This window comes from Anaerostipes faecis (assembly GCF_910574135.1).
Taxonomy (GTDB): domain Bacteria; phylum Bacillota; class Clostridia; order Lachnospirales; family Lachnospiraceae; genus Anaerostipes; species Anaerostipes hominis.
The window spans coordinates 56,447-112,468 of record NZ_CAJSYK010000010.1 but is presented as its reverse complement, the minus strand read 5'-3'; the positions used below and the strand labels follow the sequence as shown (position 1 = coordinate 112,468).

The window sequence follows — 56,022 nt, the reverse complement described above, 5'->3', positions numbered from 1 at the left end:
ATATCGGGTTTCTGTCCGTAGGGCTACGATTTCGCTATCCCTTCTTCTCGCCCACACCTCACGATGCAAACCTTGGGAGTCGCTTACAAGTTCGTCGGTAGCTACGCCTATGTGGACTTGCACCACAGAACACGGACATGCCCGTCATACTTAACAAAAGCGCATGCTCTTGTCATGCGCTTTTATTAATCACTGAAAAAGCTCTCAATCGGCCCCTGTTTTTTCTATACTGCTTTAACAACAATCCTTCATGGTCTTTCCTTCGCCGCACAGTCCTTCAAAGTCTTTTGTGAATGCGCCTACTGCGGCGGTTACAGCGTCATTTTTGATCAGTCCCTCTATGACATCCGGCGCGATGGTTGCAGCACCGATCCCATAGGCACAGAGTTCCAATACCTGCTGCGAATTCTTGAAGCTGGCAGCCAGCACTTCTGTTTTAAGCCCATTGTTCTGAAAAATATCGTGAATCTTCTTCACCGTCTCAATTCCATCGGCCCCCAGATTATCGATACGGTTTACATATGGCGCTGCATAAGCGGCGCCTGCCTTTGCCGCTAAAAATGCCTGCATCGGAGTATAAATGGCCGTGGCCGTTATCTTTACCCCTTTGGCAGACAGAAGTTTCATTGCCTTTAATCCTTCCCTTGTAGTGGGGACTTTAATATATGTATTCTCTCCAAGTCGTTTTTGCATTTCTTTTGCTTCTGTGACCATATCTTCGGCACTCTTTGAGACAACCTGCACGTGAAGGTCCGCATCTTTTCCGATAAATTCACGAATTTCACCAAGCACCTCATATGGAGGCCGTTTGCTCTTGGCTAAGATGGACGGGTTGGTAGTTACCCCTTCCACAGGAAAATACTCATATAAGTTTTTAATAGCTTCCACATCTGCATCATCAATAATAAATTTCATCTTGTTCTCCTTTATTTAAATTTCCATGATCGTATTGCTTACACCGCCCTGTCTTGCCCAGCTCTCAAATTCTCTCATCTGTGATTTGGAATACATCTCTGGATTTTCGGCAAAACAGAACTCTTTGCCAATTAAATGATACTTGGCTTCCGCCAGGGGGTTATAGTTTAGAATTTCATATGAAACATCGGGATATATCCTGCTGATATATCCGGCAATTTTCGTAAGATTATCTCTGTACGCGGTAAGGCCCGGGATCATCGGTGTCCGTATGATGACCTGGTCTTTCTTTTCCGATTCCAGCAGATACCTTATATTTTCTTTGATCTTCGGATTTGGTACTCCCACGTACTTTATGTGTCTTTCCCCATCCATTATTTTAAAATCTGCAAAGATCAGATCCAGATACGGCAAAAGTTTTCCAAGTACCTCCTGTTCTGCATACAGGGAAGTCTCTATCGCAGTATGAATTCCTTCTTTTTTGCACTGCTCCAGTATTTCCAGTGCAAACTCCCATTGAAGCAGCGGCTCTCCTCCTGACAAAGTGACTCCGCCGCCATGCCTGTAAAATACCATGTCTTTTCTGATCTCTTCCATCACTTCTTTCACGCTGTACTCCCTGGAATCCATGGCGATAGCACCTGACGGGCACAATTCTGCAAGATATTCCCAGTCTTCCGACGCGTCAATATTCATGAGCATCGTATCTCCCCTGCATTTCATTCCGCCGTTCACGCTTTTTGCCGCACACATTTTACAGTGTATGCACCGGTTCTCAAAATATAGCGGACGCCGCCTTAATGAAATCCCCTCCGGGTTCTGACACCACACACAGGACAGGGGACAGCCTTTGAAAAAGACCGTCGTCCGGATACCGTCCCCGTCATGGGTTGAAAATCTGCGGATGTCAAAGATTGTTCCTTTCATATCATATGTCTCCGTAGCTGGTGCGGGCGATGATCTCATTCTGAAGTTCATCTGCAAGTTCTGTGAAATATGCGGTATATCCGGCCACCCGGACCGTAAGGCCCCTGTACTGCTCCGGATTTTTCTTTGCTGCTATGAGATCCTCTCTCCGCACAACATTAAACTGTATATGAGGGATTTCCAGGTCTACAAAGCTTCGCAGAAACCCGGCAAATTTTCGGATACCGGATTCGTTTTTAAAAAATTCAGGCAGAAATTTCATATTCAGCAGCCCTCCGTTTGTGGTAAGATTTTTATCCAGTTTTGATACGGATTTCAGGACCGCCGTCGGACCTTTCATATCTCTTCCATAAACCGGAGACATACCGCCGTCGGCAAGAGGCTCTCCTGCGTAGCGTCCGTCCGGTGACGCCCCGACATTTTCCCCCATGGGTACATGGGCTGAGACTGTATACATTCCCGTGTGGTATGGACCTCCGCGGTAGTTTTTAAATGTGCGCAGACGGTTTTTAAAATATTCGGCCCATTTTGTACCCATGGCGTCCACCCAGTCCACGTCGTTTCCGTACTTAGGCACTTTATTTAAGAGCATGGTCCTCATGACCTCATCTCCTTCAAAGTTTGTCTTTAATGCATGGAGCAGTCTTTCCGGCTCAATTTTCTTATCATCATAGACCATCTGTTTTACTGCCGCCAGGCTGTCTGCAAGATTTGCCACCTGGATCATCTGGATACCGGATAAGTTGTATTTTGCTCCTCCTGCTGTCACGTCTATTCCTCTTTCCATACAGTCGTCGATTGATGCTGAGAGAAACGGAGACGGCAGCAGGTCGATGTGTGCCTTCTCTACCTCCTCACAGGCCAGGATCATTTTGTCCATGAAATAATCGATCTGTTTTTGGAATGCATCTTCCAGTTCCTCAAACGTTTCATAAGTCTCAAGGCTTCCGTAATCAGGAGCGATCTTCTCTCCTGTGAGCAGACAGATTCCGCCGGTCATTGCGGCTTCCAGCGCCTTATTCAGATTAAACATGGCAGAATCGCTCCATCCGAGGTTATTTCCCTGTGTCGTCAGCTCCACGCATCCAACGATGGCATAATCCATGGCATCTTTTTCTTCGATCCCAAGCTCCATGACGGATGGGATCACTGCTTTGTCATTAAAAAACTGAGGCATTCCGCTGCCCTTTGACACGACACGGACCGCTTCAAATAGAAGATCATCCCCTGTGCCCTCGTGGAGCCTCACGGAAAGGTTCGGCTGAGGAAGTCCAAGGTGTTTCTGGGCCTCCAGGAATAAAAACGAAAGATCATTGGAATAATCATTTCCATGCTCATCCTGGCCTCCGACAGCTATATTAAACCCGATCGGAAATCCTGCGAAATATTTTGCACCGTGAGAATTTCTCATATAAACGATCTCATTGAATTTGAGCCACATACATTCGATGATTTCGAGTGCATCCTGTTTTGTGATTCTTTCTTCTTTTATGTCATTCTCATAGTAAGAGATCAGGTGGCGGTCCAGACGCCCCGGTGAAAATGAAGAAGCATTGGATTCCATCTGCAGAACCACAAACAAAAACCATATAGACTGCACCGCTTCATGAAAGGTCTCTGCCGGATGCTGACTCAGCTTTTTGCAGTTTTTTGCCACACAGATCATAGATTCTTTCTTGGCTTCATCGTCCTGATCTTCTGAAAGCTCCATCATCAGGTCATGATAGCGCAGCATAAAGTTTCTGACGCCTTCCATCACCAGAACGACACTTTCGTAGAAATTTCTCTGCTCCTCACTGCAGGATGTAAGTTTCTCTCTTGCCTGTTCCTGAAGTCCTGCCGGACCAAGCTTCAGCCATGTCACGCAGTTAGGGCAGATATGCCCCTGGGCATGGTCCTTTTGGTTAATCTTCACTACTTTTGATATCTCGTTTATTTCTTTTCCATATCTCTCATTTAGGACATCTTCCAGAGACTTTCCTTCCCAGTAAGGTTTAATCTCTTTTCTGAATGTTTCAATGTCTTCCGGATGGACATGGAACTTATCCTGCGGCCTTGTGGGAAGAGTCTCAAACTCCTTATCCACCCATGTGCTTCCGCTTTCCGGAAAGACCACCCCATAGCGGACTCCTGCCGTGCGGTTGCCCACAATCAGTTCCTCCGGTTCTGCACTGATCTTAATCTTCTCCAATGATGCTTTTAATGCCAGCGCTCTCTGAATGATCCTCGGCTGATCCTCATGTCGTTTGTAGCTGTCCGTTATAATGAGTGCCTGCTCAATGGAAGCATACCTTGGTTCCGATAACATTTTATCTTTTAAGTATTTTACTCTGTCTGTCTGAAAAACACCCTCCATATACTGCTCCTTCCCTGTTTTGTTCTATATATTTAAATTTATTGTTTTATATTATTATATATTATTTATTATTGTTTTGCAAGACATAATGCAAATTTAGTGTATTAAAAAATTTTTCTTCGTACTATCTTTGTCCACTGCTGATTCGTTATATATAATAAGTGGATAAGTATTTTAAAGTTCCAGCAATGAGAAAGGAGGAAAATTATGAATTTGGAAGAAAGGATGAAAAGGTATAAAGAAACCGTACAGGCAGAACTGCATGAGGAAAGAATACAAGAAACAATCCGCAAATCAAAAACTGCCTTTTTAACGGCAGAACGGAAAAGAGTGCTGTCTTACCGTGAATTTTTATGGATACAGACAAAAATCATACAAAAAAAGTGGTGGGTTCTCCAGTTCTTACTTCTAGTGACATTGTGGATTCTTTTAACCTCTGTAACCGATGAAATATACGCAAAAAAAAGTATGGGGGTAATGGCGTCACTGTTTGTAATACTTATGATTCCTGAACTATGGAAAAACAGGTCATATGAGTGTATGGAAATAGAAGCTGCTTCTTACTATTCTCTGAAACAAGTATATGCGGCACGTATGCTGTTATTTGGCATTATAGATACCTTTCTGATTACTGTATTTTGCGGGACTGCTGCAGCGGGACTGCATTTTGGGGTGTCAGAGCTGGTCATTCAATTTCTTTTTCCATTGAGCATCACTGCCTGTATTTGTTTTGGTATATTATGCAGCAAATATTGTTTCAGTGAAACGGCAGCAATCATTTTATGTATTATATGGAGCGCCGTATGGCTGTTTATCATTTTAAATGAAAGTCTATATAAAATCGTTGCTGTTCCGATCTGGTTTACTTTATTGGGATTTGCAATTCTCTTCCTTGTCTTTGCTGTCTGCCGTATTTTAAAAAGTTGTAATAAATATTTGGAGGTGCCGCTTGATGAAATTAGAACTTGATCATTTAACAAAAAAATTTGGAGATTTTACTGCTGTAAACCATATAAATCTCACTATGAAAAACGGAGTATATGGTCTGTTGGGAGTAAACGGAGCAGGAAAAACTACGTTAATGAGAATGCTGTGTACCTTGCTGAAACCTACAAGCGGAACGATCCGCTGTGACGGCAGAGATATTTTCAAAATGGACAGCGAATACCGCAGATTATTAGGATACTTGCCGCAGGAATTTGGGTTTTACCCACAATTTTCGGTGCAGGATTATTTGCTTTATATTGCAGCATTAAAAGGAATCCCTCCGGCTGCCGCAAAAGAGCGGGTAAAGGAATTACTTTTTAAAGTAGGGCTTTCAAAGGCAGCGCATAAAAAAATGAAAAAATTATCCGGCGGCATGAAACGCAGGGCAGGGATTGCACAGGCAATGCTGAATAATCCAAAAATCCTCATACTTGATGAGCCCACGGCAGGGCTTGACCCAAATGAAAGGATTCGTTTCCGAAACTTAATCAGTGAACTCTCAGAGCAAAGACTGGTTCTTCTGTCTACTCACATTGTTTCTGATATTGAATATATAGCCAATGAAATCTGGCTGATGAAAGACGGAGAGCTCATGCACAAAGGATCTGCAGATGAAATCATAAACTCTATGCCGGAAACAGTATGGGAATGTTTTGTAGAAAAGAATATGGTCTCTGATTTTATAAAAAAGTACAGGATTTCCAATATGAAAACAGAACCGGACGGAATTATTTTGCGCATTATTTCTCAGGAAAGGCCGTTTACAAATGCCAAATGTGTAAAAGCATCATTAGAGGATGTATTTTTATATTACTTTGGAGAAAAGGCAGGTGATGAAAATGCTGCGATTTGAACTGAAAAAAATATTTTCTAAGTTTAAAAACAGGATAGCCGTTCTGGTTTTATTGGTGACCCTCATTCTAACCAGTATTCTGACAATTAACAAAGTTGAGTATATTGATGATAACGGAAACAGCTCGACTGGAATCTCAGCGGCAAAAAACCTTAGAACAGCCCAGAACAAATGGGCAGGTGATCTTACCGAGGATGTCCTTCAAAAGGTGCTGGAGAAAAATAAGAAAATTAAAAATTCCAAAGAAGCATTGTCAGATGACCTGCTGGAACAGGATAAAGCATTTGCAAAAATGCAGGATATTACCGGCATTCTTGATGTTATTAATTGTGCATTCAGTGAATATAGAGATTACGACGGTTTTGCGGCTGACCATGTTTCCGGCAGGGATATGAAAAATATTTACAAAAAAAGAATTTCTGCTTTAAAAGAATATCTTGATTCGGGAAAAGAAACTTTTACGGATGAACAAAAAAAATTTTTGATACGGCAATATAAAAACCTGGAAACACCTTTTCACTATGAATATATAGACGGATGGAGCGCATTGCTGCAGAACATATCCACATTTATTCTGATTTTAGCGTTAATCATTGGTTTTTTGGTATCCGGTATTTTTTCAGATGAGTTTCAGACAAAGGCAGATTCTATTTTCTTTTCAGCCAAATTAGGAAGAAGTAAAGGGATTTTATCAAAGATGTGGGCGGGATTTTTAATTACCACGGTTTTTTATGTTGTTTTTGTGTTTTTATATACTCTGACTGTACTTTTCGTATTGGGCACAGACGGTGCAAATTGCCCTATTCAGCTGGACATGTGGAGAAGTGTTTATAATATTTCTTTTCTGCAGGCATATCTATTTATTGCAGCAGGCGGTTATATTGGTACGCTGTTTGCTTCCATACTTGCTATGCTTGTATCGGCAATCACACGTTCGACTCCAACAGCCGTCATTGTGCCGTTCATTGTACTGTGTGCGCTTCCTTTTTTAAGCAGGATCATTACATTGCCGGGAGTGTGTTCTTTCTTTCCGGATCAGTTATTAGAAATATATATAGATATTAAAGAATCCGGACTTGTGGAATTAGGAGGAAAAGTCATGACCACAGCAGCCGTTATCATTCCTGTATATGCGGTCATATGCTTAATTCTTCAGCCTGTATTATACAGGATCTATCAAAAAGCAGAGACAAGATAGATAAAACGGTATAAAAGGGGGCGGCTTTACGAAAGCCGCCCTTGTTTTTGTTTAAAGTTCCTTCACCATTTTTTCCAGCTTCGTAATGATTGCCTCTGCCTTCTTCACAGCATCACTGACTCCTACTTTGACCTTTGGAATATTTTCAAATCTGTCCTCATCCTTGATCGGCATATCCTTCGTAAGGATCACCGCATCCGTTCCGATCAGATCTTCCGGTGTAATCTGGTTCTCTATCCCGATAGACCCCTGTGTCTCCACTTTAATCTCGATCCCATGTTTCCTGGCCGCTTTCTCCAGCGCCTCCGCTGACATATAGGTATGTGCCACCCCTGACGGGCATGCCGTAACCGCTAAAAATTTCATGATAGAATACCTCCTCTAGATTTTCTGATGTTCTTTATTCAAATGAAAGATCAATGTCTAAATCCCCTTCGTCTGTGCCTGCTGCCTCTTCTGTAATATCCTTCTTCAGCAGAATCATCAGCCCCGCAGTCACTCCGACGGCAATGGCAAGGGATACAAGAAATCCAATTGGATTTCCAAGGACAGGAATCATAATCAGGCCGGACCAGGCAACAGGATTTGTAATATTGAACAGATAACCCACGGCTCCGCCTACAGCCGAACCGATCATGGTCGATGGAATGACACGCAGCGGGTCGTTGGCCGCAAACGGAATAGCTCCCTCAGTAATCCCTACACAGCCCATGGCAACTGCACTCTTTGCTGCTTCTCTCTCTTCCTGGGTAAACTTTTTCTTTGCTAAAAATGCTGCCAGAGCACATCCAAGCGGCGGTGCTGTCATTGTCACAGCCATAGGCCCTGCATATGTATACACGCCGGCACTTACCGTAGCCACGCCAAAGGTATATGCTACCTTATTAAATGGTCCGCCAAAGTCAAAGCCTGCTAGCAGTCCGCATACTGCACCTAAAATTACTTTATTCCCATTTCCCAAATGCTCCATAACCTTTGTCATTCCGTCCATAATTCCTGCGATCGGTGCTCCAAGGACATACTGCATAAATCCCATGGTTACTAAAGAACCGACGATCGGAATGATCATGATGGGCATGATGGAGCTCAATGCTTTCGGCACTTTGATCTTTTTTAAATAGTAGCATACAATTCCGCCAAGAAGTCCTGTTACGATTCCTCCCAGGAATCCGGCTCCGACACTGATGGAGATCATTCCTCCAACAAATCCGGGACAAATACCCGCACGGTCTGCGATGGATGCCGCAATATATGCTGACAAAACCGGTACCATCAAATTCAGCGCGGTAGAACCAAAGTTCCATAAAGTTGCCATCCAGGTCCCTTCCGGCGGAACACCTCCCTGCCCGTATGCCATGACGGCAACTGCCATTAAAATACCTCCGGTCACTACAAACGGAATCATATGGGACACTCCGTTCATCAGATGTTTTCTTGTATCTTTAAAAATACCTGCAAGTTCGTTCATCTTCTCTCTCCTCCTTATAGTATCAGTTCCAACACTTCTTTTTCATTGGTTACATTCATGAGCTGCTCTCTGAAGTCATCATGGATGATCTTTCTTGACAATTTCGCCAGAATCTCCAGATGCTTATCTCCCTGTCCCGGGTCCGGAACTGCGATCTGAAAGACCATCTGGACTTTTTCATTCGCCCACTGCACCGGGTCTTTCAGCCTTGCAAATGCCAGAGACGGTTCCTTTACATGGACCGATTTCGCATGGGGTGTGGCGATCAGAAATCCTATACTTGTCGGCGCTCCCTCCTCTCTCTTTATAACATCCGCCACATATGCCGCCCTGTCATTCAAACGTCCCTGTTCTTCCATTACTCCGGCAATCTTAGAGACTGTTTCTTCCGGTGACGCCGCTTCCAGGTCAAATACGATCAGTCCTTCATTTATTAATTCCATAGTTCTTTACTCCTTTTGCTTCTTCTGCCGCTTTTAGCATGTCTTCACAGCATTGCTTTACTGTCTTTCCTTTAAGAAACAATCCCGATGTTCCTCCGGTTAAGATGTCTGCCCCGGCTTTTACCGCTCTCGGAATCGTATCCTGATTGATGTTGCCGTCTGCCTGAATCTTCGTCTTCAGTCCTGCATCGTTCAGCATCGTCCTCATCTGCCTGATGTGACCGAGGGCCCCCTCCTGCATCTTTTGTCCTGAAAACCCGGGGTCGACTGTGAGTTTTAAGATCCAGGCCGCTTCACCTGCCAGTGTGATGAAATTCTCCCCCGGGGGTGTCGTGGATTTATATGCCAATACCGGCTGGACACCCGCTTTCCTGATCTGTTCAAGCACCCTGAGAGGTTCTTTCATCGCCTCATAGTGTACCGCTATGTAATCTGCTCCCGCATCGGCATACATGCCGATATAGCGCTCTGGCTCATAAGCGGCCAGATGAGCTTCTATGGGGAGGCTGGTTATGCCTCTCATCTGTTTTAAGAGTGTTTCCGATAATATGAAACAATCATTAAACCTTCCATCCACCATATCATAGTGAAAAAACGAGATTCCCGCTTCCTCGGCTTCCTCTACGGCATCTGCCAGATGACACAGATCCATGCAGGAAACAGATGCAGAAACCATAAGTTCCTTTTCCGCTGCTCTTTTCATAGCTTTCCTTTCTTTTTATTATTTATCCTTGTTTATTATTATTTTATATTTATTTATATTATTATTCAATATCTCTTTTGTTCTCTTTTTGCAGTTGTATATCTGCAAAAACGCTGCACTGCACCGAGGCAAAACCAAAAATTGCGGGTAAACAACTGCAGTTTATGACATAGCGTTCAGTCTCTCTTCATTATATAAAAAAAGAAAGTGCCCAAAAGACACCTTCTTAATCCGAATTCATCATGATAATATTCTTGATCTCTTCTTTATTACCCGCTTTCCTTATGAGTTTTGCCGCATTCTTTTCCATCGTCATTTCGTAAAATGTTTCAAAAAATGCTCTGGTGGACTGAATGTCTTCAAAATTCAGCGCCAGTAAAAATATCACATCCACGCTTCCCTCATCCCACTCAACTTTATGGTCCGTCTTTATGATCGCCACAGCCGGCTTTTCAACGAGATTTGCCATGCCATGTGGAACCGCAACGCCTCCTCCCAGCACGGATACGCTGATCTCTTCCCTTCTCAGTACATCCTCATAAAAGCCGTCCTTTACATAGCCCCCGTCCTGCAGCTTTCTGCACACCTTATGTAACAGGGCTTTTTTCGTCAATGTCCCCGACTCCAGAAAAATCAGTTCGTCCTCCATCAAATTCTTAATGGTCCATCGTTTTTCCAGATTCTTTTTCTCTTCTTTCATCTCATGACAAATTTTCTTGATCCTGAAGACATCCTGCTCTCCCACAAGCGGAGTCGTGTAAACCACATAAGGGTGTTTGATCTTCAATGAGGGAACCGTGGTGATCACAAGGTCATACTGACTCTCATCGATCATGACTCCTGCATTTGCCGGGAGTACAGATGTAACATTGATATCCATAATCTTATGTTCGATCTTCCTGGTAATGATCTGAGCGATCCCCACTCCGCCGCTGCCGATAACGACTGTATTGATGTCCCTCTTATTCTGAACCATGGCCCCGCCAAAGAGAATTGCCATATATGAGATCTCATCTTCCGTCGGAAATGCGCCCACAAGGCTTTCATATTCTTTGCTTGCCGTAAAACAGGCTGAAAATATGGCTGAGGACGTCCTCTTTATCTCTTCCAGAAAAGGATTTTTAATCTCAAACCCAAACTTTACTCTTATGAAGGAACTGTTCAGAAATAAGGCTGTACTTGTCTTTAGCAGAGGATCTTCCCTGAAATCTCTCCCCACGATGGAAGAAATGTACTGAATCATGTTCTGGGCGGCGTCTTCGATATCTATCTCTTTTTCGATCAGAAATTTTTTATTAACAATGCGGCTGCTGTTCTGTACTTCCGCTCCGAGAAGCAGAAGATATAGATACAATCCCTCCCTCGGGTCAATGTTCATCCGGAATTGTCTGTTCAGAAGTCCTGTGAGTATGTCGGTCCAGTCGGCGATCTCCTCTACCAGTGTAAGTCTGCTGATCATAGACTCTTCCAGACAATGTCCTCCTCTCAGCCGATTCATCTGACTGCTCGTATATTCGGCCAGCATACAAAATGTATAATCATTAAACTGCATGCCGATCTGTCTCTCCAGCTGCTGAATACAGGAAATTACCTTATCGGCTGTGCTCTTTCTGTACTGAGATAAAAATCTTGCATATGTCACCGGATCGATTCTGTAATCCGGCACTGTGGCTGACTTCGGAGCCTCCTCCAGATAAACTTTCTGATTTTGGCATACCAGAACTTTTCTCAGGTCAAATTCCCGGCCCTGTATGACAATTCCTTTTCCCACGATCTGCCTGATACATACTCTGTCCGGCTCTAAAATCTTATTTGCCTTCTCGATATCTGTGCGGATCGTGGATTTGGAGACAAACAGCTCCTCCGCAAACAAAGACGCCGTGTAAGGCTCCCCATTTTCAATCAGAGTCCTGACAATATAGCGCATCCGGTATTTTCTTGTTTCGCAGGGGATCAGGTCTTTCGGAAATAAGTGTTCCAATTCTTTTCTGTGCAGCCCTGCCTGAAGACAGACCCCTCTTCCCCTCCGGCGGACAAGCTGATATCCATTCTCTTCACAAAATTCAGCTGCCTCTTTCATATAATTATGTACACTCCGCTCAGAAATCTCCAGCATCCCTGCAATTCTCTCATAGGTGATAAAATCATCATCCTGATGGATCAGCACTTTCATTATTTTTTGTGCAGTCTTGGAAAGCATAGGAACTCCTTTTTATTACTTTTTATTACTATTTATTGATATATATTATTTATTATTTTAGACTTTCCTATGATTTCTGTCAACGCTCACTTAAAGACATCCCTTCCACTATCAGTAAAAACCACTGAAAAAGGCCAGAAAATATCCTGTATTTTCTGGCCTTCCCATATCACTCTTTTATTATTCTGTTGGTTTCAGGTTTTTCAGTGAAATATCCAGGATCGGAGCCGAATGGGTCAATGCCCCGGAAGATACGAAATCCACTCCAATCTCTTTGATCTTCTTTAACCGTTCCTTAGTCACATTGCCGGAACACTCTGTGAGAGCACGACTTCCGATGATTTTAACTGCTTCCTTCATCATTTCATCCGACATGTTGTCCAGCATAATAATATCTGCACCTGCCTCCAGGGCGTCATTCACCATGGCAAGATTTTCGGTCTCTACTTCAATCTTCCGCACAAATGGAGCATAGGCTCTTGCCGCATAGACTGCCTCCCGGACCCCTCCGGCAGCGCCGATGTGGTTGTCTTTCAGCATCACCCCGTCAGAGAGATTATAACGGTGATTCTTGCCGCCTCCGACCGTTACCGCATATTTCTCAAACGGACGCATATTCGGTGTTGTCTTTCTCGTATCCAGAAGCTGTGTGGAGGAACCTTCTAATTCTTTTACGAGGGAATTGGTAAACGTTGCGATCCCGCTCATTCTCTGAAGATAATTCAGCGCCGTCCTCTCTCCTGACAGCAGGACCCGGATGTCTCCTCTGAGCACTCCCATAAGCTGACCGGCTTTGATCTCGTCTCCATCACTCAGCTTTGTCTCGAAAATTACGTGTTCATCCAGAAGTGTGAATACGCGGTGAAACACTTCCAGGCCTGCGACAATTCCGTCTTCTTTACAAATCAGTTCAACCTGTCCCTGTCTCGGCTTCGGCATGACAGCGTTGGTGCTGACATCCTCTCCGGTGATGTCCTCTTTTAATGCGTTCAGCAGATACTCATCAATGTTTACCGCCATTGTTACACCATTTATCATAGAAATCCCCATCCTTTCTTTTGATCTCTTCCAGCACAAGACGTTTGTTCTCCTCCTGAATACCGAAAATATCATGATACTTTGCTAAATCAACCTGGCATTCTGAAGGCTTTTTTGGTGCCTTTGCAATATCCTCGGCGGATTCCAGGGCAAAAACAAGAGATTCCAGCAGAGAATTGCTTGCCAGCCGATTCTTTCCATGGACTCCATTGCAGCTGGTTTCTCCCACTGCATATAAATCCTCCATGGATGTACGGCTTCTTAAATCTACCTTGATTCCTCCCATAAAATAATGCTGTGCGGGAGTCACCGGAATCCATTCCTTCGTCATGTCATATCCTTCTTCCAGGCACTGCTTATAAATGTTAGGAAATCTTTGTCTGATCCGCTCTCCGTCCAGATGAGTCACAGACAGCCGCACATAATCGGTCCTATCTTTCTCCATCTGCTCACGGATGGCCGCGGTCACAATATCTCTGGGCAGCAGCTCATCTATAAACCGTTCCCCGTCTTTATTGTATAAATAGGCTCCTTCCCCTCTGACAGACTCCGAGATCAAAAAGCTCCTGCCCGGCTTGTCAGAATAAAAAGTAGTCGGATGAATCTGTATGTAATTGATATTCTGGATCTCCACGTTATGGCGCAGGCAGATTGCCAACCCATCTGCGGTGAGATGTCTGTAATTGGTGGAATGTCTGAACAGTCCTCCCATTCCTCCCGTTGCGAGTACGGTCTTTCCTGCATAGATGCAGTCCACATCTCCTTTGGATGTCACATAGACAACTCCCCGGCAGGCCCCTTTTTCCTCAATCAGGTCGATCATCGTAGAGTGAGTAAGGATCTCAATGTTATCCCGCCGTTTCACTTCCTCATAGAGCTTGCCCGTAATTTCTTTTCCTGTCACATCATCATGATGAAGAATCCGGAAAATGGAATGTCCCCCCTCCCGGGTATACTCAGTCTCCCCATCTCTCTGATCAAACTGAACACCGAATCCGATAAGCTCATGGATGATTTCCCTGGAACGGGTGATCATCTTATCCACGGCTGCTCTGTCATTTTCATAGTGTCCGGCCTTCATGGTGTCTTCAAAGTACAAGTCGTAATCTTCTTCATTGCGCAGTGCGGAAATTCCTCCCTGCGCCAGAAAGGAATCACTTTCCTCTACTTCTGTCTTGGTAATCATAATGACTCTGTAATCTTTTGGAAGGAACAGAGCGTGAAACAATCCCGCAGCGCCGGTTCCAACCACAATTACATCTGCTGATCTCATAATTAAAAATAATCCTTTCCCCCGGATAAACGGCTGCTTTTTATCTACTGAGCAATACGCAGCATCTTATCCAACGCTTTCTTTGCGTCAAGACGCAGTGTCTCATCCAATTCCACCTGATTTTTCATATCTCTGAGTGTGTCTCTGACATTTTCAAGGGTGATCCTCTTCATGTTCGGACAGAACTGTCTGTGTCCCACAGAATAAAATGTCTTATTCGGATTCTTCTGCTTAAGTTCGTATAATACCCCCATCTCTGTACAGATGATAAACTTGTCCGCATCAGATGCAGTGGCATAATCGATGATCCCGGATGTGCTCCCTACATAGTCGGCCAGTTCCACTACATCCATCGTACACTCAGGATGTACAAGGATCTCTGCATCCGGATGTGCTTCCTTGGCTTTCTTAACATTGTCTGCGGTAATGCTTGTATGTACATGACAGAATCCGTCATTGTAAATAAAGTTCTTCTCCGGTATTTTTGATCCGATATATCTTCCCAGGTTTTCATCTGGAATAAAGAAAATATTCTTCTGAGGCAGAGCCTTTACAATCTTCATGGCATTGGAAGATGTCACACAGACATCCGAATAAGACTTGATCTCTGCCGTGGAATTTATATAACAGACCACTGCCAGATCATCATACTCTTCTCTTACTTTCCGGATCTTGTCCAAGTCTACCATATGGGCCATCGGACAGTCAGCCAGCTGGTCCGGCATGATCACAGTCCTGTCAGGATTCAGGATCTTTGCACTTTCTCCCATAAAGCTTACACCGGCAAAACAAATCACATCTTTCGACTCATTCAGCGCTACCTTTGCGAGGTAATACGAATCCCCAACATAATCCGCAATTGCCTGTACAGCATCATCTACATAATAATGGGCCAATAAGACCGCATTTCTTTCTCTTTTTAAATCTTCAATCTCTTTTGCGAGGTTGTCCATCCTTTTCCTCCTTAGCAAGGGAATTATCCCAACTGATATGATTCCATATTAAGATTAAATATACCACTTTGATCAATTGTTATCAAGTATTTAGAGGGAGTTTCCGGCATAAATGCTTAACTTATAACAACAAAATACTTAAAACAGCATCCTTATCAACGCCGCCGATTCCGTTGATAAAGATGCTGTCTTCTTAGAGATTATGAATACAAAATTCTTTCAATTCCTCTTCTGCCTTTTTCTCATCCGCACCATCTATGATAAAGGTTACTACTTCATGCTGATGAGCCCTGAGTGTCAGAAGAGATATCATATTTTTGGCATTCGCTCTCTGAGATCCCTTTTCCAGAGTTATTTTGCTCTGGTACGTCCGCGCCTTCTCCACCAGCAGTACAGCCGGACGCGCATGGATCCCAACGGGTGACTGCACCTCAAAATCAAACTGCTTCATCTTTTTCCTCCCTGATCATACCTGGACAGATTCACCTCTCAGCCTTTCGATTTCTTCCGCGATCCGTTTTGCAAATGAGAAGGACTGTTTCATTGCAAAGCTTTTGATCCTGACGGGATTTGAGAACAAAGAAATCTGTTTCTCCCGGCCATCCCGGAGTTTGATCAAAACCTTCAGGTATTGAATCGTACCCGCCTCTTTTGCCTTGATCTTATGTTCCAGTTCTTCAAGAGACATAAAAGGTCTGTAATCGATCCGACACCTGCTGATCCAATCCAGCGAATAAAACTCCGGCTCTGAAACCTGCTTTTGGTTAATGCGGTTATTGAGAAGGCAGACCTTTCTGTTTTTCTCATCCATCAAAATATAATTCCCGATCCGCCCTGTAATTTCAAAGTCCTCTGAAAGTTCACTCTTCCTTTCGCACAACTCCCTGATTTCACCATAACTTTTCTTTGCGATCGTCTCTGTAAAATAGTTGCTGGCCTTTTCATAACATTCTTTGCAGATATACCCTTCCGCATATCGAAATTTCTTAAACATTCCCAAAGGTGCATCACAGATATCACATGTCCCCATTTCCAAATCACCCTTTCTGCTCACGGAGCACTTCTGACAGCGCCCCATATATCTTTTTATACTTCTGGTATTTGATTTCATAAAGCCCCGCATTATATTTTCTTGGGTTAAAACATTTTTTAATCCGAACGGTCCTGCCAACCATCTGCTCAAGTGTTACGTCCTGCCCTGCAGCTGCGGCTGCCATGAGCGCTATGCCATATCCCGCTCCGGTCCCGCTTTCCAGCTGTTCTACTCTCGTATTCAGGACATCCGCAAGAATCTGCATCCATACTTCATTTTTGGAGCCTCCGCCGGTCACTTTCAGATTCTGAAGCGCAGTCCGTCCAACGTGCATGACTTCTGTAAGCTGTCTCACACCAAAACAAATCCCTTCCATGACTGCAGCCGTTATCTCCTGTCTTGCAGTTTCAGTTCCGATGCCGATCAAAGCTCCCCTCAGAGCCGGGTCTCCATAGATCGTCTTGTCACCTGCAAGGTGCGGATAAAAGATCAGATTGTTTTCTCCGAGTTTTGAAAGATCCACTCCGTCAGTCTCAGCGGAAAAATCATCTGTTTTAAGAATCTGTCTGACCCACCAGCCAAAACTGCTTCCCGATGACTGTACCACACCCTGGACCAGAATCACGGTGTTTTCACCATCCACAGAAAACATAATATTTTTTCCTTTTGCCCCAAACTCTATCTTTTCCTTCGGGAACATCAGGACACCGGATGTTCCAAGCGAAAGGACCGGATACATATTGGAAAAGCATCCTGTGGATATGGCTGCTGCCGGATTATCTCCGGTGCCGACAATCACTTTTACCTGCTTTTTGAAGCCGAATTTTCGCCTCCAGACTTCGGCCACATATCCTGCCGTCTCTCCGCTTCCTTTTACCTTTGGATAAATGTCCTCCGGAAACCCTAAGATTTTCCGGATCTCCGAAGACCATGTTCCTGTCTTTAAATCAAATAGAGAAGAAGTGGATGCCTCACAATAATCAGTCTGACACTGCCCCGTAAGCCGAAAAACGATATAATCCGGTCCGATCAAAAATGTCTTCATCTTCTGAAAATGTTCCGGTTCATTTTTCTTCAGCCACAGCAGGTTAATTGCCGGGCTTCCGGTGGAAATGATATTGGAGATATAGGAAACTTCCGGGACCTTATAGATCTTTTCTTTTGTTTCCTTTACAAGATCCATGGTCCTTGTGTCATTCCACATCAATGCCGGGCGTATAGGCGCTCCGTCCCATCCAAGAAATACTGCGGTATGCATCTGTCCCGTGACACCAATGGCTCCGATGTGCTCCGGATCTTCTCCTGAAAGAAGTTCCGCCATGGCTTCTTCCACCGCATTCATCCAGATTTCGGGATCAATCTCCTTCCATCCCGGTTTTGGCTGTGAAATTTCATACTCTCTGCTGCTTTCTCTCCTGATCTCTCCCGCTCCGTCGATCAGCGTCAGCTTTGCAGAAGAAGTCCCTATATCAATTCCAATATACTGTTCCATTTGCTATTCTCCAAATCTGAGGATCACTTTATATGTATCCGGTTTCATTGCCGCCTCAATGGCTTTGCCAAAGTCCCGGTAATCAAAAATCTGTTCCGTCAGAACGGTTGGGTCGATCAGCCCTTTTCCAATCAGCTGTACCGCCTGGTGGAAAGATGTAATGGTCGGACTAACGGCGCCTGTGACTGTCTTCTGGTAAGAATGCACGGCTCCCATATCTACCGGCACCGGATTGTTTGGATGCATGGAGCTGAACATGACGCTCATGCCTCCGGGGGAAGTCATTTCCACAGCCTGAGCCGCAATGGCCGGGATCGCTGTCGTATTGAATACCACCTGGGCACCTCTGCCGCCGGTGAGTTTTTTTACCTTTTCAGCGGCATCCTCCGCCATCGGATCGATTACATCGTCACATCCAAGCTTCTGCGCCCTGTCTCTTCGCTCCTTAAGCGGCTCACTTAAAATCACTCTGGCTCCCTTTAATTTGGCAAGCATTACGTGAAGCATGCCCATGGTACCGCCTCCGATGACAGCCACATCATCTCCAAACTGAATATTTGTACGGGTGATACTGTTGACTACACATGCCAAAGGCTCGGTAAATGCCATTTTTTCAAACGATGTACTGTCCGGATATACAAACAGGTCTTCTGCTTTTGCCACAACAAATTCTGCAAATCCGCCGTATCCTGACAATCCGTCCGGGTTTGTGAAAATTTTGCTCTTCGGATGTTCTTCACAGATGTTTTCTTCCCCATGCTTGCAGAAGAAACATTCCCTGCAGTCGTCAATGATATATTGGACCACTTTCTGTCCCTTAGAGAAACGTTTCTTATTGACTCCGCTTCCAAGTTCCTCGATCACTCCACAGTACTCATGTCCGCCGATCCTTGGGTAGCTGTAACTGCAGTCTCCATTAAAGTCCCGTACATCGTTGGTACAGATGCCGGAATCCTTGATCCGGATCAGCACCTCGCCTTCTTTTAACTCCGGTAATTCAATCTCTTTGACGGCAAAATCTTTTGGTTGATTTAATATGATTGCTTTCATCTTTCTCACTCTTTCTGAACTTAATATGCCAGGATTCCGGTGGCTCCGCCTACCACACCGATTACAACGATCAGCCCGATGATTTTCAGTGAAGACCATCTTCTCTTGTTCATCAGATAGTAAACGAGCATGGTCACTGCAAGCGGAAGGATGCTTGGACAGATTGCGTCCAGAAAGCTCGTCTGAATGTCATAAGTAGATGTGGAACTTACCACTTTAAGTCCGCAGCTTGCCTTTACATAGTTGACCACCAGGCCGCCCATTACCATGCATCCCATGATGGAAGCACCTTTGATCAATTTATTGAGGATTCCCTTTTCAAGGAAGTCCATGATTGCCTCACTTCCGGCTTTATAGCCGAACATAAAGTTCCAGTAACTCAGGCCATATGCGGCTGCAATAATCACAACTGCGTATATGATGGCTCCCCATATATTTCCGCTTCCGGAACGGGTTAAGTCGATACATACCGCTAAAAGAATCGGGATTACCACGCCCTGCCAGATGGTATCACCCATACCGGCTAAAGGCCCCATCAGAGAAGTTTTTAAGTTCGTGATAAATTCATCGGGTATCTCTTCACCCATGGCCTTTTGTTCTTCCAGGGCAACCGCCATACCAAGGATACATGCACCGAACTCAATATGTACATTGAAGAATTCAATTTCCCGTTTCATGACCTCTTTGCGCTTTGCCGGGTTATCTTTATACAGGAAATTAATGATTGCCGAAAACATGTGGGCAACAACCTGCCCCATCATTCTTTCATAGTTATAGCATGTCTGGGGAAATGTCTCCCAAATGAACCAGGCTTTAATCAAGGCGGCCTTTGGGATCAAACTTTTCTTTTTATTTTCCATCTTAGTCGTCCTCCTCATCATCTTCATCATCAATAACTGCTGCTTCTGCCGGTTCCATAGCAGAGGTGACCTGAACGTATACAACTGCCACGAGCAATGCGATGATACCCAATGTCAGTAATGGAAGCTTTGAGTATACAGCCAATAAGAACCCTGCAAACAGAAATACTTTTGATTCCCCTTTGAAGATGTACTGCAGTGTAATCGCGATTCCGAGTGCAGGCATTAAACCACCAATGATCTGGAAGACAGTCAGTACTTTTCCGCTTAACATATTCAGGATTCCCTGGATATAGTTAGACCCAAAGTATGCGGCGAGAGCACACGGGATTGCCGTCATGAGAAAACACATGATCTGAGGAAATAAGACATTTGCCCGCCAGATTTTGTTATACTGTTCTTTTTCTATATACTTATCTGCAATATGTACAAAGAAGCAGTCAAAGGTCATACGTCCTGCCCAGACAATCGTTCCAAGAATACCGATCGGTACTGCCAGCGCCAAAGCGGTATCGGTGTCCAAACCGCCGACGATCGCATAGGCTGTTCCCAAGACTCCTGCCAGTCCCATATCTGCAGGCATACTTCCTCCCGCCGACATGAATCCCAAATAAACTAAGTTAATGGTTGCACCGATCACGGCTCCCTGTACCGGATGGCCCAGAATTAAGCCGGTGATCATACCGCAGACCAGCGGTCTCTGTAAGGACCAAAGGCCTACAAACGGCAGGTTTCCAACTGCCAGCCAGTAAACAACCCCGCATAAGGCTGCCTGTATGATGGTCATCTTTTCCATATATACTTCCTCCTTCTATTTATCCAAGTATCCGGTAACTTCAATCACCTGCTGTTCAGGGACGAGCTGATAATAAACATGCACGTTCTTTGCCATCAGGTTTTTAATCGCGGTGATCTCATCCGGATCACAGGCTACATTTTTGATAAACGGTGTTCTTTCTCCTCTAAGTCCCATTCCGCCGAGGTTAACGTCCTTAATCTCAAGACCCAGATCCGTCATGCGGTCATATGTAATGGGTGTTTTTGTGAGGATCATAACCCTCTCTCCTGCTTCCTTCGGATCTTTTTTAAGAACCTCCGCTCCTTTTTCGGTCCCGTATACATTTACCTTAACACCATTTGGAGCAAGGGCTTTGATGACCCGTTTGTTGAATTTGTCTGCCGCAACTTCGTCATCCACTACGATGATCCTGTTGACATTTAAGCTCGGAGTCCATACAGAGACAACTTCTCCATGAATCAGCCTGTCATCGACTCTGGCTAACACGACATTTTTCATTCCTCATCTACCTCCTCAAATAACTTTCTTACGTCTTTTACTGTTCCCGGCGCCGCTTCTATGAGCCCTGCGCAAATCTCTGCCGCATTTTTTCCCGCATAGCGCCCCATCATTACCTCTACCATTAATGGCAGGTTAATTCCCGTCACGTGATATATGTCATGATGCTCCATTAAAGAAACAATCGCATTGAACGGACTTCCGTGGAACAGATCAGATACGAACAGGATCTCTTCTCCATCTTCGGTTTGATCAATCTCCGCTTTCAGTTTTTCCGTTAAAGTTGCTACTGTCTGTTCGGGGAACAGCCCATATGCTACCAAATCCTCCTGTTCGCCCACGAGCATCTGGGTACTTTCCACCAGCCCTTTTGAATAGCTGCCGTGGGATACTGCAATGACCTTCATCTTTTTCCCTCCTTTTCATCTGGTCTTTGATGTAATTGAAGTATACCACGCCGCTTTCCGGGTTTTTCACAGACATTTGCACAATCATTGCCGCAGTTTCCGCCAGCATTTTGCATGATTAACTGCGCAATTTATTACGCAGAAGCTTCTTTCTTCCGGAATGGATTTTGCGGCATGATTCGTGCAATAACCGAAACAGTTACAGACTTTTTCCCTGTTATAATCGAATCAAGCTTAGTACGTACTGGTGAACGGTAAAAATGAAAAATTTCAGATTAGATAGGAGGAAGCGGCTTTTTTAACCCCGCCGCTATATGGAAATGAAAATTGTAAATGGATTTGACCTGATGAAATATGCAAAAGACCATCATTATATCCTGCCTGCATTTAACACGACAAACCTGGAAATGACTTATGCCATCGCCAAAGGATTGAACAAGGCAGGACTTCCCGGATATATTCAGATATCTTCTAATAACTTAAGACTCTCAAGCCCGGACACAATCACATATCTTGCGAAAGATGCCTTAAAGGACAGTGATGTGCCGGTGGGTCTTCACCTTGATCACGGAAAATCTTACGAACATGTGAAAGCATGTGTGGATGCAGGATTTACTTCTATTATGATCGATGCCTCTCATCTTCCGTTTGAAGAAAACATTCAGGAGGTGAAACGCGCAGTACAGTACTGCCACTTCTACGGAGTTCCTGTTGAGGCAGAATTGGGGACCCTCCAGGGGAAAGAGGAGGATATCGTAAACGAAGCAGACAGCAAAACGGATCCTTCCATGGTGGCAGATTTTGCCGAGAGAACCGGCTGTGATCTTTTGGCTGTATCCGTTGGAAATGTACACGGCCTGGATCTGACTCCAAAAGTCGATCTTCCGTTATTAGAAGAAATTTCAAAGGTTTCTCCCGTGCCGCTTGTTATGCATGGTGGTTCCGGGATTCCGTTTGAGACGATCCAGAAGGCAAGGAAATTTAACTTGTTGAAGGTAAATTACGGTTCTGATTTAAGAAAAGCTTTTATTTCTACCTTTGGAGAAGCGTATGAACAGAATCATAACGAAGTGAACGTCATCGGACTTAGCATTCAGTCCATAGAAAATGTCAGCAAAAAGGCGGCAGAGCTGGTGACCATTATCAATGAATAAATAGCATATAACGAACAGGGACACGATTGCTATAAAACTGGATCGTGTCCCTGTTTGCTAAAAACAGACCGGTCATTTTTTAAATTCCTGTGTCGTTTTAATTTATATGGACTTTCCAAATTCCGTTTCGCCGTGACCCTTCCCGGATTATAAACCCTTTGTCTATTAAATTTTTGATTGTTCTCTGCACCTTGCTTCTGGATAGTCCAAATTTTTCCTTTACCTCCATCTGAGTAACTCTCGGGTTTTTTTGAAGATATTTGCATAATTTCCGCTCTAAATCGGTCAATTCTGAAATTTTAGCTTCACTTTTAGCTTCACTTTTAGCTTCACTTTTAGCTTCACTTTTATAATTCAGATTTTTCAGCGTAACAGTAAACTCCACTCTGTCAGAAAAAAATTTGGGTTCCAGTCCTTCTTGAAAGTTTATCGCACTTTTATAAGCACTCGTTATTTTATTCAGTCCGCTTCCCTGTCGTTCCATATATCCTAATCGGTGAAACACATCTGCCAACACCGGATTTCTTCGTGTAGATGGTATTGTATCAATATTCCGATCCTGTACCCTCGTTCCATCAGGCATTCCTCCTGGAGAATAAATCATAAGACGGTCATCAAATATATCAATGTGAACCTCGCTTCCATTAATCAAATAATCTCTATGAATCAATGCATTAACCAATGCCTCAAAAACACTGCGTTCGCAATAATCCGGCATCTCGATTCTTGAGTTAAGAGTCTTTCTCCATAATATTTTCATATTTCTTTTGACAAAGCTGACTCCCTCATTAAGAAGGATAAGCAGACTGCCGCTGTATTCTGCACTATCCAAAGCATCAATCTGACCCCCACTTTTATCTAAACCATTCCATCTTGTACAAAAAATCCTGGAATGGCGGATCGGGCAATGATCCGAAAGCAGCACTCCCGCATTTGTCAGCTTTCCATTTGTTTCAACAAGTCCAAAAGAAGCAAAGCTTTTTTCTGATATACTGCTTCCATTCCATTCTTTATATCTCTCTCTGAATTTTGAAAAAGCATAATCCTGAAAATCATAATCTGAAATCAGTGAATCGTAAGAAGAGTTCCTGCCTAGAAGGACCAGCCTTTTTAGTTCGGTTGCATTTGCGGATATCGATTCGTTTCCAACTCTAATAAAAGCCTCAACCGTTCCGTCTCCTTTGTAATAATAAGGAGTTTCATTTCCTTTCAAAACGGTGACGGTTAAAATATATTTTTCATTTTCTGCCTCATGAAGTTCCACAATAATCTCAGGTATCGGATCAATCCTCTCTTTTATTTTCTGGCTTACAAATTCAGATGCCTCTTTTATATTATTGATACCCACGATCTCGTCACAGTCGGTAACACCAAATATTAAGACTCCTCCGTTTCCATTGGCAAATGAACTGATGCTTTTCAGCCAGCTCTTGGGTTTCCTCATTTCTACTGCCTGTTTTTTATCATATTCAGTTGACTCTCCTAACAATTTTTTAATATGCATTGACTAATACCTCCTTGGCTTTAATATTTCGTATGCGAGGGTTATTCTTATAATTATACCATATTTTTCTATTTTTTTATTATTCATTCTTTCCACTGCACAAAAATACCCATAATTTCTGCCCGCAGAAATTATGGGTATTCCTAAAATTAATTTAATCTAATCAGAAGCTTTCACTGCCCTCACGATCGCTTCTGCCATCTCCCTGATCCTGACAGCCGGGGAAGGGGCATTCAAAATCCCGGACGTTCCTCCCGTGCCATCAGCCCCAAGCCGTACCATGTTGTAACAATCCTCCGCCGTGCTGACTCCGGAGGCAACCACCACCAGTACATCAGGATTTACTTTTCGTACCTGATTAATTGCTTCCATTGTATAAGCATCGTCTGCTACCTGACCGGTTCCGATCAGATCCGTCGGTTCCGCCAGGACAACATCCGGGTTCATACACGCCACGGCTTTTGCTTCCGTGATGGTGTCCGCACATACGATAGAAGTCATATTAAGCTCGGCTGCACGCCGGATACATGCATGCAGGTCGGACAGCGTCTTAGGGTTTTCGGCATGGTTCAGAAATACTGCGTCTGCTCCTGCTTCCTTCAAAGACTCCGGAAGTACATGCCCCATTCCGCGTCCGGGTACCAGCGGGTCCATAGACTGTACGCAGACAATGATGTTTTCCGTATTTTCACGAATCATTCTCACATCTGCATACGGGCATGTGAAGATGATCTTAAGGCCGGTATCTTTAGCCGCCTGATCCGCGGCCTTCGCCAATTTAAGGCTCTCGTTTCCGTATAAATATGACTTTGGATTTACAATCAAAAACGGTGACTGCATGTTTCCCATATTCTCCTCCTTACTCTCCAATGACAACTATTTTACATTTTCTTTCTCTGGGACGCGTACGGTCAAAGTCTACAAAATAGACATATCCTGTAACACCGACTCCTAATTTTCCGTCCTCCACATCGAAGACTTCACTGGACCCGAGAATCGTAGATCTCAGATGGGCATCTCCGTTGAATAAAGCGGTCCTGTCTCCTCCCGGAAGCCAAAAATCTACATCCGGCCAGGTTTCCACTTCTTTGTAGTGTTCCTCTCCCGGATAATTGTACTGGTCCCCACTTATATGATCCGGAATGATCTTTGCCAGAGCATTGTTTAAGTCTTCCTGCAAAAATTCGTCTCCATCCTCATTATAATCGTGGACAAATTCCTCAAAAAATACGGAGCAGGTCGTATGCGGAGAAATGACCGCACAGAGACCGCTTTGAATCCCGCTTTCTTCAATCACCCTTTTTACTTCAGGAGTCACATCAATATAGGTGGGTGTTCCGCCGTGTGACTGCACTTTGATCGTATCTTTATATACTGCCATTCTTTTTTCCCTCCAAATCATTTTTTCTGGAATACTTTCAGCGCTTTTTTCACATCCTCTTTGACTGCCTCTGTAGCTGCCAGGGACATGGAATCATAAAACAGCGGTTTTGATTCATCTTCCCAGTATTCTTTTGAAGCCTTTCCTCCGGCCGTATTCATGTAAGTATAATAGTTTACCTTGCAGATACCATTTTCAATGGCCACCCTGTAATCTTCATCCGACACACCGGACCCTCCGTGCATCACGAGAGGCACTCCGGCCGCATCGCGGATTTCTGCAACCCGGGGAAGATCCAGTTTAGGCTCTGTCAGATACACTCCGTGGGTTGTTCCAAAAGCCACAGCCAGACAGTCCACACCAGTCTTCTCCACAAATTCCCCTGCAGCCTCAGGATCTGTATAAATGGAATCTAAATCTTCATAATCGTCTTTGCCGTCAGAGCCGGCACCTTCTCCCTGAACAACCTGAGAAGTAAAGATATGCCCTAACTCAGCTTCCACGCCGGCACCAACTGCATGGGCAATTTTAACGATCTCTGCTGTTTCCTTTACATTATCATCAAAACTTTTTGCGGAAGCGTCATACATGACGGAAGTAAATCCGAGATGCAGTGCCTGGACACAGCGTTCAAAGCTGCTTCCGTGATCCAGATGAAGCGCTACCGGCACTTTTGCCCGTTCAGCATAATATTTAAGAATTGGTCCGATCTCATGGAGATCGATCATTTCGTCATGGCTCTGGGCGTGCTGCAGAATCACCGGGCATTCCAGCTCCTCTGCCGCCTGAACAATCCCCCGGATGGCTTCCAGTGTGGTGCCGTTAAATGCGCCAACTGCTTTCTTTTCTATTTTGGCCTGATCAACTAATTCTTTTAATGAAACTAACATTTACATCCTCCCGTTTTTTTTAACCGTTCCCGTCCCTGGGTCCTTGCTTTTGAGACCAGAGAGTCCGGGTTGATCTGTGCATCCAGATCATAAAAGAATTCTTCCAGCTCCTTTTCATCAGAAAATTCGGAAATTCTTACCCAGTATCTTCCCCTCATGATCCCGCCGCCGTCAAAGGTCATATACATTTTTGTTCCTCCTGCCAGCGGCCTCATGCTGTACTTGCTGATCTGACTGATCTCATATGTATGGCTCCTCCCGTAGGCACAGAACTCTACGGTCTTCCCGCTGTCAATGCGGACTTCCGACGGATTGCTGAGTGACACAAATACATTAAAAACATTATAAAGACACAGTCCAAAGACCAGTAAATACAGCAGGTGATATCCTGCGGCCCAAAATTGATAAAGGCAGAACACTCCGATGGCCGCAGTAAAAATCCCGGGTGCCGTCATTTGTATAGAAAAATGAGATGGTTTATATACGTAGCTCTTCATCATTTTTACCTTTCTTTATGCGTCAGCATGTAATTCTTTTGCTTCTTTGATAATTCGTTTTCTGTTCATCAGAGCTAATCCAACTGCAACTGCTACCGCAATAATGAGTCCGACTGCTCCCACAGAATGTGCTTTTACAAGTACCCATGACAATGGGTTTGCCCCGTCACAGATAGAAGAAATCGTAGCGGCACCCTTAGGAATGGCAAAATTTACGGATTTTGCAACTGCAGTGATAGACGGCGCCAGGTTGGTAGAAATATAAAGTCCTCCAACGAGGCAGACGATTCCTGTGATCAGGGCCCGGAAGCCGTTTCCTCCTACCAGCGGCACGATCAGAACAAACATATATGGCAGTACAGATAAGTCAGTCATCGGAAGCACAGTATTTCCAGGAAGGATCACTGCCAAAAAGACTGCCAATGGAACCAGGATCAGGGATACCGTTAAACATACCGGATGCCCGACACCTACGGCTGAATCCAGTCCGATGTAAATTTTTCCTCTGTTCGCAAACTTAGAAGATACAAATTCCTGGGCCGCATCAGAAATCGGCATGAGGCCTTCCATTAACAATGCTGCCATTTTTGGAATCAATACCATGACAGCACCGAGGGTGACACCAATCTGCAGTACCGTCTGTACATTGTTTCCTGCCAGAGCTGCAATGATGATTCCCAAAAAAGTTCCAACCAGCATCGGTTCTCCGAATACACCAAAACGTTTCTGGAGCTTTTCAATATCGATGTTAATATTTTTCACTCCCGGAATAACGTCAATGATCTTGTCTACGACGATAGCAATCGGCACAAATGCCGCTGTAAATCCATGAGGGAGGGACACTCCCGGCATGCCCAGGGTTTCCTCTACTTTCGGCGCCGTGTAGTCACCGATTACCATGATGATCACCATATTTAAAATCGCTGCGATAATTCCATAAGCAAAATTTCCTGTCAGAACATAGATCAGAGAACCGGTAAAGGCAAAATGCCAGTAGTTCCATATATCCACGTCCAGGGTCTGTGTCGTGTTGGTCAGCAGCATGACAATATTAACGATCAGACCGATCGGAATAATGATCAGACCGATTGTCGTACCAAAAGCGATCGCTGATGCTGCCGGCCAGCCGATATCCACGGTGGAGAGGGCCAATCCAAATCTCTGAGCCATCTGCTGTACCGCGGGAGCCAGGTTTTCGCCCATCAGTCCTGTAACCAGATTCAATCCGATAAACCCGATACCTACCGTCAGGCCTCCACGAAGGGCCTTGCCAAATTTGGCACCTAAAACCACACCTATGATCGTTAAGATGATCGGCATCATGACACTGGCGCCGAGTGAGTTAATATAGCTGAATACATCAATAATTGCCTGCATAATAATCCTCCTTTTATCTGCCTGTTTTTACTTTTGCATCTCTTCCAAAATGGAAGCGTACAGTTTGTCCAGCCCTACCCCGGTCAGCAGGGGAAGTCCTGCCAGCACCGGACATTTGACATCACCGCTTACTAAAGTAGTAGAAACACAGAAATCAACATTTCCGGATTTCTCAACGACTTCAGAAACCTGACACTGTTCGATCTTGTATTTCCCCGCAAAACCGTGCTCATCCAGGTAAGCTGAAATTTTCTGGTTCGCAACCGTTGATGTAGCGACTCCTGATCCACATGCAATTAAGATTTTTTTCATGATATGTTCTCCTTTATATAATAAATATTAATAAGTTCATTTTTTATCTGTTAATCAATCAGATCACCCAGGACTTCATCGATCTTATCCACACTGCCTGATCTTAAAACTTTTAAAACCTCCTGATCCTGGCACGCCTCGATGAGTTTTTGGAGCAGCCCCAGCTGGTCTTCTTTTTTCTTGATCGCCAGCATAAACAAAAGAGATACGCTGGTTTTCTCACCCTCCATTCCCATGACGGAAAATTCTACTGGCTGATCGAGGACGCCCAGACAGATGGCCGGCTTTTTTACATATTCGGGATCTGTATGTGGGATCGCCACATTGATCTCTCCGGTTGGAAGTCCGGTCGGAAAATTCTCCTCCCGTTTGATGATGGCATCATGAAATCCTTCCGTTACATATCCCTCCTGAAACATGGCTTCAGCCATTTTTCCCAAAACTTCTTTATCATCTGAACCTGACAAAGAAACTGCAAGGTAATGTTTGTCTGTGTTACTGGTTATCATTTTCATTGTCTTTCTCCTCATTATATTTTGAATTTAATCGTTTGATCGTATTTAAAACGGCTTCTGCATCCGGCAGAGAATCTAATATTCTGCGGATCTGTTCATTCCCGAAAATCATCATCAGGTCATAGATTGCGCTGTTGATGCTTTTTGCGCTCTGAATGCTCATCCCGATCACATACCGCACCGGATCATTGTTTCCGCTGTGAAAATCAATCGGTTCTTTTAATCTCAGGATCGATGCCGCCTCCTCAATGACGCCCTGTTCCGCGCTTGCGTGCGGCAGCGCCGTTTCCGGACAGACGACAATATAAGGACCGTTTCTTTTGATATTCATAACCATTTCATCTACGTATCCAGGCTCCACTGCGCCTGTGGAATGCAGCAGATTCCCCGACTGACGGACCGCGTCTTCCCAATCTTTTGCCTCGTATCCCACCTGAATCCTCTGCTCATTCAGCAGATCATAGAACGCACCCTGAATATTGACATCCGGCGGACTTGTGATTTCCGGCTCCCGTTCTTTACTGTCTCCGCCGTCTCCCTCCCGTATTTCCAGTACCTTTCTCTGAATATCCAGGATATCGTCTTTCTCAAGCATAGGCGACCGCACTTCCACATATGGAATCTTCACATTATCTAACGGGATTGTTGAGATGATCATCTGGGTTCCGTTTTTCTCGATCTCCCTCATATTATGGAAAGAAGAGATACTGACGATCTCGATCATATCATCCAGCGTCTTCAGCTTCGCCAGCATAAATTGTGCCGTCCCTCTTCCGGTTGCACATACAAGAGCCACTTTTACTTTCCTGCTCTTTTCTGTCTCTGCCTTTTCTTTTTCCATCACCGAGGCAAAATACAGCACCATAAAAGACATTTCATCTTCCGAAAATTTCTGGCCCACATAATCTTCCAGTGAGCCGAGATGCTGTTTCACACTCTCAAAAATCTTCGGATAATCCTGCATGAGCGTATCCTTCAGCGGGTTTACCAGAACTTCACTGTTTTTCAGCCGGTGCACCGCGGACCGCATATGAGCCACCAGCAAATCATAAAGAGTAAAGTCCAGATAAAAGTCGATTCCAAAACAGCTGGAGATCTGATAGATGGTTTCCGCGATCATGACTCTGAGTTCCAGCGCATTAGTTTTCTGTGCATCGTCCTTTAAACAACTTTTTCCATTCAGACACTCCGTGTAGTAGAGGATTTCGACCTCACGCACATCCATCTGAAACATGTCTGAAATTTTCCCGAACAGCCCTCTGCTGAACGTGTATTTGGAGCCTTCTTTTAAATATTTCCATTCGTTGGTGAAATACCCCGGAAGAAAATGCTTCCGTACGATCCGGTTGGCTACAATCGTAAGCTCTGTCACAGCCTCAAAAAAAGAATAGTCGGCAAAAAATATCTGTGTCTCTTCCTCTTCTTCCAGGATGCAGTTTTTCATCTTCTCATAAATCTCCAGGCTGTCTGCCTCTTTTAACAGAAGATTCCAAAAAACACTCAGATCGTATCCGTTCTTATAGTAATTGTCATCGCCATTTACTTCCAGAAGCTTTAAGATGCCTTTCCGTACATCCAGCTCCGATGCCTCAATAATATATCCCCTCCTTACCTGGGATACCAGCGTCATTCCATTTTCTTTAAACCAGATTTTCAATTCCTGAAGATCCTGAAGCAGGGTATTGCGGCTGACCCCGATCTTTTCTTTCAGCTGGTCCACCGTCACATATCCGCTGGCATTCAGAAGGATCATTGCAAGAATGGTGGAACGTTCCTTTTTTGAAAGGTAATAAGTATAAAAGTCGTACTCCGATATAAATTTCTCATAGGCCCGGATATCCACTTTTTTATCTGTGTCAATCCACAGCTTTCCGTCAAGATCCGAGGCGATCACCGGCAGCTCATATGCTTCCAGATCTTTATTCAGCTCTTTTATATCTGCCCGTATCGTTCTCTCCTGTATATTATATTTCTCCTCTAATCCGGAAACGTCTGCATGAATACCGAGGATCAGATCCTTCAGAATCTTATTGCTTCTCCTGTTCATTTTTCTCCTCCTTGAGCTTAGTTCTATTCTAAATCCATTTGATTCAACAAAAAAGTCCAATCAGATGCAATAGAAAAACGTGAAATTGGGTTAATTTAAAAACTGCCGGACCTTCTCCCTATAACATAAAATCAGGGCAGAAATCCCAAAAAACGAATTTCTGCCCTGATTATATTAAACGATCTTAAATTGTCTCCGTACTGTTGATGCCTGTCTCCAGAGCCCCTTTTACCAGCCGGATAAAATTAGGATAAGACGGATCTTCCACCAGACGTTCCACCAGAGACTTATCGGCGAACATTTTGGAAAAATAGTCCCAAAGCTGAAATGCCTGCGGATTATTTTTTCCGATGTGCATCAGCATCACTAAGTGTACCTCATTTTTCTCTTCATCCCAAATGATAGGTTCTTTCGATACACACACTGCCACAAACGTATCGGATGAAACCGCATACATCGGATGAGGCACTGCGATCTGTTTGCTGAAAAAGGTACTGCCGATTTCTTCCCTCTGTAAAACCTGTAAATGAAGATTTTCTACCTGGAAATAAGCAGTGGATTTTTCGCAGAGCATACTGAGCACTTCTTCCTTATTCGAAGATTTCACGCTGGAAAACAGCTCCGGATGAAAAATATCTGCCACATCTTCTATATCCCTAAATCCATCAATATTCAGCTTAATATTCATATAATCATGCTGATTGGGGAATGTATCCACATACATTGCCAGCCCCTTCTCAAAAAATTCTTCTTTTTCTGTGGTCAGAAAGATATCATATTCGTCCAGCATGTCTTCCGTCACATCCATAGGATTGACGAAGTCTATAACAGAGACATACTCCGAGAACCATTTCAGCAGGGTCTGTTTCATCAAAAGCGTCATACTGTTTTTCAAAGCGGAGATCACGAGAATCCTTTTATTTCCCTGGCGACTGTTCAGCTCCAAAAGGCTGCTGTAAAAATGGACGGCCAGGAGCGCCACTTCATCTTCCGACACCCGCTTTCCATACTGCTGATGAAGCAGAAATGCAAAATAAGCTCCAATATCATATCCAAGCGGGAAGGTCTCCCGGATATAGTTGAGCATATCATTCTTTACCTGCATGTCATATTTGATCCGGATACTCAAAGACATACAGTGCAGTGCCAATGTGATCCGCAGATTTATGTTGTCAGTAAAATCCACTCCAAAGTTCCGCCGGATCTCTTCAAAAGCTTCAGAAATAAAATTATCCATCTCCTGGGTAATTGTATCTGAATCTCTGTTATTGCCCTGTCCCTTCAGGTATAGAGAAAAATACCGTATCTCCTCATCCGGCACTTTTATGAAAAATCTCCGGCTGATTTTTCCAAAGACTGCTTTGGCAATCTCGTACTCATTGCCCAGCTGTTCCGAAATATCCAGTTCGCCCGGCTGTATGTAAAATCCTTCGCCCATCCGGCAGATCATGATATTCAAAAACAGAATCGCATTGTTGAAGTCGGTGTCCATAATATGATACTTATAGTTCACAAAAATATCAGTCAGTATATTTTTAATCTTTGCCAGCTGTCTCTCATCAATATATACCATGCCCTGTTCATTTTTGATATGGGCCAGATAGAGGTCCTGTTCCGCCAGACATCGTCTCTTATTGATCTCATATCCGTCGATCATGACTTTATTGCTGCTTTTTAATAGTTCCAGCTGGAACTTTTCAAGGATTTCCTCTACTTTCTTCAAATCATTCTGCAGTGTGGATCTCGAAATATAAAACTTGTCTTCCAATTCCATAACAGATACGGCCCGGTGTCTGTTCAGGAGCAAAAGCAGTATCTTGCTGATGCGGCTTGTAGGGTAATTGAGAGATACCGTTGTGTACTGCTGGTACAGAGAATTCACGAATGCAGAAAATTCATCATAGTTTTTCACCTGGATACAGCTTCCCTTGGAAGCCTTGGAAACCAATTCCGCACACGTCTCATCCGCAAGTTCCTTCCGGATCACTTTCATGTCCCCCTGAACCGTCCGTAGGCTCACGTCCAGTTTCTTTGCAAAATGGGACGCTGTCAGGAACTCATCGGAGTGATTGCAGAATTCTAATAAAATTTCAATTTGTCGTTGATTAAACATTCAAATCCCTCTTTTGTGTTACTTTTATATCCGCTGGTCATATATATCATTATACCTTAACAGTATCCTATTCCGCAACTGATAATAAGCGGGTCTGCCGCAGGTAAAGCAGGATTGTATCAAAGACCATATACCATACCTGGGATTCTTGTATTTATATAATATATAATAAAGATCCGGGGAGACCGGATCTTTGGGTAAAAGAAAGATTGTTGAATTTAAGCAGAATATTGTTTTGTTGAACTTCACTATTGTTTTTAGGACAACTCCTGTTTTTGTTTATCCAATTAGCGGAACACTAAAAGAAAATTTTAAACTTCAATACAACTCTTGTTATTGTTTATCTATATTGCCGGGACTACGCCGGACGGAAATATTTTCAATTTCAATACAACTCTTGTTATTGTTTATCATATTGGGCAGAAATACCGCCCCTCAATTATTATTCTATTTCAATACAACTCTTGTTATTGTTTATCTGGAGATAGGAGTAAAAAAGCATTGGGAAAATACATTTCAATACAACTCTTGTTATTGTTTATCAGAAGAATTTTGCTCTTAGTTCAACGACCTTACCTAATTTCAATACAACTCTTGTTATTGTTTATCTGATTCGTTCTATCGCCTTTTTTTCTAAGTCCATTTAATTTCAATACAACTCTTGTTATTATTTATCGAATTTAAACACCACTTCTTCGACTCAGGAGTATTATTTCAATACAACTCTTGTTATTGTTTATCTCGCTTCCGTACTTTATGCCATGTCCAATATTAAACATTTCAATACAACTCTTGTTATTGTTTATCCAGAAGAAAGTAGAAGCGGGGTATATCCTTGCTAATTTCAATACAACTCTTGTTATTGTTTATCTAGATATAAAAAGCAAGCTCAGAGAGGAGTTTGCATTTCAATACAACTCTTGTTATTGTTTATCTTTCATATACTGGGCAGATATCACAACAGCGATTGCATTTCAATACAACTCTTGTTATTGTTTATCCACATGATAAAGGTATCTTTATATTATGGAATGGAATTTCAATACAACTCTTGTTATTGTTTATCTAAACAGCGGAAAGAAGCCGACCGTCGTGATCGAATTTCAATACAACTCTTGTTATTGTTTATCAGGATACGTAATCCGAATAGAAAATAATGTATTGGATTTCAATACAACTCTTGTTATTGTTTATCGCCTGTGAAAGAATACGAATATAATTCGTTTGTTGAATATTTCAATACAACTCTTGTTATTGTTTATCTGTCCTTCACCGTTGCCAGCTGGTTCTGCAAAATATATTTCAATACAACTCTTGTTATTGTTTATCACAGTGACTACATTGCCCAAGTTACCGGATTAGAAGATTTCAATACAACTCTTGTTATTGTTTATCTGAAGAAGCCATAACGTTATTTGACCGAGAAGCAAATTTCAATACAACTCTTGTTATTGTTTATCGTTGGTGAATACGGTAATTGGCGGTCTGAATAAGTATTTCAATACAACTCTTGTTATTGTTTATCCAACGCTTTTAAGCCATTTCTGTTTTTTATTATAGCCAGTTTTCCTGATAAAATCAACGTTTCCTTTGTTTTTTCCCAACTAATTTGTTTTTTTGTGTTTCCCAGCTTAAACTAAGTCTAATTCGCCATTTCACGCCGCTTCTCAGGGTTTTTCCCTGTTTCGGGGTTGGGAAACTCAAACAGCCTCTCTGTACTTTTCACACCTTATTTTATCCCCTTCGAATGAACGTGCTTCATATGATAAGGTATGTTATACCCACAGGGCACACCGTATTTTATACCCTTCGGGTGGACGCGCTTTGCGCGATAAGGTATAATGTTGTTCAGAAATTGATGTGGAGGTATCAAAAGTGAAAAAACCAGCGTTAGTAATTCTTGCCGCCGGCATGGGCAGCCGTTACGGGGGGCTGAAACAGATGGACCCTATGGATGACCAGGGACATGCAATTATAGATTATTCTATTTATGATGCAAAACGGGCCGGTTTTGGAAAAGTAGTGTTTATAATTAAAAAAGAGATTGAAACAGATTTTAAGGAGACGGTAGGTTCCCGGATTCCGGACGGAATGGAAGTCTGTTATGCATTTCAGGAAGTGGACAGCCTTCCTGCCGGCTTCTCTGTCCCGGAAGGCAGGATAAAGCCATGGGGTACCGCCCATGCGGTTCTCTGTGCCAAGCCATTTATTGAGGAACCATTTGCCGTTATCAATGCCGATGATTATTACGGCATCCACGGCTATCAGGCTATGGCCCAATTTCTTATGAAAGAGTCTTCTTCCGCCAAAGCAAAATTTGCAATGGTCGGATACCATCTTGGAAATACTGTGACAGACAGCGGATATGTATCCAGAGGAATTTGTGAAGTTGATGAAAATCATCAGCTGCTCTCCATCACAGAGCGGACTCATATTGAAAAGCGCGGAGATCACGCCGAGTTTACAGAAGATGACGGAAATACGTGGACATCTCTTCCGTTTGACACCCTTGTATCTATGAACTTTTTTGGATTCCGCCCTATGATCATAGACGAATTGGAAACCGGTTTTTCAAAATTCCTCTCTGCTTCTCTAAAAGAGAATCCATTAAAATGTGAATATTTTATACCAAGCGTGGCCAGCCTGCTGATGAAGGAAGGAAAAGCTACAATGGACGTTTTGGTCTCCAGAGATCAATGGTATGGTGTGACATATAAAGAGGACAAGCAGCATGTCATGGATGCTCTGAAAGCCATGAAATCTGAAGGTCTGTATCCGGAACAGTTTTAAAAAAACTGCTGTACATTCTTACATGAAGTACAGCAGTTTCTCTTTTATTTTTTGATCTTATATACTTTGACGTTGTTTTTGCGTCCGAATTTTTTTACTTTTTTGTGGGAATTAAAATAAACATCGATGTGTTTTCCTTTTACTCCGCCGCCCACGTCTTCGGCTACATATGTTTTTCCCTTGATCTTAATTTTACTTCCCAGTTTAATCTTTCGTTTATCTACGGCAATCGTACGTCCCTGTTTGGCTCTTCTTCCCGTAGCGGTTTTGTTTCCATAGCCTCCGCTGCATTTTCTGCATCCGCAGTATGCGGTCAATTTATATTTTCCTAAATACTGTACTTTTTTAGCCTTAGCTTCTGTAGATGATGAACCGGTAAACAGTGCACCCGTCACTACTGCTGCCATCATGGCAAGCAGTAAAAACTTTTTCTTTGCTGCTATTTTTAAAATCTTCATAATATCCTCTTTCTAAAGCAAATCATTTTGGTTACTGTATAACCTATGATAGTTTTTTAAGATTTATTCTTACTTTTTAAATATTTGAAATATTTTCGTAACAACTTAGTGCTAGTTTACTTAACAATTAACGATTTGTCAACCGTTGTATTAAAAAAAGAACATGATTCCACCAGATATCCCCAAATTAATATTACGAATATATTACAAAAAAAGAGACAAATCCATGGGATTCATCTCTTTTTTATTGAATGCTATTCTATATTAACTTAAAATCTGATAACTAAGAAAAGAATTCGACATTATGTTAAAAACAGCTATTTAAAGAGTTTCGATCACTCCGTCCAAATACAGCTCTTCTACATCTTCGATCAGGCCTTCATCACAGGCTTTTGTAAGCTTTGGATCAATCGGAAGTTTTCCTAGCACTGGGATCTGGTACTTTTCGGCAATTCCGTCTATATGGCTCTCTCCAAAAATAGAAATCTCTTTTCCACAGTCCGGACATTTGATGTAACTCATATTTTCCACGATTCCGAGGATTGGAATGTTCATCATCTTAGCCATATTGACTGCTTTTTCAACAATCATTCCAACCAAATCCTGAGGAGTAGCTACCACAACGATCCCATCCAGAGGCACGGATTGGAATACCGTCAGAGGCACTTCCCCTGTTCCCGGCGGCATATCCACAAACATTACGTCGATGTCACGCCATAATGTCTTACCCCAAAACTGTTTGACCACATCGGCCACCACCGGGCCTCTCCAGATCACCGGCTGAGTCTCCTCTTCCAGCATCAGGTTCACTGACACCACCTCGATGCCGAAGTTTGTGAGCGCAGGGAGAATAATCCCTTCCTGATTGCCCAAAAGTCTCTCATGCAGACCAAAGGCCTGAGGAATGGACGGTCCTGTCACGTCTCCGTCCAGAATACCTGTGTGGAGACCTTTTCTGTTTGCCGCCACCGCAAGCAAGGCTGTGGTCAAAGATTTCCCCACGCCGCCTTTGCCGCTCACAACTCCGATGACCTTTTTTACACTGCTGTCTTTATATAATGGTTCCATAAAATCTGTCTGTGACTGCGTTCTGTCAGAACAGCTTTCCACACAGCTGCTGCAGTCGTGAGTACACTCACTCATCTCTATACCTCCATTGCCTTAAATAAATTCTGTATATTTTGTTCAATATCTCCGTTGAATACGGCAGATCCGGCTACGAATACATTGGCGCCGCAGTCTTTGATGTGAGCGATATTATCAGCTGTCACTCCTCCGTCCACCTGAATGTCCACATCGAGTCCTCTGTCTGTAATCATTTTTCTCAGATCCCTGATCTTCTGATCCATTGCTTCTATATAAGACTGTCCTCCAAAACCTGGATTCACCGACATAATGAGTACCATATCAAGATCATCCAGCACATAGTCAAGAACACTCAGCGGAGTTGCAGGATTCAGCGAAACTCCCGCTTTACGGCCCCTTTGTTTGATCTGCTGGATCACACGGCCAAGATGAGTGCATGCCTCTGCATGTACTGTTATATAGTCTGCCCCGCATGCCGCAAATTCATCAATAAATCTGCCCGGCTCTTCTACCATCAGATGGACATCGAATACTTTGTCCGTTACACTGCGGATACTTTTGATAACCGGCATTCCAAATGAAATATTCGGAACAAAGGCTCCGTCCATCACATCAATATGGACCCACTGTGCCCCAGCAGCGTCCGCTTTTTTGATATCGTCACCAAGTGTCTTGAAATCTGCCGATAAAATCGACGGCGATAAAATGTATTCCATGCTACCTTCTCCTTTTTCCTCTAATACGCTAACAGTTGTATTATATCATAACTGCAGAGAAAAGAGTGAAGAAAAGGAATACTACATATCAGAAAAATTTAATGTATTGGCGAAACATATCCGAGTTGAATAACTTTTATTGACTTCTAACAATGAATTAATTATAGCAAACTCTCCTTTTTGATTGCTGACTTCATTGTACCCTTACAGCTAAAGGAGTGAATGAGTAAATCAGGAAGAAAAAGCGGCATAGTCATACTCTGACTATACCGCAGTTGATTGGAAGCTTACGTTTGCTTTCTCTTCTTTCCTGTGTAAAGGAAACGAGGCTATTTCCTTTTATATTAAACTTCTGCTGCAATCTCCCTCATGGCCTTTGCCATATTCCACAGATGATCACCAATACGTTCAAAATCCACCAGCATCTCCGAATAAATGATGCAGGCCTCATCATTACATTCACCCCGCTTCATCCTCCTTAGGTGGCTATCATAAAACTCTTTTGTCTTCGCATCGACGAAGCGCTCCATCTCATGAAGATCCTCAAGCCATTTTTTTGTATCCTGTATCTCCCTCTGAAAATAGCAAAACATATTGTGACAGATCTGCTTCATCTCTTTTAGTTCCGCTCTGGCCTGGCGTGAAAACTTAATCTCCTTGTTTTCAATAATCTTTGTGTAATCACATATATTGACGGCGTGGTCACCAATTCGTTCTATGTTTCCCGTCATCTTAAAATACAGGCTGATCATTTCGGAAGTCCTTTCATTCGTCTCAGATACCATCATCTTGGAGATAACTCCTGATATCTCTTTATTGAGGTAGTCTATGTATTCTTCTCTCTCTGCCACTTCCTTTAGTTTATAACTGCTTCCCATCAAAAATGCCTGAAAGCTTTCATCCACATTTTCCTTTGCCATTTCAAGCATTCTCCGGATTTCTTTCCCTACCTCTTCCATATGGATGGCAGCTCCTCCGATTCTGGGGTCCAGTCCAGCATCCCAGCTCCTTAAATATTTTAAGTGCTTCTTTTTCTCTTTCTCTTCTTCCTTCTCCGGGAGGATTTTCACCGCAAGGGATGCCAGCTGGTTTCCGAATGGGATTAGAAGAAAACTTGTGACAAGATTAAACAGGGTATGCATGTTGGCGATCTGCCTCGGGGCATTGCCCGGAGTCCATGACGCAACCAGGTCCCCCAGTGGCAATGTCAGACAAACTGTCGTGAAAATGACCGTTCCGATAATATTGAAAAGCAGATGGATCACCGTGGTGCGCTTTGCGCTTCTGCCAGTTCCGATGGAGGCGAGAATTGCAGTGATGCATGTCCCTATATTTTGTCCGAACAGCACAAAGACTGCACTGTTAAATCCTATCAGTCCGCTGGAGGCCATAGCCTGAAGAATTCCCACCGATGCGGAAGACGACTGTATCAGGGCGGTAAAGCCGGCGCCTGCCAATATTCCCACTACGGGATTGGAAAATTTGGTCATCAGGTTAATAAATGCAGGGGCATCCCGAAGCGGCATCATTGCACTGCTCATCATATCCATACCGATAAATAATACACCCAGCCCTGCAATAATCTGTCCTGTGTACTGGATTTTAGGCTTCTTGAGAAACAGGATCATCGCCACTCCCGCAAATGCAAAGACCGGTGCCATAGCTCCTACATCCAGCGCGATCAGCTGTCCGGTAATGGTTGTCCCGATATTGGCTCCCATAATGATCCAAACCGCCTGATTGAGAGTCATCAGCCCTGAATTAACAAATCCCACAACCATGACCGTCGTAGCGGAAGACGACTGGATAACAGCTGTGATACCGGCTCCTACTGCGACTCCTAAAAACCGGTTGGATGTCAGCTTCTCCAGTATGTGTTTCATCCGGTTCCCCGCTGCTGCTTCCAGCCCGGAGCCCATCATCTGCATCCCGTATAAAAACAGGGCAAGTCCTCCCAGCAGGCCCAATACAATCGTTGTATTCATATTTTAATTCTCCTTTGTCTCACATACACTTCTATAAAATTTAACGGCAATTTTATTTTACATGATTTTCGTGGAGAATTATGTTAAATCCTTGTAAAATCAAGGTTAAACTTTGTTTGGATTAACTGATTTTTAATGATGCCAAGTTAATTTCTTTTTCTTCAAGTTCACCTTCTCCTTTAACAGGTTTTCTTTTTAAAAACTGTAAAAGTACTGCAAATACACAGGAACCTATCAATAATGCTAAAAGCCAATATTGAGGATGATTAAATCCAGGGAGTGCAAACAGTCCGCCCGTCGGGACCTTGGATGTTACATTCAGAGCAGCACATACAGCCCCTCCCACGCCGGCACCAACACCAGTACAAATTGTGATTCGAATAAGATCATTTAAAATGATTGGATAAGAACCCTCTGTTATCATACAGCACCCCATAATAAATGCAGATTTTAGGTTATCCACTTCTTCCTTGGAAAAGATATCTCTCTTCATAATCTTAGATAAGAAATATCCGATTGTCAGACCAAATGGTGCAATCATTGATGCCTGCATCAAAATTGCAATTGGTCCGCCGATTCCTTCTGCCATAACTCCACAGGAAAAAACAAAGACAACTTTATTGATCGGTCCGCCGTAGTCAACCGCCGATAAAATTCCAACTAAGATTCCAAACGGTATGATCATGCTGGTATTATTCTGCATATTTATTAAAAGATTAGTAATTGCATTCGTCAGGGCATTAATTGGAATCCCGATCACATATTTCATGACCAGCCCCACTGCCAGAGAACCGATCAGCGGCAGAATCAGCTGGGGCAGTAATCCCGCAACCCATTTTGGCACTTTGATGACCTTGAGAAGCCAGACGGTGAGATAGCCGACCAGATAGCCACTTACCAGTCCTCCTAAAAAACCAAATCCCGCATCCCTGCAGAGCAGACCAAGAATTACACCCGGCGCAATACCGGCTTTATCTGCTATACTATAAGAGATTCCTGTAGAAATAATAATCGGAAGAAAGCCCAGTGCAGTTCCACCAATAGTTGTTAAAAAATCAGCTAAATCAAGCTGTTTGGTAAAGTCGTCTGCAGCAGCTCCTCCCGCGATATTGCCGATCACCATCAGCATACCTGCAGTACATACAAATGGGATCAGATAAGAAATCGCGGTAAGCATATGTTTTTTTATTTGTAGTGCTTTCATATTATATACATCCTTTCTGTAATTCTTTATATAAGTTCCTCTATCTTTTCTACTAATTTATTCGGGGACATAACCACAGTCTCTGTGGGTACTTCCACTACTTTCTTTCCTTCAAATCGATCTTTCCCGGAAATACTCACATCCGTTGCCAAAATGACAACATCGGCTTCCTCAATTTCCTCAACGCTTAACGCATCTTCAACACCGATCACTCCCTGTGTTTCCATATGAATTCTATGTCCCCTTTTTCGGGCGGCATTCTCAAGCTTTTCTTTTGCAATATATGTATGCGCAATTCCAGCTGTACATGCGGCTACTCCAACAATGTTCATAGGCGCTCCTTCCCTATTCGAATACAGTTTTAATCTCCTCAACAGAGTCTGCACTTAAAAGTTTTTCAACAACTTCGTCGTTTCCCAGCTTTCCTGCTACTTGTGCAAGCAATTTTAAATGTTCCATAGCATCCTTATTATCAGCTCCAACTGCAAATAAAAAGATGACCCTGACTCCTTTTCCATCATTGGTTTCCCACTTGATTTCATTCTGAAGTTTTGCTATTGCAACTCCAACTTTCGTTACAGATAAACTTTTCCCATGTGGTATCGCTATATAATTTCCAATTCCTGTACAGCCTTGACTTTCTCTTTGCATAACATCCACAATGAATCCGTCTGCATTATCAATATATCCTGCCTTTTCCAGCATTTCCACCATCTTTTTTAAAGCATCCTCTTTATTTACTGCCAAAAGGTTCGGATGGATCACTCTGTCATCTAATGCGCTTTTGATATCCATAGCTACATTCCTTTCAAAATAATCACAATTTATAATACTTCATCTTATCTGCATCATTAAATAGGTCAATCTTCTGTTTCACAACTTTTTTCATTGCCAAAATGCTGTCGATGTACAAATCAAATGGCTCCCTGATAACAGCATCATTTTCCAAAGTTTTTCTTGTCTGCTGATAAAAAGCATCCTTAATATCAGAAGATATATTGATCTTGTTCACTCCCCTTTTTACTGCTTCGGCAATTTCCGAATCGGGATTTGCTGAACCTCCATGAAGCACCAAAGGAATAGAAACTCTATTTTTAATCTCTGTCAGCAGTTCCTGCTCTAAATGCGGCACAAAATCTTTCGGATAAATACCATGAGCTGTACCAATGGCTATTGCCAGAGTGTCACAGTTTGTCTCTTCAATAAATTTCTCTGCGTCTTCCGGTTTTGTAAATACAATCTCTTTTGCTCCAATCTCACGATTTCCTGAATCTTCCTTGATATCTCCAATGGTGCCGAGTTCAGCTTCCACGGACACTCCCAACGGATGGGCAACTTTAATCACTTCTTTTGTAATTAAAATATTATCCTCAAATGCTTTGCCTGATGCATCTATCATGACAGAAGTAAATCCACAGCGAATTGCTCTCTGTACCTGTTCCATCGTCTCCCCGTGATCTAAATGAATACACATTGGAACATGAGACTTATTTGCCCGGTCTTTACACATTTCAATAAAGCTGTCTCCCTGAAATTCCAATTCGTTTGGGTGGATCGCTAAAATAACCGGTGCCTGTTTCTCCTCACAACATTCAACCACTGCGTTTAAGATCTGCCCTGTGCCAATATTAAATGCCGGTACAGCAAAATTATGCTCATTAGCAACTGCCAGTAAATCTTTCATGTTCAACAACATAATGAAATCTCCTTTTGAATCGATGGGTGATTGGGTTACTTTTAACAAAGCAATTCTTAATCATATATTTTGCTTTGTTAATTTTTATATTATTATAATAACTTTCCATATGATCTTTGTCAATCATTTTATGAAATATTATTTTATAATTTTTATTTTACTATATACAAACCAGCAAATATATGCTAATATTCATTCAAAACCAAGGTTTATATGAAATTATATTTCTTTTATAAAATTTTATTTCTTTATATGTCCATTTGGTTTTTACTATATCAATTATATGAAGGAGGTTTTATGCAGCAAATAAACTATATAGGCCATCCGTCCCAGATTATGGGTGTGGAAGAATACCGCTTAATGAACGGAAAAGGTGATCATATGCACATGCTTCATGCGCGAAACGGTTTAGGACTGGAACTTACAGTTAATGCCGACCGCTGCGCCGATATTTCCCGTCTTTATCTGGATGGAAAAAATTTAAGCTATACTTCTGTAGCAGGCAATGTAGCGTCAGCTTACTATTCTACGGATCAGGATGGCTTTGGCTTTCTAAAATCATTTAACTGCGGTTTCCTCACAACCTGCAGTCTTAACAACATCGGATCTCCCAATGAAGATGAAGGAAAACTCCACGGTCTACATGGAAACATCGGAAATACGCCGTCAGATTATATTTATCATACTAAAAGACAAGATCCTGAACGAAGGTTCAAAGACAGAGCCTTTAATGTATTTGTATCATATAAATCTTGGATACCCTCTGCTGGATGAAAATGCAGAACTTTTTATTAATTCGGCTAACGTCTTACCAAGAGACCGGGAGGCGGCTGATGCATTGGATTTTTGGAATCAGATACATCCTCCAACTCCAAATTTCGCTGAACAATGTTTTTATCATTTTTATAATACCGATATTGCAAACACAATCGTTTATAACGCAAACATTCATACTGGCATACAGATCAAATTTCCTACTGAGCATTTTCCTCAAAGTGTCCAGTGGAAAATGATGAGAGAACGCGATTATGTTCTTGGATTGGAACCCTGTACAGCAACTTTAGACGGCCGGCATCTTGCGAGAAACTCAGGGAGCATTCTCTCATTAGCGCCACGAGAATCCAAAAAATTTTCTGTTACTGTCAATCTGTTTAACCATAAGATTCCACAAGAATTTTATAAATAAAACAGTTGTTCATTTTAAGGAGGTAATATTCATGTCACAAATTAAAAAAGTATTTGAAGCAGGAAATTGTATATTACAGCTTATACCGACCTGGGTGCCAAGAGGGTTCAATGAACCGGGACACAGACTTCGGCTTCACCCTGATGACTATTATGCCTTCGGCATGGAACGCGGAGGTATTTGTGAACGCTGGCTCGGTTCCATTACCAAGGCTCTCAACGGTCCCAAAACCGGAGAAACAGAGGGTATGAGTTATGTTTTGGCAGACAAGAGGACAAAAGAAAAAATCCTTCTCTCAGAGTTTGTAAATGAATTAGGTTCTGATTTAATCGGAGAAACATTGATGGAGCAGTACAAAACCTGGCCTGTATTCGCTAAATTATACGACTATGACAAACCTTTATTTCATCATCTGCACCTGACAGAAGAACGCGCAAATAAAATCGGGATGCACGGAAAGCCGGAAGCCTATTACTTCCCGCCACAGTATAACGCCTCCTATCTGGGAAGATTTCCTCTGACTTACTTTGGTTTTGATCCATCCACAACAAAAGAGGATGTTATGTACTGTCTGAAAAATTATGATAAAAAGGATACAAGGATCACGGAGCTTTCCAGAGCTTATCGCATCAAACTTGGAACAGGATGGTATACTCCCGCAGGAGTCATTCATGCACCGGCCTCTGTGGTAACTTTCGAACCGCAGTGGAACAGTGATGTAAATACGATTATGGAAAATGTCACCATGGGAGAGATAAACCCTCATAATCTCTTGACCGACTGCGCCCCGGAGAAAGAAAAAGATGATCTGGATGCTATTTTTTCTCAAATCGACTGGGAGGAAAGCACTCGTCCAGACTATAAAGAGACGTACTTCCGCATGCCTAAAAACAAGATCGTATCAGACAAAGCTATTGAAAAGTGGGTTGCATATGCAAATGATTTTGTTGCCGCAAAAGAGGTCACTATCCTCCCCGGTCAGTCTTACACTCTCACCGATCAGGCAGCTTACGGTGCTTTGGTCACACAAGGCCACGGGAACTTTGGCTGTTATGAGTGTGAAGCGCCTGGACTCCTTCGTTTTGATGATATCTCCGGCGATGAATTTTTTGTCTCAGAAAAAGCGGCAAAAGACGGTGTGCTCATTAAAAATACCAGTTCTTATGAACCACTGGTCATTCTTCAGAACTATGCCAATAACAATCCTGAAGTTCCAGTCAATATCTAAACTTGGAGGTATTTATGAAATTTATATTTGGAGTTGACAGCTTTATTTGGACCGAATCCTTTTCAGAAAAAGATTTATGGATTATCTCTAAAGCGAAAGAACTTGGATTTGAAATAATTGATTTTGCCATATCCAATCCTTTCACTTTTCCTGCTGATCAGGTAAAAAAGGAATTAAATAAAGTTGGAATTGCATGTGTATGCACCACTACATTAACCAGAGAAACTAATCCCATTTCCCCTGATCCTTTCATACGACATAATGCTTTGGATGCTATGAAAAAATGTATTGATATCTGCAACACTTTAAATGCACCGATTTTAGGCGGAGTAAATTATGCGGCTTGGGGGTATCTAACCGGGAAACCCCGCACAGATCGGGAATGGAAATGGGCCGTACATAATATGAAACAGGCAGCCGCATATGCCAAAAAGACCGGAAAAACAACCATATGTGTTGAATGTGTAAACCGTTTTGAAACACACTTTCTGAATGTTGCCGAGGATGCCGTAAAATTTTGCATGGATGTAGGATTTGATAATGTAAAGGTACACCTGGATTGTTTCCATATGATTCGTGAAGAAAAAAGCTTTACAGAAGCAGTCAAAACTTGTGGCAGTAAATATCTGGGGTATATTCATGTCAATGAAAATGACCGTGGTATCCCAGGTACCGGGCTTGTTCCATTTGAAGAATTTTTCCGTGCCGTAAAAAAAGTCGGTTATAATGGTCCTCTTGTCATTGAATCGTTTGATCCAGGTTTCAAAGAGTTATCCGCAAATTGTGCTATTTGGCGCAATTTTGCCGACACCGGTGAAGAATTGGCTGTCAAAGGATTAAAAAACCTCAAAAATATTTCCAACAGTATAGATAAAAGGGCACTTTGAATTTACGACTCATATAAGAGAACAAGAAAGGAATATATTATGAACCGGATTTATAATGATGCTGATTTCATGGTAGAAGATATGACAAAGGGTTTTGTTAAAGCCAATAGCCGCTTAATTTCTGAGACAGAAAACCCTCAGGTCTTAAAGTATAAGAAAGTACCAATACAGGGAAAAGTGGGTATTGTTACTGGCGGGGGTTCCGGACACAAACCCGCCTTCATTGGCTACCTGGGGAAAAACCTCTGTGACGCTGCCGCTATAGGACAAATCTTTTCCTCACCAACCGCAAAAGCATTTCTGGATGCGATAAAAACAGCTAATTCAGGACAAGGTGTTGCCTGCCTGTATGGGAATTATGCCGGAGACAATATGAATGTCAAAATGGCCATAAGAAAGGCAAAGAAGCTTGGCATCGACGTAAAAACAGTGGTTGCCAACGACGACTGCGCTTCAGCACCGAAGGATGAACTGAAAAAACGCCGCGGAGTTGCAGGCGAAGTACTCATGTGGAAGGTCGGAGGAGCAAAAGCTTCCATGGGAGCTGATCTGGACAGTGTTATCGCAGCTGCACAAAAAGCAATTAACAATACGAGGTCTGTAGGAATAGGGACAGCTCCATGTACAATACCAGCAGTCGGTCATCCGAATTTTCAGATAGAGGACGGAACTATGGAGGTTGGCATTGGACATCACGGGGAACCCGGCATAAAAGTGGAACCATTGAAAACTGCTGATGAGATCGCAGAAGAACTGCTTGCAAACATTCTTCCCGATCTGCCTTTTGAAAGTGGAAACGAAGTTGTCGTTTTACTTTCAGGACTTGGGGCTACTCCGCTGATGGAACAATATATTGTTTACAATAGAGTAGAAGAGCTATTAAAAGATATAGGAATCTGCATATATAAGGCATATGTTGGCAACTATTTTACTTCTTTGGACATGATGGGAATAACACTCACTATTATGAAACTTGATGATGAACTCAAGGAATGTATTGATATGCCTTGTGATTCCGTTGGGTTAACACAACTATGAGGAGGATAATATGACATTTAAAAATCGCGAAGGAATACAAATTGTATGGGATATCATACGCATCATTCAGGAAAAGAAGAATTATCTGAGCGAGATAGACGGAAAGATCGGCGATGGTGATCATGGAATTAATATGAATAAAGGTTTTACCATGGCAGCAAATAAATTAAGCGAAAAAAATCTCACCATGACAAAAGGATTTTCTATTCTTAGCGACACCCTATTACAAGATATCGGGGGATCTATGGGACCTCTTTATGGAGCTTTTTTCAATGGACTTTCTGAGCGTTCCGAAGGAAAAGAAGAAATTAATGCTGTTATCTTTCAGGAAATGCTGCATGAAGCCAGAGATGCTGTATCTGACATTGGAAATGCAAAACCTGGCGATAAAACACTAATGGATACTCTGATTCCTGCCATTAATGCCTTTGATCAATCTCTTTCTTTGGGCAGATCTTTTTCGGCTGCATTGACAGATTTAAAAGAGGCCGCAGAAAAAGGCTGGAAATCTACCGAGCAAATGACTGCGAAGATTGGACGGGCAAGCCGCCTGGGAGAACGAAGCCGCGGTGTTCTGGATGCAGGTGCCACCAGCTGTTATTTCATTCTGAGCACTCTTGCAACTTCTATCCAGTCTATATTATAATGGTATTATGTGTTTTAACCATTCATTACCAGCGAAAGGAGGATGTATGTCAAGTGAGACAAATGTTTTAGACAGCATTGACACCCTTTACCAACAGCTTTTTTCTAAAGAGAAACAAATTGCAAAATATATAAAAGAACACCCTGATGAAGTTATTATGATGAATGTATCCCAACTCGCCAAGGCCAGTGGCACCAGCGAGGCAACTGTTGTAAGAACCTGTAAGCACTTGGGTTATCAGGGATACTACCAAATGCGTTTAGTCTTATCCAGAGATATCGGGACAAAGTCTAATGAAACCGACATCAATGAACAAACAGATTTCATTGCCTATACTTTTGAACGTAATATTCAGAGTTTAAGGAACATCTCGTCCAACTTATCCAAAGATATGCTGCTGCAATGTGCTCTTGTATTGCTTAAAGCTCACGCAGTTCATATTATTGCCATAGGAAACACTACACCAATCGCACTGGATCTGAGTTTCCGCCTTTCCCGATTTGGCATTCAATCATTCAGCAGTTCTATCTCCGAGTATTATATTAACAACATCAGCTTAGGCTGCAAGGAAGATGTTGTTATCGCAATTTCCGGCTCTGGCACCTCAAAACAGGTGCTTCAGGCTGCTGATGTGGCAAAAGATATCGGAATGAAGATTATATCCATTACCACAGATAGTGACTCACCTCTGGCCCGGACATCCGACTATATTCTTTCCAGCCACGAGGAGCATCCTCTATTTAACGAGACAAAAGAACCGCTTTCGCATCTATGTTCCATGGCTATTTGCGATGCACTTCTCTATGCAGTCAAAACATTTTCAATCAATCAGGCACAAGAAACACATCCCGACATCAAAAAACGTACAGAAGACATGGAAGTTCTTCTATCCACAACAAAATTATAGAACGAAACCGGGGCACTGAGTAAAATCAGTGCCCCGGTTTCTTTTATTGAGCTTTTTTATTTTTCTGCCATTTCTTTTAAGCGCGCATATTTTTCTTTTGCATTCTCTTCAGCCTGTTTGAACAATTCTTTTGCTCTCTCAGGATTCTGACGAGCCAATGCATTGTAACGAACTTCTCCCATGATGAAATCGTTGTATTCTGTTGTAGGCTCTTTAGAATCTAAGGAGAATGGATTCTTTCCTTCTTCAGCTAATTCAGGGTTGAAACGGAATAAATTCCAGTATCCTGATGTAACTGCTTTCTTTTCTTCAGACTGAGCAATGCTCATTCCGCCCTTGATACCGTGGTTGATACATGGAGCGTAAGCGATGATCAGTGAAGGTCCCGGATAAGCCTCTGCCTCTGCGATTGCTTTGACTGTCTGATTGTAATCAGCACCCATAGAAACCTGAGCAACATATACATATCCGTAGCTCATTGCAATTGCTGCAAGGTCTTTCTTCTTCACAGCCTTACCAGCTGCTGCGAACTGAGCGATCGCTCCTGCCGGTGTGGATTTAGATGCCTGACCGCCGGTGTTAGAGTAAACTTCTGTATCAAATACAAAGATGTTTACATCTTCACCGCTTGCAAGTACATGGTCAACACCGCCGAATCCGATGTCGTAAGCCCATCCGTCACCGCCGAAGATCCACTGAGATTTCTTAGATAAGTAATCTTTCATCTTAAGGATCTCTTTTCCTTCATCACATCCGCATGCCTCTAACGCTGCAACTAACTTCTTGGTAGCCGCTCCGTTTTTCTTGCCGTCTGTGTAAGTGTCTAAATATTCAGCTGCAGCTGCTTTTACATCTGCATTTTCTGTTGTCTCTGCCAGGGCAGCAACTTTTTCTTTTGTCTGAGCTCTCAGTGTAGTCTGTCCTGTGAACATACCTAAACCGAACTCAGCATTGTCTTCAAACAGAGAGTTTGACCAAGCCGGTCCCTGTCCTTCTCTGTTTACTGTGTAAGGTGTTGCCGGTGAAGAACCGCCCCAGATGGAAGAACATCCTGTTGCATTGGCAATGTACATTCTTTCACCGAATAACTGAGTGATCAGTTTTGCATATGGTGTCTCTCCACATCCTGCACAAGCTCCAGAGAACTCAAGGAGAGGTTTCCTGAACTGGCTTCCCTTAACAGATTCCGGTTTGAACTTGTCGAAGATATCTTCTTTGACAGGTAATGACTGTCCGTAGTTGTAAACTTCCTGCTGATCTCTCATACTGTCTAAGGATACCATAGTAAGGGCTTTTTCGCCTTTCTTTCCTGGGCAGACATTTGCACAGGAACCGCATCCGGTACAGTCAAGAACAGTGGTTGTCATAACAAATTTGTAATCCGGCATTCCTGTCATCGGAAGTGATTTTGTAGCCTCCGGTGCTGCTGCCAGTTCTTCTTCTGTCATCGCAACCGGACGGATCACTGCATGAGGACATACGTAAGCACAGAAGTTACACTGGATACAGTTGTCCGGATTCCATGTAGGAACATCTACTGCAACTCCACGTTTTTCATATGCTGCAGATCCCTGAGGCATATGTCCGTCAGCGTAAGGAACTAAGTCGCTTACCTTTAAGGAGTTACCGATCTGTCCATTGACAGCGTTCTGGATGTTGTTGACGTAATCAACAAGCTCTTTTCTGTCTCCGGATACTGGGTGCAGTAAGCTTTCTTCTGCACAGTCAGCCCACTCTGCCGGAACCGGAACTTCTACGACGCTCTTGGCACCTGCTTCGATCGCGTCATGGTTCATCTTAACGATATGGTCACCCTTCTTGCTGTAAGAAGCGGTAGCTGCATCTTTCATGTACTGGATCGCATCTGCTTCCGGAATGATTCCTGATAACTTGAAGAATGCAGACTGAAGAACTGTGTTGATACGTCCGCCGAGTCCGATTTCTTTACCGATCTTGATACCATCGATCACATAGAACTTGATATTGTGCTTAGCCATGTAAGCTTTTACCTGTCCCGGAAGGTGATCTCCAATCTCCTCTACCGGCCAGCTGCAGTTTAAGAGGAATGTTCCGCCATCTTTTAAGTCCTGAACCATGTTGTATTTTGTGATGTACGGAGCACAATGGCATGCTACAAAGTCAGCTTTGTTGATCAGGTATGTTGCTTTAATCGGGTCATCACCAAAACGTAAGTGGGAAATTGTAACACCGCCTGATTTCTTAGAGTCATAATCAAAGTATGCCTGAGCATATTTATCTGTATGGTCACCGATGATCTTGATAGAGTTCTTGTTAGCACCAACAGTACCGTCAGCTCCAAGGCCCCAGAATTTACAGCTTACTGTGCTTTCCGGTGTGGAAGAAACTGCTTCTCCTCTTTCAAGAGATAAGTTTGTCACATCATCATTGATTGAAACAGTAAATTCTTTCTTGTCTTTATTGTTAAATACAGAGATGATATCAGCAGGAGTTGTATCTTTAGAACCTAATCCGTAACGTCCTCCGTTGATTGTCACCTGCTCGAATTTTGTTCCTCTTAATGCGGAAACAACATCTAAGTATAATGGCTCACCAAGAGATCCCGGTTCTTTTGTCCTGTCTAAAACGTTGATTGTCTTAACAGTTTCCGGGATCACTTCCACTAATTTTTCAGCAACGAACGGTCTGTAAAGTCTTACTTTAACGACACCTACTTTTTCGCCTTTTGCTGTTAAGTAATCGATGGTCTCATCGATGGTCTCACATACAGATCCCATAGCGATGATCACAGATTCAGCATCAGGAGCACCGTAGTAGTTGAACAATTTGTAATCTGTACCGATCTTAGCATTTACCTGGTTCATGTAATCTTCAACGATTGCCGGGAATGCATCGTAGTATTTGTTGCATGCTTCTCTTGCCTGGAAGAAGATGTCTGGGTTCTGTGCAGATCCGCGGAGAACCGGATGTTCCGGATTCAAAGCGTTTGCCCTGAACTTCTCAAGAGCTTCGTAATCCACCATATCTGCAAGGTCTTCATTGTCCCACATTTCGATCTTCTGGATCTCATGAGATGTTCTGAATCCGTCGAAGAAATGTAATACAGGAACACTTCCCTTGATTGTAGATAAATGAGCAACAGCGCCTAAGTCCATGACTTCCTGAACGCTGGAGCTGCAAAGCATTGCAAACCCTGTCTGGCGACAAGCGTAAACGTCAGAGTGATCACCAAAAATATTCAGTGCATGAGATGCGATTGCACGTGCAGATACATCAAATACACAAGGCATTAATTCACCTGCGATCTTGTACATATTAGGAATCATCAGCAGTAATCCCTGAGATGCAGTGTAAGTAGTTGTCAGTGCACCTGCTGCAAGAGAACCGTGTACTGTTCCTGCTGCTCCGGCTTCAGACTGCATTTCAACTAATTTTACAGGATGTCCGAAAATATTTTTCTTTCCCTGTGTTGCCCACTGGTCTGTTGATTCTGCCATTGGTGAGGATGGTGTAATCGGATAGATTGCAGCTGTCTCAGTAAACGCATAAGATACGTGTGCTGCGGCTGTGTTACCATCCATGGTTTTCATTTTTCTTGCCATGTTTCTTCCTCCTAAAAAAATCTTGTGCAAATATTAACAATCTACACTTAAGTTTTTCCCTTCTCCTTACAAAGGAGACAGGATGTTATCACAACAACGGGACCGTTGTTTAGAACAAAATAAAACTGTATACAATCATGTATACAGCCTTATTTTACATCATTCAAACGGGTTTTTAAAGGATTTTAACTAAATTTCTTCGTATTTTTTTTAGTACTTTATGAAGCTTTTTTTTAAGGAAAAATCTTGTCCAAAAAATAACAGTGTCTTTTGTCTATTTTGCCTGATTTTTTAGAGATTCTTCGTGCTGACTGAAGGTTTCTGAGAAAATATGAGTTCCCTTTCCGGTCTTATCTGTATGGTAATAGAGATAAGAATGTTTCTGCGGGGAAACTGCTGCCTTCAAAGCATTGATCCCCGGATTGCAGATCGGCCCCTCCGGGAGACCCTGATTTTTGTACGTATTATATGGGGAATCCACTTCCAGGTCTTTATACAGTGTTCTTTTCTTATTATATTTCCCTTTTGTAAGAGGATAGAGCACAGTTGCATCAATCTGGAGTTTCATTTTTTTGTCCAGACGATTGTAGATCACACCGGAGATCTTTGCATATTCAGCATCCACCTTGGCCTCTCTCTCAACGACAGACGCCAGAGTCACGATTTCATATGGTGTGAGACCGGTCTTGTTTTCTTTGGATAGCTGCTCCCATTTGGTATTGAAATTGTCCAGCATCATAGCCACGATCTTTTTGGCATCGGTATGCTTGTATACCTCATAGGTATCAGGAAATAAAAATCCCTGCAGTTTATAGCTTACCTGTGCCTTTTCGGGCACCGATTTCGACCACTCATAAGAATAACTGTCAAGATCATCGGCGGCTTTCAAAAAATCTTCTGCCTTGCAGACATCATTCTGTTCAAATTTCTTCGCCGCAAGTTCTGCCGTATAGCCCTCTGGTATCGTGATCCTGACCGTCCGCTCTTCTTGTTTTTTTCTCGCAGCCTGTTCGCGCTCTTCTTTTTTCACTTTGAACATCCAGCAGGCTGTACCCAGGGCAGCAATGACCAGAGCCAGCAGTAAAATCCACAGTTTTTTTGATTTCTTTTTCTTTTCGTAAAAACTTAACCCCATAAATTCCTCCATAATTCGACACTGATTATCTCTCATTATACTGATATTGTTCTGAAATACCACCCTTTTTATTAGATTTTTTAATATTTTTAATACATTTGTAACTTCATTGACATTCTTTTGGTTTGCTATATAATCAGTTATATAGGAAGATATAGAAAGGAATAGGAATTATGGCAAACCCAATCGTAACAATTACAATGGAAAACGGAGATATGATCAAGGCAGAATTATATCCGGATATCGCTCCGATCACAGTAGAAAACTTTGTGAAGCTGGTGAAGGAAGGTTTTTATGACGGACTGACATTCCACCGCATTATTTCCGGATTTATGATCCAGGGAGGATGTCCGAACGGAAACGGAACCGGAGGACCGGGACACACCATCAAAGGTGAGTTCAGCATGAACGGAGTAAAGAACGACTTAAAGCACACGCCGGGCGTGTTATCCATGGCAAGGTCAATGGCTCCGGACTCTGCCGGTTCCCAGTTCTTTATCATGCACAAAACATCTCCGCATCTGGACGGACAGTATGCCGCATTTGGACAGGTCATCGAGGGCATGGATGTCGTCAATAAACTCGCTGAGGTGGCAACGGACTATTCTGACGCGCCGTTGGAAAAACAGGTTATGAAATCTGTGACCGTAGAAGAATAAAAACATTAAAAGACTTACTTGAAATGCTTAGGACACCGTGCGGTTCTAAGCATTTCTTTTGACACAGTAAAGAGGATACATCAGATAGGGAGGAACACTTTTGGAACATAAATATTTATTTTTCGATGTGGATGAGACTTTGTACAGCAATAAGACCGGTCAGATCCCGCCGAGCGCAGCCAAAGCATTAAAGCAGGCCCAGGCTAACGGCCATAAAATCATCTTGAATACCGGAAGGCCTTATGCATATATAGGGAATGACTTCTTTTCCCTGGATTTCGACGGCTACCTCTGCGGCAACGGCACCGATCTCCGCTACAAGGGAGATGTCCTGTACCACCGTGAGCTTCCTGAAGATATCCAATCCCGGATCATAGATTTATGCCGTAGCCACAGCATCCGTGCCTGTCTGGAAGGAAGCCGCTGTTCCTATTACACTGACGATGACACCTCGTTCCATCCCTATTACGCTTCCATGATCCAAGTATGCAGAAGTTCTGACGGCATGGTGATAGAATTTAACTGGAACAATGTAAAATCCTTTGATAAACTGGTCTGCTTTTCCAGTCCGGATACGCCTCAGAATATGACCGCCTTTATTGAAGATATTCACTCCCTGGACTTTCCGTTCAAGTGCATCAAAAATGGCGAAGATTTTTATGAAGTTATCCCGGAAGACACATCCAAAGGAACTGCCATTACTTTTATTGCGGAATACCTTAACATCCCAATCGATGACTGCTATGCTTTCGGAGATGCCCCCAATGATCTGCCCATGTTTGAAGCTGCAGGACACGGTATCGCTCTTGGGAATGCATATGACTGTGTAAAAGATACTGCGGAGTATGTGACAACGGACATTGACGCACATGGAATTTGGAATGCACTGGAACATTATGGTTTTTTGTAAAAAGAGAGTTTTGAAAAGAGAAACTTCAGCGAAATCTCTGAAATCCTTTACAAAAACGCCCAAAAATAGTATAGTATAAGTAAAGAAAGGAGCATATCGCCCACTGAGGGGGTTAGCCTCCGGTTTGTGCATAAGCCTACCCAGACCGCCAAGTACAGGGTAGGCTTATTTATTTACGCTTGTTTTTCCTATCTATGTAGGCAAGCAGTGTTACAGTAAACAGACTGAATGAAATCATCAATGAGATTGCTTCAAATACTGTCATCTCACACCACCTCCCCTTTTTTATGAGTCGGGAGGCTACCACCATGTACACGAAATACTCCATAAGCAAATTATACTATATTTTATATTTAATTACAATATTTTACTCATCATAAAAAGACTGTTGTTTAGAACAGCCTTTTTATATATCTTCTTATTTCACTCTTGCCGTCAGTTCCCCGTTTTGTTCATCAATCAGGATCGTATCTTCCATATTAACCCCATCACTTAAGATCAGCCTTGCAGCCAATGTTTCCACGCTCTTCTGCAGATACCTCTTTAACGGTCTGGCACCGTACATCGGGTCATATCCGTTGTCCGCCACAAAGATTTTTGCTGACGGTGTGAGCTCTACGGCAAGCTCTTTGTCACTGAGACGTTTATTCAAATCTGCAACTAACAG

Annotated in this window: 53 protein-coding genes, 1 pseudogene and 1 CRISPR repeat array (1 of these 55 running past the window's edge); of the genes and pseudogenes, 13 read left to right on the top strand and 41 right to left on the bottom strand. The window is 42.9% G+C overall.

Features of this window, described 5'->3' with window-relative positions; all coding sequences use genetic code 11:
- Positions 1-234 precede the first annotated feature (234 nt).
- The 3 genes from QGT46_RS08805 to QGT46_RS08795 are packed head-to-tail and all read right to left on the bottom strand — an operon-like array spanning position 235 to position 4,198.
- A complete protein-coding gene (locus tag QGT46_RS08805) occupies positions 235-915 on the bottom strand; it encodes a transaldolase family protein (protein WP_024726478.1) in 681 nt (226 codons plus the stop codon).
- A gap of 15 nt (positions 916-930) precedes the next feature.
- Positions 931-1,842, bottom strand: a complete 912-nt coding sequence (locus QGT46_RS08800) for a glycyl-radical enzyme activating protein (protein ID WP_024726477.1) — start codon at positions 1,840-1,842, stop codon at positions 931-933.
- A gap of 1 nt (position 1,843) precedes the next feature.
- A complete protein-coding gene (locus tag QGT46_RS08795) occupies positions 1,844-4,198 on the bottom strand; it encodes a glycyl radical protein (protein ID WP_148459446.1) in 2,355 nt (784 codons plus the stop codon).
- A gap of 207 nt (positions 4,199-4,405) precedes the next feature.
- Between QGT46_RS08795 and QGT46_RS08790 the strand changes: the two genes are divergently transcribed.
- The 3 genes from QGT46_RS08790 to QGT46_RS08780 are packed head-to-tail and all read left to right on the top strand — an operon-like array spanning position 4,406 to position 7,236.
- Positions 4,406-5,167, top strand: a complete 762-nt coding sequence (locus QGT46_RS08790) for a hypothetical protein (RefSeq protein ID WP_024726474.1) — start codon at positions 4,406-4,408, stop codon at positions 5,165-5,167.
- A complete protein-coding gene (locus QGT46_RS08785; RefSeq protein WP_024726473.1) occupies positions 5,151-6,038 on the top strand; it encodes an ABC transporter ATP-binding protein in 888 nt (295 codons plus the stop codon). Before QGT46_RS08790 ends, QGT46_RS08785 begins: the two co-directional genes overlap by 17 nt.
- On the top strand, positions 6,025-7,236 hold the full coding sequence (locus QGT46_RS08780) for an ABC transporter permease (RefSeq protein WP_148459447.1): 1,212 nt from the start codon (positions 6,025-6,027) through the stop codon (positions 7,234-7,236). The genes QGT46_RS08785 and QGT46_RS08780 overlap by 14 nt, the downstream gene beginning before the upstream one ends.
- A 51-nt stretch (positions 7,237-7,287) precedes the next feature.
- Here QGT46_RS08780 and QGT46_RS08775 read toward each other — a convergent pair whose 3' ends face one another.
- The 16 genes from QGT46_RS08775 to QGT46_RS08700 form a co-directional block, all read right to left on the bottom strand.
- Positions 7,288-7,602 (bottom strand): PTS fructose-like transporter subunit IIB, encoded by a 315-nt coding sequence (locus QGT46_RS08775; RefSeq protein WP_024726471.1) that lies wholly within the window; start codon positions 7,600-7,602, stop codon positions 7,288-7,290.
- A gap of 34 nt (positions 7,603-7,636) precedes the next feature.
- Positions 7,637-8,704 (bottom strand): PTS fructose transporter subunit IIC, encoded by a 1,068-nt coding sequence (locus tag QGT46_RS08770; protein WP_148459448.1) that lies wholly within the window; start codon positions 8,702-8,704, stop codon positions 7,637-7,639.
- A gap of 14 nt (positions 8,705-8,718) precedes the next feature.
- Positions 8,719-9,147 (bottom strand): PTS sugar transporter subunit IIA, encoded by a 429-nt coding sequence (locus QGT46_RS08765; protein ID WP_148459449.1) that lies wholly within the window; start codon positions 9,145-9,147, stop codon positions 8,719-8,721.
- Positions 9,131-9,850, bottom strand: a complete 720-nt coding sequence (locus QGT46_RS08760; protein ID WP_148459450.1) for a ribulose-phosphate 3-epimerase — start codon at positions 9,848-9,850, stop codon at positions 9,131-9,133. Before QGT46_RS08760 ends, QGT46_RS08765 begins: the two co-directional genes overlap by 17 nt.
- A 226-nt stretch (positions 9,851-10,076) precedes the next feature.
- Positions 10,077-12,050 carry a BglG family transcription antiterminator gene (locus tag QGT46_RS08755; protein ID WP_148459451.1) on the bottom strand — a complete coding sequence of 658 codons (1,974 nt, stop codon included), beginning with the start codon at positions 12,048-12,050 and terminating at the stop codon, positions 10,077-10,079.
- Between the two features lie 180 nt (positions 12,051-12,230).
- Positions 12,231-13,085 (bottom strand): carboxylating nicotinate-nucleotide diphosphorylase, encoded by an 855-nt coding sequence (gene nadC / locus QGT46_RS08750; protein WP_334300622.1) that lies wholly within the window; start codon positions 13,083-13,085, stop codon positions 12,231-12,233.
- Positions 13,054-14,361: an L-aspartate oxidase gene (locus QGT46_RS08745; RefSeq protein ID WP_148459452.1), complete on the bottom strand. Its 1,308-nt coding sequence runs from the start codon at positions 14,359-14,361 to the stop codon at positions 13,054-13,056. Before QGT46_RS08745 ends, nadC begins: the two co-directional genes overlap by 32 nt.
- Before the next feature lie 44 nt (positions 14,362-14,405).
- Positions 14,406-15,314 carry a quinolinate synthase NadA gene (gene nadA / locus QGT46_RS08740; RefSeq protein WP_024726465.1) on the bottom strand — a complete coding sequence of 303 codons (909 nt, stop codon included), beginning with the start codon at positions 15,312-15,314 and terminating at the stop codon, positions 14,406-14,408.
- 193 nt (positions 15,315-15,507) lie between these two features.
- Entirely contained in the window at positions 15,508-15,765 is a 258-nt protein-coding gene (locus QGT46_RS08735; protein ID WP_024726464.1) for an HPr family phosphocarrier protein, read from the bottom strand.
- Positions 15,766-15,780: 15 nt separating this feature from the next.
- Positions 15,781-16,344, bottom strand: a complete 564-nt coding sequence (locus QGT46_RS08730) for a DUF4428 domain-containing protein (protein WP_148459453.1) — start codon at positions 16,342-16,344, stop codon at positions 15,781-15,783.
- 7 nt (positions 16,345-16,351) lie between these two features.
- Positions 16,352-17,839: a xylulokinase gene (locus QGT46_RS08725; protein ID WP_148459454.1), complete on the bottom strand. Its 1,488-nt coding sequence runs from the start codon at positions 17,837-17,839 to the stop codon at positions 16,352-16,354.
- A 3-nt stretch (positions 17,840-17,842) separates the two neighbouring features.
- Positions 17,843-18,889, bottom strand: coding sequence for a zinc-dependent alcohol dehydrogenase (locus QGT46_RS08720; protein WP_148459455.1), 1,047 nt, complete (start codon positions 18,887-18,889; stop codon positions 17,843-17,845).
- 20 nt (positions 18,890-18,909) lie between these two features.
- Positions 18,910-19,749, bottom strand: a complete 840-nt coding sequence (locus QGT46_RS08715) for a PTS system mannose/fructose/sorbose family transporter subunit IID (protein ID WP_024726460.1) — start codon at positions 19,747-19,749, stop codon at positions 18,910-18,912.
- Position 19,750: 1 nt separating this feature from the next.
- A complete protein-coding gene (locus tag QGT46_RS08710) occupies positions 19,751-20,545 on the bottom strand; it encodes a PTS mannose/fructose/sorbose/N-acetylgalactosamine transporter subunit IIC (protein ID WP_034548805.1) in 795 nt (264 codons plus the stop codon).
- A 15-nt stretch (positions 20,546-20,560) separates the two neighbouring features.
- Complete coding sequence (locus tag QGT46_RS08705) at positions 20,561-21,046, bottom strand: PTS sugar transporter subunit IIB (RefSeq protein WP_148459456.1); 486 nt, start codon at positions 21,044-21,046, stop codon at positions 20,561-20,563.
- The gene (locus QGT46_RS08700) at positions 21,043-21,453 is read right to left on the bottom strand and encodes a PTS sugar transporter subunit IIA (RefSeq protein WP_148459457.1); all 411 of its coding nucleotides are present in this window, start codon (positions 21,451-21,453) and stop codon (positions 21,043-21,045) included. Before QGT46_RS08700 ends, QGT46_RS08705 begins: the two co-directional genes overlap by 4 nt.
- A gap of 320 nt (positions 21,454-21,773) precedes the next feature.
- Here QGT46_RS08700 and QGT46_RS08695 point away from each other — a divergent pair, with 320 nt between their 5' ends.
- Positions 21,774-22,607 (top strand): class II aldolase, encoded by an 834-nt coding sequence (locus QGT46_RS08695; protein WP_148459458.1) that lies wholly within the window; start codon positions 21,774-21,776, stop codon positions 22,605-22,607.
- A gap of 97 nt (positions 22,608-22,704) precedes the next feature.
- Here the strand turns inward: QGT46_RS08695 and QGT46_RS08690 are convergent, their stop codons facing one another.
- The 10 genes from QGT46_RS08690 to QGT46_RS08645 all read right to left on the bottom strand — a co-directional run bounded on the left by QGT46_RS08690 (position 22,705) and on the right by QGT46_RS08645 (position 33,243).
- Positions 22,705-24,051: an ATP-binding protein gene (locus QGT46_RS08690; protein ID WP_420360579.1), complete on the bottom strand. Its 1,347-nt coding sequence runs from the start codon at positions 24,049-24,051 to the stop codon at positions 22,705-22,707.
- 219 nt (positions 24,052-24,270) lie between these two features.
- Positions 24,271-24,960, bottom strand: a complete 690-nt coding sequence (locus QGT46_RS08685) for a triose-phosphate isomerase (protein ID WP_148459460.1) — start codon at positions 24,958-24,960, stop codon at positions 24,271-24,273.
- A 10-nt stretch (positions 24,961-24,970) separates the two neighbouring features.
- Complete coding sequence (locus tag QGT46_RS08680) at positions 24,971-25,492, bottom strand: YjbQ family protein (protein WP_148459461.1); 522 nt, start codon at positions 25,490-25,492, stop codon at positions 24,971-24,973.
- Positions 25,493-25,509: 17 nt separating this feature from the next.
- A complete protein-coding gene (locus QGT46_RS08675; protein ID WP_148459462.1) occupies positions 25,510-26,382 on the bottom strand; it encodes a class II fructose-bisphosphate aldolase in 873 nt (290 codons plus the stop codon).
- The gene (locus tag QGT46_RS08670; protein WP_148459463.1) at positions 26,376-26,882 is read right to left on the bottom strand and encodes a hypothetical protein; all 507 of its coding nucleotides are present in this window, start codon (positions 26,880-26,882) and stop codon (positions 26,376-26,378) included. The genes QGT46_RS08675 and QGT46_RS08670 overlap by 7 nt, the downstream gene beginning before the upstream one ends.
- A gap of 12 nt (positions 26,883-26,894) precedes the next feature.
- Positions 26,895-28,256 (bottom strand): PTS galactitol transporter subunit IIC, encoded by a 1,362-nt coding sequence (locus tag QGT46_RS08665; RefSeq protein WP_148459464.1) that lies wholly within the window; start codon positions 28,254-28,256, stop codon positions 26,895-26,897.
- 27 nt (positions 28,257-28,283) lie between these two features.
- A complete protein-coding gene (locus tag QGT46_RS08660; protein ID WP_006566197.1) occupies positions 28,284-28,568 on the bottom strand; it encodes a PTS sugar transporter subunit IIB in 285 nt (94 codons plus the stop codon).
- A gap of 50 nt (positions 28,569-28,618) precedes the next feature.
- Positions 28,619-29,083 (bottom strand): PTS sugar transporter subunit IIA, encoded by a 465-nt coding sequence (locus QGT46_RS08655; RefSeq protein WP_148459465.1) that lies wholly within the window; start codon positions 29,081-29,083, stop codon positions 28,619-28,621.
- Entirely contained in the window at positions 29,064-31,130 is a 2,067-nt protein-coding gene (locus QGT46_RS08650) for a BglG family transcription antiterminator (protein WP_148459466.1), read from the bottom strand. The genes QGT46_RS08655 and QGT46_RS08650 overlap by 20 nt, the downstream gene beginning before the upstream one ends.
- Before the next feature lie 184 nt (positions 31,131-31,314).
- Positions 31,315-33,243 carry a BglG family transcription antiterminator gene (locus QGT46_RS08645; RefSeq protein WP_148459467.1) on the bottom strand — a complete coding sequence of 643 codons (1,929 nt, stop codon included), beginning with the start codon at positions 33,241-33,243 and terminating at the stop codon, positions 31,315-31,317.
- A gap of 254 nt (positions 33,244-33,497) precedes the next feature.
- Positions 33,498-34,768: a CRISPR direct-repeat array (repeat unit 30 nt; unit sequence ATTTCAATACAACTCTTGTTATTGTTTATC).
- A gap of 350 nt (positions 34,769-35,118) precedes the next feature.
- Between QGT46_RS08645 and QGT46_RS08640 the strand changes: the two genes are divergently transcribed.
- On the top strand, positions 35,119-36,033 hold the full coding sequence (locus tag QGT46_RS08640) for a nucleotidyltransferase family protein (protein ID WP_148459468.1): 915 nt from the start codon (positions 35,119-35,121) through the stop codon (positions 36,031-36,033).
- Positions 36,034-36,077: 44 nt separating this feature from the next.
- Here the strand turns inward: QGT46_RS08640 and QGT46_RS08635 are convergent, their stop codons facing one another.
- From QGT46_RS08635 to QGT46_RS08600, 8 genes are all read right to left on the bottom strand, one after another.
- Positions 36,078-36,491 (bottom strand): 3D domain-containing protein, encoded by a 414-nt coding sequence (locus QGT46_RS08635; RefSeq protein ID WP_034548802.1) that lies wholly within the window; start codon positions 36,489-36,491, stop codon positions 36,078-36,080.
- A gap of 321 nt (positions 36,492-36,812) precedes the next feature.
- Positions 36,813-37,634, bottom strand: a complete 822-nt coding sequence (locus QGT46_RS08630; protein WP_024726444.1) for an Mrp/NBP35 family ATP-binding protein — start codon at positions 37,632-37,634, stop codon at positions 36,813-36,815.
- Between the two features lie 2 nt (positions 37,635-37,636).
- Positions 37,637-38,293, bottom strand: coding sequence for a ribulose-phosphate 3-epimerase (rpe, locus tag QGT46_RS08625; RefSeq protein ID WP_148459469.1), 657 nt, complete (start codon positions 38,291-38,293; stop codon positions 37,637-37,639).
- A gap of 344 nt (positions 38,294-38,637) precedes the next feature.
- The gene (locus tag QGT46_RS08620) at positions 38,638-40,278 is read right to left on the bottom strand and encodes a Na/Pi cotransporter family protein (RefSeq protein ID WP_148459470.1); all 1,641 of its coding nucleotides are present in this window, start codon (positions 40,276-40,278) and stop codon (positions 38,638-38,640) included.
- 121 nt (positions 40,279-40,399) lie between these two features.
- Positions 40,400-41,482 (bottom strand): PTS fructose transporter subunit IIC, encoded by a 1,083-nt coding sequence (locus QGT46_RS08615; RefSeq protein ID WP_148459471.1) that lies wholly within the window; start codon positions 41,480-41,482, stop codon positions 40,400-40,402.
- Positions 41,483-41,508: 26 nt separating this feature from the next.
- Positions 41,509-41,814, bottom strand: coding sequence for a PTS fructose transporter subunit IIB (locus QGT46_RS08610; RefSeq protein WP_148459472.1), 306 nt, complete (start codon positions 41,812-41,814; stop codon positions 41,509-41,511).
- 13 nt (positions 41,815-41,827) lie between these two features.
- A complete protein-coding gene (locus tag QGT46_RS08605; protein ID WP_148459473.1) occupies positions 41,828-42,277 on the bottom strand; it encodes a PTS sugar transporter subunit IIA in 450 nt (149 codons plus the stop codon).
- A 22-nt stretch (positions 42,278-42,299) separates the two neighbouring features.
- Complete coding sequence (locus QGT46_RS08600; RefSeq protein WP_148459474.1) at positions 42,300-43,178, bottom strand: ketose-bisphosphate aldolase; 879 nt, start codon at positions 43,176-43,178, stop codon at positions 42,300-42,302.
- A gap of 213 nt (positions 43,179-43,391) precedes the next feature.
- Between QGT46_RS08600 and QGT46_RS17270 the strand changes: the two are divergent.
- The 6 genes and pseudogenes from QGT46_RS17270 (at position 43,392) to QGT46_RS08570 (ending at position 49,070) form a co-directional block, all read left to right on the top strand.
- Positions 43,392-44,364: pseudogene (locus QGT46_RS17270) on the top strand (DUF4432 family protein).
- Positions 44,365-44,395: 31 nt separating this feature from the next.
- Positions 44,396-45,592, top strand: a complete 1,197-nt coding sequence (locus QGT46_RS08590) for a hypothetical protein (RefSeq protein ID WP_148459475.1) — start codon at positions 44,396-44,398, stop codon at positions 45,590-45,592.
- Between the two features lie 14 nt (positions 45,593-45,606).
- The gene (locus QGT46_RS08585) at positions 45,607-46,479 is read left to right on the top strand and encodes a sugar phosphate isomerase/epimerase family protein (RefSeq protein ID WP_148459476.1); all 873 of its coding nucleotides are present in this window, start codon (positions 45,607-45,609) and stop codon (positions 46,477-46,479) included.
- 39 nt (positions 46,480-46,518) lie between these two features.
- Positions 46,519-47,517, top strand: coding sequence for a dihydroxyacetone kinase subunit DhaK (locus QGT46_RS08580; RefSeq protein WP_148459477.1), 999 nt, complete (start codon positions 46,519-46,521; stop codon positions 47,515-47,517).
- A 10-nt stretch (positions 47,518-47,527) separates the two neighbouring features.
- Positions 47,528-48,163, top strand: a complete 636-nt coding sequence (gene dhaL / locus QGT46_RS08575) for a dihydroxyacetone kinase subunit DhaL (protein ID WP_148459478.1) — start codon at positions 47,528-47,530, stop codon at positions 48,161-48,163.
- A 46-nt stretch (positions 48,164-48,209) separates the two neighbouring features.
- The gene (locus QGT46_RS08570) at positions 48,210-49,070 is read left to right on the top strand and encodes a MurR/RpiR family transcriptional regulator (protein WP_148459479.1); all 861 of its coding nucleotides are present in this window, start codon (positions 48,210-48,212) and stop codon (positions 49,068-49,070) included.
- Positions 49,071-49,126: 56 nt separating this feature from the next.
- Here QGT46_RS08570 and nifJ read toward each other — a convergent pair whose 3' ends face one another.
- The gene (gene nifJ / locus QGT46_RS08565) at positions 49,127-52,651 is read right to left on the bottom strand and encodes a pyruvate:ferredoxin (flavodoxin) oxidoreductase (protein ID WP_148459480.1); all 3,525 of its coding nucleotides are present in this window, start codon (positions 52,649-52,651) and stop codon (positions 49,127-49,129) included.
- Positions 52,652-52,925: 274 nt separating this feature from the next.
- Complete coding sequence (gene mltG, locus QGT46_RS08560) at positions 52,926-53,786, bottom strand: endolytic transglycosylase MltG (protein WP_301590385.1); 861 nt, start codon at positions 53,784-53,786, stop codon at positions 52,926-52,928.
- A 173-nt stretch (positions 53,787-53,959) separates the two neighbouring features.
- Here mltG and QGT46_RS08555 point away from each other — a divergent pair, with 173 nt between their 5' ends.
- Together QGT46_RS08555 and QGT46_RS08550 are read left to right on the top strand one after the other, a co-directional pair.
- Positions 53,960-54,445 carry a peptidylprolyl isomerase gene (locus tag QGT46_RS08555; RefSeq protein ID WP_024726430.1) on the top strand — a complete coding sequence of 162 codons (486 nt, stop codon included), beginning with the start codon at positions 53,960-53,962 and terminating at the stop codon, positions 54,443-54,445.
- A 100-nt stretch (positions 54,446-54,545) separates the two neighbouring features.
- On the top strand, positions 54,546-55,355 hold the full coding sequence (locus QGT46_RS08550) for an HAD family hydrolase (RefSeq protein ID WP_148459482.1): 810 nt from the start codon (positions 54,546-54,548) through the stop codon (positions 55,353-55,355).
- Positions 55,356-55,524: 169 nt separating this feature from the next.
- Here the strand turns inward: QGT46_RS08550 and QGT46_RS08545 are convergent, their stop codons facing one another.
- Both QGT46_RS08545 and clpB read right to left on the bottom strand, forming a co-directional pair.
- Positions 55,525-55,620: a putative holin-like toxin gene (locus tag QGT46_RS08545; protein WP_301590381.1), complete on the bottom strand. Its 96-nt coding sequence runs from the start codon at positions 55,618-55,620 to the stop codon at positions 55,525-55,527.
- Between the two features lie 153 nt (positions 55,621-55,773).
- Positions 55,774-56,022, bottom strand: the final stretch of a protein-coding gene (clpB, locus tag QGT46_RS08540; RefSeq protein ID WP_148459483.1) for an ATP-dependent chaperone ClpB. It continues 2,334 nt past the right edge of the window; only the last 249 of its 2,583 coding nucleotides appear in the window; the start codon falls outside the window, past its right edge — the gene reads right to left on this strand; the stop codon is at positions 55,774-55,776.

Bases quoted from the DNA above. Each gene is read 5' to 3' on its own strand.
- QGT46_RS08805 (WP_024726478.1), bottom strand. From the start codon at position 915: ATGAAATTTATTATTGATGATGCAGATGTGGAAGCTATTAAAAACTTA.
- QGT46_RS08800 (WP_024726477.1), bottom strand. From the start codon at position 1,842: ATGAAAGGAACAATCTTTGACATCCGCAGATTTTCAACCCATGACGGG.
- QGT46_RS08795 (WP_148459446.1), bottom strand. From the start codon at position 4,198: ATGGAGGGTGTTTTTCAGACAGACAGAGTAAAATACTTAAAAGATAAA.
- QGT46_RS08790 (WP_024726474.1), top strand. From the start codon at position 4,406: ATGAATTTGGAAGAAAGGATGAAAAGGTATAAAGAAACCGTACAGGCA.
- QGT46_RS08785 (WP_024726473.1), top strand. From the start codon at position 5,151: ATGAAATTAGAACTTGATCATTTAACAAAAAAATTTGGAGATTTTACT.
- QGT46_RS08780 (WP_148459447.1), top strand. From the start codon at position 6,025: ATGCTGCGATTTGAACTGAAAAAAATATTTTCTAAGTTTAAAAACAGG.
- QGT46_RS08775 (WP_024726471.1), bottom strand. From the start codon at position 7,602: ATGAAATTTTTAGCGGTTACGGCATGCCCGTCAGGGGTGGCACATACC.
- QGT46_RS08770 (WP_148459448.1), bottom strand. From the start codon at position 8,704: ATGAACGAACTTGCAGGTATTTTTAAAGATACAAGAAAACATCTGATG.
- QGT46_RS08765 (WP_148459449.1), bottom strand. From the start codon at position 9,147: ATGGAATTAATAAATGAAGGACTGATCGTATTTGACCTGGAAGCGGCG.
- QGT46_RS08760 (WP_148459450.1), bottom strand. From the start codon at position 9,850: ATGAAAAGAGCAGCGGAAAAGGAACTTATGGTTTCTGCATCTGTTTCC.
- QGT46_RS08755 (WP_148459451.1), bottom strand. From the start codon at position 12,050: ATGCTTTCCAAGACTGCACAAAAAATAATGAAAGTGCTGATCCATCAG.
- QGT46_RS08745 (WP_148459452.1), bottom strand. From the start codon at position 14,361: ATGAGATCAGCAGATGTAATTGTGGTTGGAACCGGCGCTGCGGGATTG.
- nadA (WP_024726465.1), bottom strand. From the start codon at position 15,314: ATGGACAACCTCGCAAAAGAGATTGAAGATTTAAAAAGAGAAAGAAAT.
- QGT46_RS08735 (WP_024726464.1), bottom strand. From the start codon at position 15,765: ATGAAGCAGTTTGATTTTGAGGTGCAGTCACCCGTTGGGATCCATGCG.
- QGT46_RS08730 (WP_148459453.1), bottom strand. From the start codon at position 16,344: ATGGGGACATGTGATATCTGTGATGCACCTTTGGGAATGTTTAAGAAA.
- QGT46_RS08725 (WP_148459454.1), bottom strand. From the start codon at position 17,839: ATGGAACAGTATATTGGAATTGATATAGGGACTTCTTCTGCAAAGCTG.
- QGT46_RS08720 (WP_148459455.1), bottom strand. From the start codon at position 18,889: ATGAAAGCAATCATATTAAATCAACCAAAAGATTTTGCCGTCAAAGAG.
- QGT46_RS08715 (WP_024726460.1), bottom strand. From the start codon at position 19,749: ATGGAAAATAAAAAGAAAAGTTTGATCCCAAAGGCCGCCTTGATTAAA.
- QGT46_RS08710 (WP_034548805.1), bottom strand. From the start codon at position 20,545: ATGGAAAAGATGACCATCATACAGGCAGCCTTATGCGGGGTTGTTTAC.
- QGT46_RS08705 (WP_148459456.1), bottom strand. From the start codon at position 21,046: ATGAAAAATGTCGTGTTAGCCAGAGTCGATGACAGGCTGATTCATGGA.
- QGT46_RS08700 (WP_148459457.1), bottom strand. From the start codon at position 21,453: ATGAAGGTCATTGCAGTATCCCACGGCAGCTATTCAAAAGGGCTGGTG.
- QGT46_RS08695 (WP_148459458.1), top strand. From the start codon at position 21,774: ATGAAAATTGTAAATGGATTTGACCTGATGAAATATGCAAAAGACCAT.
- QGT46_RS08690 (WP_420360579.1), bottom strand. From the start codon at position 24,051: ATGAGGAAACCCAAGAGCTGGCTGAAAAGCATCAGTTCATTTGCCAAT.
- QGT46_RS08685 (WP_148459460.1), bottom strand. From the start codon at position 24,960: ATGGGAAACATGCAGTCACCGTTTTTGATTGTAAATCCAAAGTCATAT.
- QGT46_RS08680 (WP_148459461.1), bottom strand. From the start codon at position 25,492: ATGGCAGTATATAAAGATACGATCAAAGTGCAGTCACACGGCGGAACA.
- QGT46_RS08675 (WP_148459462.1), bottom strand. From the start codon at position 26,382: ATGTTAGTTTCATTAAAAGAATTAGTTGATCAGGCCAAAATAGAAAAG.
- QGT46_RS08670 (WP_148459463.1), bottom strand. From the start codon at position 26,882: ATGATGAAGAGCTACGTATATAAACCATCTCATTTTTCTATACAAATG.
- QGT46_RS08665 (WP_148459464.1), bottom strand. From the start codon at position 28,256: ATGCAGGCAATTATTGATGTATTCAGCTATATTAACTCACTCGGCGCC.
- QGT46_RS08660 (WP_006566197.1), bottom strand. From the start codon at position 28,568: ATGAAAAAAATCTTAATTGCATGTGGATCAGGAGTCGCTACATCAACG.
- QGT46_RS08655 (WP_148459465.1), bottom strand. From the start codon at position 29,083: ATGAAAATGATAACCAGTAACACAGACAAACATTACCTTGCAGTTTCT.
- QGT46_RS08650 (WP_148459466.1), bottom strand. From the start codon at position 31,130: ATGAACAGGAGAAGCAATAAGATTCTGAAGGATCTGATCCTCGGTATT.
- QGT46_RS08645 (WP_148459467.1), bottom strand. From the start codon at position 33,243: ATGTTTAATCAACGACAAATTGAAATTTTATTAGAATTCTGCAATCAC.
- QGT46_RS08635 (WP_034548802.1), bottom strand. From the start codon at position 36,491: ATGAAGATTTTAAAAATAGCAGCAAAGAAAAAGTTTTTACTGCTTGCC.
- QGT46_RS08630 (WP_024726444.1), bottom strand. From the start codon at position 37,634: ATGAGTGAGTGTACTCACGACTGCAGCAGCTGTGTGGAAAGCTGTTCT.
- rpe (WP_148459469.1), bottom strand. From the start codon at position 38,293: ATGGAATACATTTTATCGCCGTCGATTTTATCGGCAGATTTCAAGACA.
- QGT46_RS08620 (WP_148459470.1), bottom strand. From the start codon at position 40,278: ATGAATACAACGATTGTATTGGGCCTGCTGGGAGGACTTGCCCTGTTT.
- QGT46_RS08615 (WP_148459471.1), bottom strand. From the start codon at position 41,482: ATGAAAGCACTACAAATAAAAAAACATATGCTTACCGCGATTTCTTAT.
- QGT46_RS08610 (WP_148459472.1), bottom strand. From the start codon at position 41,814: ATGAACATTGTTGGAGTAGCCGCATGTACAGCTGGAATTGCGCATACA.
- QGT46_RS08605 (WP_148459473.1), bottom strand. From the start codon at position 42,277: ATGGATATCAAAAGCGCATTAGATGACAGAGTGATCCATCCGAACCTT.
- QGT46_RS08600 (WP_148459474.1), bottom strand. From the start codon at position 43,178: ATGTTGTTGAACATGAAAGATTTACTGGCAGTTGCTAATGAGCATAAT.
- QGT46_RS08590 (WP_148459475.1), top strand. From the start codon at position 44,396: ATGTCACAAATTAAAAAAGTATTTGAAGCAGGAAATTGTATATTACAG.
- QGT46_RS08585 (WP_148459476.1), top strand. From the start codon at position 45,607: ATGAAATTTATATTTGGAGTTGACAGCTTTATTTGGACCGAATCCTTT.
- QGT46_RS08580 (WP_148459477.1), top strand. From the start codon at position 46,519: ATGAACCGGATTTATAATGATGCTGATTTCATGGTAGAAGATATGACA.
- dhaL (WP_148459478.1), top strand. From the start codon at position 47,528: ATGACATTTAAAAATCGCGAAGGAATACAAATTGTATGGGATATCATA.
- QGT46_RS08570 (WP_148459479.1), top strand. From the start codon at position 48,210: ATGTCAAGTGAGACAAATGTTTTAGACAGCATTGACACCCTTTACCAA.
- nifJ (WP_148459480.1), bottom strand. From the start codon at position 52,651: ATGGCAAGAAAAATGAAAACCATGGATGGTAACACAGCCGCAGCACAC.
- mltG (WP_301590385.1), bottom strand. From the start codon at position 53,786: ATGGGGTTAAGTTTTTACGAAAAGAAAAAGAAATCAAAAAAACTGTGG.
- QGT46_RS08555 (WP_024726430.1), top strand. From the start codon at position 53,960: ATGGCAAACCCAATCGTAACAATTACAATGGAAAACGGAGATATGATC.
- QGT46_RS08545 (WP_301590381.1), bottom strand. From the start codon at position 55,620: ATGACAGTATTTGAAGCAATCTCATTGATGATTTCATTCAGTCTGTTT.